Annotated in this window: 44 protein-coding genes (2 of these 44 running past the window's edge); 24 read left to right on the forward strand and 20 right to left on the reverse strand. The window is 72.7% G+C overall.

The annotated features are described in order from the left end of the window. The 7 genes from ACZ67M_RS17545 to ACZ67M_RS17575 all read left to right on the forward strand — a co-directional run. Nucleotides 1-79, forward strand: the final stretch of a protein-coding gene (locus ACZ67M_RS17545; RefSeq protein ID WP_469851592.1) for an ABC transporter substrate-binding protein. It extends 1,211 nt beyond the left edge of the window; only the last 79 of its 1,290 coding nucleotides appear in the window; the start codon falls outside the window, past its left edge; its stop codon occupies nt 77-79. Between the two features lie 49 nt (nt 80-128). Next, on the forward strand, nt 129-1,073 hold the full coding sequence (locus ACZ67M_RS17550; RefSeq protein ID WP_385795830.1) for a carbohydrate ABC transporter permease: 945 nt from the start codon (nt 129-131) through the stop codon (nt 1,071-1,073). Between the two features lie 14 nt (nt 1,074-1,087). Next, nucleotides 1,088-1,915, forward strand: a complete 828-nt coding sequence (locus ACZ67M_RS17555; protein WP_125493805.1) for a carbohydrate ABC transporter permease — start codon at nt 1,088-1,090, stop codon at nt 1,913-1,915. Beyond that, a complete protein-coding gene (locus ACZ67M_RS17560; protein ID WP_392238503.1) occupies nt 1,912-2,982 on the forward strand; it encodes a LacI family DNA-binding transcriptional regulator in 1,071 nt (356 codons plus the stop codon). The genes ACZ67M_RS17555 and ACZ67M_RS17560 overlap by 4 nt, the downstream gene beginning before the upstream one ends. Before the next feature lie 62 nt (nt 2,983-3,044). Next, the gene (locus ACZ67M_RS17565; RefSeq protein ID WP_469851594.1) at nt 3,045-4,979 is read left to right on the forward strand and encodes a glycoside hydrolase 5 family protein; all 1,935 of its coding nucleotides are present in this window, start codon (nt 3,045-3,047) and stop codon (nt 4,977-4,979) included. Further along, a complete protein-coding gene (locus tag ACZ67M_RS17570) occupies nt 4,976-7,264 on the forward strand; it encodes a glycoside hydrolase family 3 N-terminal domain-containing protein (RefSeq protein ID WP_469851595.1) in 2,289 nt (762 codons plus the stop codon). Before ACZ67M_RS17565 ends, ACZ67M_RS17570 begins: the two co-directional genes overlap by 4 nt. Nucleotides 7,265-7,279: 15 nt before the next feature. Beyond that, the gene (locus ACZ67M_RS17575; RefSeq protein WP_361363575.1) at nt 7,280-8,101 is read left to right on the forward strand and encodes a siderophore-interacting protein; all 822 of its coding nucleotides are present in this window, start codon (nt 7,280-7,282) and stop codon (nt 8,099-8,101) included. A gap of 5 nt (nt 8,102-8,106) precedes the next feature. Here ACZ67M_RS17575 and ACZ67M_RS17580 read toward each other — a convergent pair whose 3' ends face one another. Then, entirely contained in the window at nt 8,107-8,616 is a 510-nt protein-coding gene (locus tag ACZ67M_RS17580; protein ID WP_469851597.1) for a CGNR zinc finger domain-containing protein, read from the reverse strand. 139 nt (nt 8,617-8,755) lie between these two features. Here ACZ67M_RS17580 and ACZ67M_RS17585 point away from each other — a divergent pair, with 139 nt between their 5' ends. Further along, nucleotides 8,756-9,625, forward strand: coding sequence for an alpha/beta fold hydrolase (locus ACZ67M_RS17585; RefSeq protein ID WP_469851599.1), 870 nt, complete (start codon nt 8,756-8,758; stop codon nt 9,623-9,625). 23 nt (nt 9,626-9,648) lie between these two features. Here the strand turns inward: ACZ67M_RS17585 and ACZ67M_RS17590 are convergent, their stop codons facing one another. Next, the gene (locus ACZ67M_RS17590; protein WP_469851601.1) at nt 9,649-10,581 is read right to left on the reverse strand and encodes a ketopantoate reductase family protein; all 933 of its coding nucleotides are present in this window, start codon (nt 10,579-10,581) and stop codon (nt 9,649-9,651) included. Nucleotides 10,582-10,631: 50 nt separating this feature from the next. Between ACZ67M_RS17590 and ACZ67M_RS17595 the strand changes: the two genes are divergently transcribed. Beyond that, complete coding sequence (locus ACZ67M_RS17595) at nt 10,632-11,249, forward strand: CGNR zinc finger domain-containing protein (protein ID WP_469851603.1); 618 nt, start codon at nt 10,632-10,634, stop codon at nt 11,247-11,249. Between the two features lie 8 nt (nt 11,250-11,257). Here ACZ67M_RS17595 and ACZ67M_RS17600 read toward each other — a convergent pair whose 3' ends face one another. Further along, nucleotides 11,258-12,088, reverse strand: a complete 831-nt coding sequence (locus ACZ67M_RS17600; RefSeq protein WP_392013081.1) for an alpha/beta fold hydrolase — start codon at nt 12,086-12,088, stop codon at nt 11,258-11,260. Nucleotides 12,089-12,266: 178 nt separating this feature from the next. Between ACZ67M_RS17600 and ACZ67M_RS17605 the strand changes: the two genes are divergently transcribed. Both ACZ67M_RS17605 and ACZ67M_RS17610 read left to right on the forward strand, forming a co-directional pair. Further along, the gene (locus ACZ67M_RS17605; RefSeq protein ID WP_469851605.1) at nt 12,267-13,103 is read left to right on the forward strand and encodes an alpha/beta fold hydrolase; all 837 of its coding nucleotides are present in this window, start codon (nt 12,267-12,269) and stop codon (nt 13,101-13,103) included. Between the two features lie 100 nt (nt 13,104-13,203). Then, the gene (locus tag ACZ67M_RS17610) at nt 13,204-13,992 is read left to right on the forward strand and encodes a helix-turn-helix domain-containing protein (protein ID WP_469852049.1); all 789 of its coding nucleotides are present in this window, start codon (nt 13,204-13,206) and stop codon (nt 13,990-13,992) included. On the opposite strand, the gene ACZ67M_RS17615 is transcribed toward ACZ67M_RS17610, so the two are convergent. After that, nucleotides 13,979-15,235 carry a sulfite oxidase gene (locus tag ACZ67M_RS17615; protein ID WP_469851607.1) on the reverse strand — a complete coding sequence of 419 codons (1,257 nt, stop codon included), beginning with the start codon at nt 15,233-15,235 and terminating at the stop codon, nt 13,979-13,981. The genes ACZ67M_RS17610 and ACZ67M_RS17615 overlap by 14 nt on opposite strands. Before the next feature lie 331 nt (nt 15,236-15,566). Here ACZ67M_RS17615 and ACZ67M_RS17620 point away from each other — a divergent pair, with 331 nt between their 5' ends. From ACZ67M_RS17620 to ACZ67M_RS17630, 3 genes are read left to right on the forward strand one after another with little or no spacing between them, the layout of a single operon-like run. Further along, the gene (locus tag ACZ67M_RS17620) at nt 15,567-16,640 is read left to right on the forward strand and encodes a P1 family peptidase (RefSeq protein WP_392101568.1); all 1,074 of its coding nucleotides are present in this window, start codon (nt 15,567-15,569) and stop codon (nt 16,638-16,640) included. A 32-nt stretch (nt 16,641-16,672) separates the two neighbouring features. Further along, on the forward strand, nt 16,673-16,966 hold the full coding sequence (locus ACZ67M_RS17625; RefSeq protein ID WP_361363550.1) for an ArsR/SmtB family transcription factor: 294 nt from the start codon (nt 16,673-16,675) through the stop codon (nt 16,964-16,966). After that, complete coding sequence (locus ACZ67M_RS17630) at nt 16,963-17,349, forward strand: VOC family protein (RefSeq protein ID WP_361363548.1); 387 nt, start codon at nt 16,963-16,965, stop codon at nt 17,347-17,349. The genes ACZ67M_RS17625 and ACZ67M_RS17630 overlap by 4 nt, the downstream gene beginning before the upstream one ends. Before the next feature lie 9 nt (nt 17,350-17,358). Here ACZ67M_RS17630 and ACZ67M_RS17635 read toward each other — a convergent pair whose 3' ends face one another. Further along, entirely contained in the window at nt 17,359-18,447 is a 1,089-nt protein-coding gene (locus ACZ67M_RS17635) for a ferritin-like domain-containing protein (RefSeq protein ID WP_392013090.1), read from the reverse strand. Between the two features lie 584 nt (nt 18,448-19,031). On the opposite strand from ACZ67M_RS17635, the gene ACZ67M_RS17640 reads away from it, so the two are divergent. After that, complete coding sequence (locus ACZ67M_RS17640) at nt 19,032-19,550, forward strand: lytic polysaccharide monooxygenase auxiliary activity family 9 protein (RefSeq protein WP_361363542.1); 519 nt, start codon at nt 19,032-19,034, stop codon at nt 19,548-19,550. 111 nt (nt 19,551-19,661) lie between these two features. Next, nucleotides 19,662-20,408 carry a chitinase gene (locus ACZ67M_RS17645; RefSeq protein WP_361363539.1) on the forward strand — a complete coding sequence of 249 codons (747 nt, stop codon included), beginning with the start codon at nt 19,662-19,664 and terminating at the stop codon, nt 20,406-20,408. A gap of 76 nt (nt 20,409-20,484) precedes the next feature. Here the strand turns inward: ACZ67M_RS17645 and ACZ67M_RS17650 are convergent, their stop codons facing one another. Together ACZ67M_RS17650 and ACZ67M_RS17655 are read right to left on the reverse strand one after the other, a co-directional pair. Further along, on the reverse strand, nt 20,485-21,204 hold the full coding sequence (locus tag ACZ67M_RS17650) for a DinB family protein (RefSeq protein WP_361363536.1): 720 nt from the start codon (nt 21,202-21,204) through the stop codon (nt 20,485-20,487). A gap of 100 nt (nt 21,205-21,304) precedes the next feature. Then, a complete protein-coding gene (locus ACZ67M_RS17655) occupies nt 21,305-22,891 on the reverse strand; it encodes an amidohydrolase (RefSeq protein ID WP_469851610.1) in 1,587 nt (528 codons plus the stop codon). 93 nt (nt 22,892-22,984) lie between these two features. On the opposite strand from ACZ67M_RS17655, the gene ACZ67M_RS17660 reads away from it, so the two are divergent. Next, complete coding sequence (locus ACZ67M_RS17660; protein ID WP_392013097.1) at nt 22,985-24,076, forward strand: alpha/beta hydrolase-fold protein; 1,092 nt, start codon at nt 22,985-22,987, stop codon at nt 24,074-24,076. A gap of 22 nt (nt 24,077-24,098) precedes the next feature. Here ACZ67M_RS17660 and ACZ67M_RS17665 read toward each other — a convergent pair whose 3' ends face one another. Next, the gene (locus tag ACZ67M_RS17665) at nt 24,099-25,337 is read right to left on the reverse strand and encodes a glycoside hydrolase family protein (RefSeq protein ID WP_469851612.1); all 1,239 of its coding nucleotides are present in this window, start codon (nt 25,335-25,337) and stop codon (nt 24,099-24,101) included. Nucleotides 25,338-25,567: 230 nt separating this feature from the next. Here ACZ67M_RS17665 and ACZ67M_RS17670 point away from each other — a divergent pair, with 230 nt between their 5' ends. Then, a complete protein-coding gene (locus ACZ67M_RS17670; RefSeq protein ID WP_469851614.1) occupies nt 25,568-27,277 on the forward strand; it encodes a glycosyl hydrolase family 28-related protein in 1,710 nt (569 codons plus the stop codon). A gap of 59 nt (nt 27,278-27,336) precedes the next feature. Here ACZ67M_RS17670 and ACZ67M_RS17675 read toward each other — a convergent pair whose 3' ends face one another. The 9 genes from ACZ67M_RS17675 to ACZ67M_RS17715 all read right to left on the reverse strand — a co-directional run bounded on the left by ACZ67M_RS17675 (nt 27,337) and on the right by ACZ67M_RS17715 (nt 47,646). Beyond that, nucleotides 27,337-27,414 (reverse strand): 50S ribosomal protein bL37, encoded by a 78-nt coding sequence (locus tag ACZ67M_RS17675; protein WP_370443954.1) that lies wholly within the window; start codon nt 27,412-27,414, stop codon nt 27,337-27,339. A 172-nt stretch (nt 27,415-27,586) separates the two neighbouring features. After that, nucleotides 27,587-29,287 carry an ABC transporter ATP-binding protein gene (locus tag ACZ67M_RS17680; RefSeq protein ID WP_467324488.1) on the reverse strand — a complete coding sequence of 567 codons (1,701 nt, stop codon included), beginning with the start codon at nt 29,285-29,287 and terminating at the stop codon, nt 27,587-27,589. After that, nucleotides 29,274-40,217 (reverse strand): amino acid adenylation domain-containing protein, encoded by a 10,944-nt coding sequence (locus tag ACZ67M_RS17685; protein WP_469851616.1) that lies wholly within the window; start codon nt 40,215-40,217, stop codon nt 29,274-29,276. The genes ACZ67M_RS17680 and ACZ67M_RS17685 overlap by 14 nt, the downstream gene beginning before the upstream one ends. A 70-nt stretch (nt 40,218-40,287) precedes the next feature. Then, nucleotides 40,288-42,075, reverse strand: a complete 1,788-nt coding sequence (locus ACZ67M_RS17690) for an ABC transporter ATP-binding protein (RefSeq protein WP_469851618.1) — start codon at nt 42,073-42,075, stop codon at nt 40,288-40,290. A 2-nt stretch (nt 42,076-42,077) separates the two neighbouring features. Beyond that, nucleotides 42,078-43,133 (reverse strand): iron-siderophore ABC transporter substrate-binding protein, encoded by a 1,056-nt coding sequence (locus tag ACZ67M_RS17695; protein WP_392013107.1) that lies wholly within the window; start codon nt 43,131-43,133, stop codon nt 42,078-42,080. 87 nt (nt 43,134-43,220) lie between these two features. Then, nucleotides 43,221-44,081: an ABC transporter ATP-binding protein gene (locus ACZ67M_RS17700; protein ID WP_392013109.1), complete on the reverse strand. Its 861-nt coding sequence runs from the start codon at nt 44,079-44,081 to the stop codon at nt 43,221-43,223. Between the two features lie 39 nt (nt 44,082-44,120). Further along, nucleotides 44,121-45,209: a FecCD family ABC transporter permease gene (locus ACZ67M_RS17705; RefSeq protein WP_392238537.1), complete on the reverse strand. Its 1,089-nt coding sequence runs from the start codon at nt 45,207-45,209 to the stop codon at nt 44,121-44,123. 11 nt (nt 45,210-45,220) lie between these two features. Then, nucleotides 45,221-46,279: a FecCD family ABC transporter permease gene (locus tag ACZ67M_RS17710; protein WP_361363509.1), complete on the reverse strand. Its 1,059-nt coding sequence runs from the start codon at nt 46,277-46,279 to the stop codon at nt 45,221-45,223. Between the two features lie 11 nt (nt 46,280-46,290). After that, on the reverse strand, nt 46,291-47,646 hold the full coding sequence (locus ACZ67M_RS17715) for a lysine N(6)-hydroxylase/L-ornithine N(5)-oxygenase family protein (RefSeq protein ID WP_361363506.1): 1,356 nt from the start codon (nt 47,644-47,646) through the stop codon (nt 46,291-46,293). 234 nt (nt 47,647-47,880) lie between these two features. Between ACZ67M_RS17715 and ACZ67M_RS17720 the strand changes: the two genes are divergently transcribed. Further along, nucleotides 47,881-48,828, forward strand: coding sequence for a methionyl-tRNA formyltransferase (locus ACZ67M_RS17720; RefSeq protein WP_392013114.1), 948 nt, complete (start codon nt 47,881-47,883; stop codon nt 48,826-48,828). Between the two features lie 74 nt (nt 48,829-48,902). Here the strand turns inward: ACZ67M_RS17720 and ACZ67M_RS17725 are convergent, their stop codons facing one another. Together ACZ67M_RS17725 and ACZ67M_RS17730 are read right to left on the reverse strand one after the other, a co-directional pair. Continuing rightward, nucleotides 48,903-49,142, reverse strand: a complete 240-nt coding sequence (locus ACZ67M_RS17725; RefSeq protein ID WP_125492057.1) for a DUF5302 domain-containing protein — start codon at nt 49,140-49,142, stop codon at nt 48,903-48,905. Between the two features lie 39 nt (nt 49,143-49,181). Beyond that, nucleotides 49,182-51,047 carry a CocE/NonD family hydrolase gene (locus ACZ67M_RS17730; RefSeq protein ID WP_469851621.1) on the reverse strand — a complete coding sequence of 622 codons (1,866 nt, stop codon included), beginning with the start codon at nt 51,045-51,047 and terminating at the stop codon, nt 49,182-49,184. 168 nt (nt 51,048-51,215) lie between these two features. On the opposite strand from ACZ67M_RS17730, the gene ACZ67M_RS17735 reads away from it, so the two are divergent. The 5 genes from ACZ67M_RS17735 to nadE all read left to right on the forward strand — a co-directional run bounded on the left by ACZ67M_RS17735 (nt 51,216) and on the right by nadE (nt 57,587). Next, nucleotides 51,216-51,950, forward strand: a complete 735-nt coding sequence (locus tag ACZ67M_RS17735) for an MBL fold metallo-hydrolase (RefSeq protein ID WP_469851622.1) — start codon at nt 51,216-51,218, stop codon at nt 51,948-51,950. A 62-nt stretch (nt 51,951-52,012) separates the two neighbouring features. Next, a complete protein-coding gene (locus ACZ67M_RS17740; protein ID WP_361363762.1) occupies nt 52,013-52,447 on the forward strand; it encodes a PGPGW domain-containing protein in 435 nt (144 codons plus the stop codon). Nucleotides 52,448-52,519: 72 nt separating this feature from the next. Beyond that, nucleotides 52,520-53,455: an alpha/beta hydrolase family protein gene (locus ACZ67M_RS17745; RefSeq protein ID WP_469851624.1), complete on the forward strand. Its 936-nt coding sequence runs from the start codon at nt 52,520-52,522 to the stop codon at nt 53,453-53,455. Nucleotides 53,456-53,632: 177 nt separating this feature from the next. After that, nucleotides 53,633-56,641, forward strand: a complete 3,009-nt coding sequence (locus tag ACZ67M_RS17750; protein ID WP_469851626.1) for a 3-keto-alpha-glucoside-1,2-lyase-like domain-containing protein — start codon at nt 53,633-53,635, stop codon at nt 56,639-56,641. Nucleotides 56,642-56,756: 115 nt separating this feature from the next. Beyond that, on the forward strand, nt 56,757-57,587 hold the full coding sequence (gene nadE / locus ACZ67M_RS17755) for an ammonia-dependent NAD(+) synthetase (RefSeq protein WP_122619258.1): 831 nt from the start codon (nt 56,757-56,759) through the stop codon (nt 57,585-57,587). 10 nt (nt 57,588-57,597) lie between these two features. On the opposite strand, the gene ACZ67M_RS17760 is transcribed toward nadE, so the two are convergent. Further along, nucleotides 57,598-57,671 carry the 3' portion of an oxidoreductase gene (locus ACZ67M_RS17760; RefSeq protein WP_392101551.1) on the reverse strand. Its footprint extends 865 nt past the window's final position, so only the last 74 of its 939 coding nucleotides appear in the window; its start codon lies off the right edge, out of view — the gene reads right to left on this strand; its stop codon occupies nt 57,598-57,600.

Raw genomic sequence — 57,671 nt, forward strand, 5'->3', positions numbered from 1 at the left:
GACCAGCACGTCCTTCACCCGGGGCACGAGCGCGGCCCGTGTGCGCGCCGCCCTCGAGTCCGCGTACCGGTCCGCATGAACCGACCGGTCCCCCTCGTATCCGCCACCCGTACTCCGGGAGTCACCGCATGACGACGCTCACGACGACGCCGGACGGCAGCGCGGCCCGTCGGTCCGCACCCCCGCCCTCGCCCGCCTCCGCACCGCGCGGGCACCGGCGACAGGGCGGCACCGTCCTCGCGGTCCCCGCACTCGCGTGGTACCTCGTGTTCATGGTCGGGCCGCTGCTCGCGATCTTCGTGATCGCGGCCCTGCACTGGCCGGGCATGCTCCAGCCGGTGTCCTTCGCGGGCCTCGACAACGTCCGGGTGGTCCTGGACGACCCGGTGTTCTGGGACGCGGTCCGCAACACGGCCGTACAACTGGCCGTCGCCCTGCCCGTGATGATCGTCTGCGCGTACATGCTGGGGTACTACGTCGCCCAACGGCCGCCCGGGCACCGCGTCCTGCGCTACCTGCTCTTCATCCCGGGGCTGATCTCGACGCCCGCGAAGGCGATGGTCTTCTACGCCGCCCTGTCCCCGGACGGCCTGCTCAACGGGGCGTTGACGGGCATCGGCCTGGGTTCGCTCACCGACGCCTGGCTGGCCTCGCCCTCGACGGCGCTGGCGTGTCTGATCGCCCTGGACGTCTGGAGCGGCATCGGCTTCACCGCCGTGCTGTTCGCGGCCCGGCTGGGCAGTGTGCCGGACGAGCTGGGCGAGGCCGCGCAGCTGGACGGGGCGGGGCACTGGCGGACGATGTGGTCGGTGCACTTCCCGGTGATCCGCGACTACGTGGGCGTGGTGACGATGCTCCAGTTCCTGTGGACGCTGTTCGGCTCGGCGCAGCACGTGCTGCTGCTGACGCAGGGCGGTCCGGGGACGTCGTCCACCACCCTGTCGTTCCTCGTCTACCAGAAGGCGTTCATCGCCGCCGACCTCGGCTACAGCCAGACGGTGGGCGTCCTGCTCTTCCTCGCCGGCCTCGTCGGGCTGCTGACGATCCGCCGCGTCTTCCGCCAGAACTACTGATCGGAGCAGCACTCATGAAGCTCGGCAAGCGCTGGCTCCCGGCCCACGTCCTGGTGTGGACGTACGCGGTGCTGCTCGTCGTCCCGCTGTACTACTTCCTCGCCTCGGCGTTCAAGTCGAACGAGGAGATCTTCGCCCACCCCTTCGCCCCGCCCACCTCGCTGGGCCTGGACAACTTCCGGACCGCGTTCGACAGCGCCGACCTGGGGCTGGCGGTGGTCAACTCCGCGCTGGTGACGGTGGTCTCGCTGGCGCTGACGCTGCTGCTCGCGATCCCGGCCGCGTTCGCCCTGGCCCGTTCGACCGGGCGGCTGGCGGGGCTGGTGGAGAAGGTCTTCTCCCTGGGCTTCCTGATCCCCACCTTCGCCGCGCTCTTCCCCACCTTCCTGCTGGCGGCGGCCACCGGGCTGTTCCACACCCGGATCTTCATGGTGCTGTTCCTGCCGGCGACGGCGCTGCCGCTGTCGGTGGTGATCCTGGTGCAGTTCATGCGCACCATCCCGCCGGAGATGGAGGAGGCCGCCCGGCTGGACGGAGCGTCGACCTTCGCGGTGCTGCGGCACGTCTACACGCCGATGTGCCTGCCGGGCATCGCCACCGTGCTGCTGCTGAACTTCCTGACCTTCTGGAACGAGTACCTGTACTCGCTGGTCATCATCGGCCCGGACCCCGCGCAGCGCACGGTCCAGGTGGCGCTGCCCACGCTCAAGTCGATCACCGGCACGGACTACGGCGTCCTGACGGCGGGCACCGTGCTGACCCTGGTACCGGTGTGGATCGTCTACACGGTGCTCCAGAAGCGCATGCAGCAGGCCCTGGTCAGCGGGGCGGTGAAGGCGTGAGCCTGTCCACCGAGCGGCCGGGCCGGCGGCCGACGATCAAGGAGGTCGCCGCCGCGGCCGGCGTGTCGACCGCCGCCGTATCGCAGGCGTTCAACAACAAGGGCCGGCTCTCCGAGGCGACCCGCCGCCGCATCCTCGACGCCGCGCTGGAGCTGGGGTGGAGCCCCAACGCCCCGGCGGCGGCGCTGCGCAACGCCCGTACCCGCAGCCTGGCCCTGGTGGTCCGGCGCCCCACCGACGTGCTGGGCTCCGACCCGCACTTCAGTGAGCTGATCACCGGTATAGAGGGTGAGCTGGCGCCGCGCGGCTACGGTCTGCTGCTGCACCTGGTGAGCGGTCACCGGGAGGAGTACGCGCTCTACGAACGGCTCGCGGCCGAGGGCCGGGTGGACGGGGCGGTGCTCACCGACGCCCGCGACGAGGACGCCCGCCCCGCCCTGCTGGCCCGGCTGGGGCTGCCCGCGGTGCTGCTGGGCGCGCCGGACGGCACGGGCGCCGTACCGCGGGTGGGCCTGCGGGACCAGGGGGCGGGGATCGCCGAGGCCGTCGCGCATCTGCTGGCGCTCGGCCACCGGCGTGTCGCCTATGTCAGCGGGCCACCGGAGTTGCAGCACACCCGGGTGCGCAGGGCCGCCTTCGAGGACGCCCTGCGCGCGGCCGGACTGCGTCCCTTCGCGGTCCTGCCGACCGACTTCAGCGAGCGGCACGCCGTCGGAGCCACCGAGGCGCTGCTCGCGGCGGACGACCGGCCCACCGCGCTGGTGTACGCGAACGACTCGATGGCGGTGTGCGGCATCGGCACCGCGCAGCGCGCCGGGCTGGCCGTTCCAAGGGACGTGTCCGTGGTCGGCTACGACAACCTGCCGCTCGGCAGCTGGCTCCACCCCCGGCTGACCACGGTCGACCAGCAGGTGCAACGGGTCGGCGCGGCAGCCGCCCGCATGCTGCTGGCCCTGTGCGGCGAGCCGGTCGAGGAGACCGGCCTGGACGGGCGGCCGCGGCTGGTCGTCCGTGAGTCCACCGGCCCCGCCCCGCCCGGGGCCGGCGCCACGGGTCACCCCGGCTGACCTCACGGCCGCGGCGCACCCGCGGCCACGCACCACCCGAACCCCACCACGCGAGAAGGACCATGCGACGCGACAGCGCCCAGCTCACCCACCAGCCCGCCGTCCTGCCCTGGCTCGGCGCCAACTTCTGGTCCCGCACCGGCGGTCCGCTGATGTGGCGGAACTACGACCCGAAGACCGTCCGCGAGGAACTGCGCGTACTGGGCGAACACGGCCTGAACATGACCCGGTCGTTCTTCTACTGGCCCGACTTCCACCCGGAGCCGGACCGCGTCGACGACGAACTGTGCGCGCGGTTCGAGGACTTCCTGGACGCCCACCTCGAAGCGGGCATGGGGACGGTACCGACGTTCATCGTCGGCCACATGTCCGGTGAGAACTGGGACCCGGCGTGGCGCGGCAACCGCGACCTGTACGAGGACGTGTGGATGGTCGGCCGCCAGGCGTGGTTCGTCTCCCGCATGGCACGCCGCTTCAAGGACCACCCGGCGGTCACGGGCTGGCTGATCACGAACGAGATGCCCGGCTACGGGCGGATCTACCAGGTGGACCCGCCGTCGGCCGACGTGGTGACCGCCTGGGCCCAGGCCATGTGCAACGCGGTGCGCGCGACCGGCGCGACGCAGCCGGTGTCGCTGGGCGACGGGGCGTGGGGCATCGAGGTCACCGGCCGCGACAACGGCTTCTCGCTGCGGGAGACCGCCGAGTACGTCGACTTCGTCGGCCCGCACGTGTACCGCTCCGACACCGACCGGCCGCGGCAGCACTACCGCGCGGCCTTCGAGTGCGAGCTGGCCGCGGTGACCGGGCAGCCCGTGGTGCTGGAGGAGTTCGGGCTGTCCACCGACACCGTCTCGGCCGCCAACGCGGGCCACTTCTACCGCCAGACCCTGCACAACTCGCTGCTGGGCGGGGCCACCGGCTGGATCGCCTGGAACAACACCGACTACGACGCCCTGTGGGACCAGTCCCCCTACGACCACCACCCGTTCGAGATGCACTTCGGCATCACCGACTCCACGGGTGCGCCCAAGGAACCGCTGCGTGAACTGGCCGCCTTCGCCGACGTGCTGAAGGCCGTGGACTTCCCGAACTGCGCCCGGACGGAGGCCGACGCCGCACTGGTGGTGCCCGCCTTCCTGGAACGCGGCTACCCGTACAGCCGTCCCGCCGACCGGCCGCTCATCTTCACGTCCCTGCACCAGGGTTACGTCACGGCGCGCGCCGCCGACCTCCCCGTCGCCCTCACCCGCGAGGCCGACGGGCTGCCCGGCGAGGCGTCGCTCTACCTGCTGCCCGCCACCCGGCAGCTCACCACGCGTACCCGCCGGGAGCTGGCCCGCCGGGCCGCCGACGGCGCCACCGTGTACCTGTCGTTCTGCTCCGGCGAGCACCCGGGCACCCGCGGCCCCTGGTTCGACGACCTGGACGGGCTCTTCGGGGTGGAGCTGCAATTGTCCTACGGCGTCGCCGAGCCGATCGAGGACGACGTACTGGAGATGACGTTCACCGAGGACTTCGGGGGCCTGCGCGCCGGAGAGGTGCTGCGCTTCCCGGTCGCGGGGAACGAGGACAGCCGCGCCTACCTGCCCGTGGTGCCGCGCGCGGGCCGGGTCGTCGCCGTGGACGCGCACGGCCGGCCCGCACTGGTCGTGAACGAGACGGGCACGGGCCGTACCGTGCTGGCCACCTACCCGCTGGAGCACATGGCGGCCCGGACGGCGCGCGTCAACCCGGACGCCACCCACCGGCTGTACGCGGCGCTGGCGCGGGTGTCGGGCGCGCGGCGGCCCGTCACGGTGGCCGATCCGCACGTCTCGGCGGACGTCGTCGCGCACGCGGACGGCCGCCGCTTCGTCTGGCTGGTCAGTCAGAGCGAGCGACCGCTGGTGGTCCGTCCGGAGACCGACGGGAAGCTGCACGGCCTGGCCGACGGCGAGCCCGTGGCGGACGTCCGGATCGACGCGTACGGCGTCGCCGTCCTGGAGCTGCGATGACCGTGCCCCGCTACCGCGACCCGGCGGTGCCGGTGCCGGAACGCGTCCGCGACCTGCTGGCCCGGATGACCCCGGCGGAGAAGGTGGGCCAGCTCAACCAGCGCATGTACGGCTGGCACGCCTACGAGCGCGGCCCGGACGGTCACCGCCTCACGGACGCGTTCCGCGAGGAGGTCGCCGCCTTCGACGGCATGGGCGCGTTGTACGGACTCCAGCGGGCGGACGCCTGGTCGGGCGTCGGGTTCGAGGACGGCCTGGACGCCGGGGACGGCGCGCTGGCGGCGGCGGCCGTCCAGCGGCACGTCAGGGACAGCACCCGGCTGGGCATCCCCGTCCTGCTGGTCGAGGAGATGCCCCACGGCCACCAGGCGCTGGACGGCACGGTGCTGCCGGTCAACCTGGCGGCCGGCGCCACCTGGGATCCGGAGCTGTACGCGGATGCGGTGGCCGGCGCGGGCGCCGAACTGCGGGCCCGGGGCGCGCACGTCGCCCTGGTGTCCGCGCTGGACCTCGTACGTGATCCGCGCTGGGGGCGCAGCGAGGAGTGCTTCGCCGAGGACCCGTATCTCGCGGCACGGATGACCGAGGCGCTGGTCGAGGGCGCGCGGCGGGCGGGTGTCGCGGTGGTGCTGAAGCACTTCGCCGGCCAGGGCGCCACGGTCGGCGGGCGCAACAGCGCGGCGACTGAGCTGGGCCACCGCGAGCTGCACGAGATCCACCTCGGGGCGGCCCGGGCCGGGGTGGCGGCGGGCGCGGCCGGGGTGATGGCCGCCTACAACGAGTTCGACGGCGTGCCGTGCGTGGCCAACCGGTACCTGCTGACCGAACTGCTGCGCGACGAGTGGGGCTTCGACGGTGTCGTGATGGCGGACGGGACCGCGATCGACCGGCTGGTGCGGCTGACGGGTGACCCCGTGTCGGCGGCGGCCCTGGCCCTGGACGCGGGCTGCGATCTGAGTCTGTGGGACGACTGCTTCCCCCGGCTGGGCGAGGCCGTGGAACGGGGGCTGGTGTCCGAGGGGGCGTTGGACGCCGCGGTGGCGCGGGTGCTCACGCTGAAGTTCCGCCTCGGTCTGTTCGAGCGGCCGGGGCCCGCGGACGGGCCCGGGAACCCCGTCCGGCCGGACGTCGGCGGCCTGGGCGAACGGATCGCCCGCGCCTCGGTGACGCTGCTCGCGCACGAGGGCGGGGTCCTGCCGCTCTCCCGGGCCGCGCGGCGGATCGCGGTGCTCGGGCCCAACGCGGATTCCGTCGCCCAGCAGATCGGCGACTACACGGCACCGCAGCGGCCCGGTGACGGCGTGACCGTCCTGGACGGCATCCGTGCCGCCGTCAGGCCCGGCACCGAAGTGGGGTACGCCCGTGGGTGCGGGCTGGTGGGGGACGACGTGTCGCGGGTGCCCGAGGCCGTGGCACTGGCCGCCGGCGCGGACGTCGCCGTGCTGGTGCTGGGCGGTTCCAGTGCCCGCACCGCCGACACCGCCTTCGAGGAGAACGGGGCGGCCGTCACCGGGGCCGGAGCGCCGTCCGGGATGACGTGCGGTGAGGGCGTGGACCTCGCGGACCTGACCCTGCCACCGGCCCAGCGGGCCCTGCTGGCGGCGGTGTCGGCGACGGGGACGCCGGTCGTGGTGGTGCTGGTGCAGGGCCGGCCGCACGCCCTGCCCGAGGTCGGCGCGCCGGTCTCGGCTGTGCTGAGCGCCTGGTATCCGGGGCCGCGGGGCGGGCGCGCCGTGGCCGAGGTGCTGTTCGGCGACGTCGAGCCGCGCGGGCGGCTGCCGGTGTCCGTGCCCCGTTCGGCCGCCCAACTGCCCGTCTTCTACAACGGCAAGGACCACCGCTACCGCGGCTACGTCGACCAGAGCGCGACGCCCCGCTACGCCTTCGGGCACGGACTGTCGTACACGAGCGTCGAGTACGGGGCGCCGCGCCTGTCGCAGACCCGGGTCCCCGTGGACGCGGCCCGCCTGACCTGCCGGGTCGCCGTCCGCAACACCGGGACGCGGCCGGCCGACGAGACGGTGCAGCTGTATCTGCGCCGGGTGTCGGGCGGCACGTCCTGGCCGCGCGTGCGCGAGCTGCGGGGGTTCGTCCGGGTGCGCCTCGCGCCGGGCGAGCGGGCCGACGCGGTCTTCGACGTGGACGCGGAGACGCTGGCGTCCGTGGGGCGCGACCTGTGCCCTGCCGTCGAGGCGGGCGTCGTCGAACTGGAGACGGGACCGGCGTCCGACCGCACCCGGGGGGCGCGTCTGGAGATCACCGACTCGGAATCGCGCGCAACTTAGGCTAGCCTTCCCTTCATGGCGAAGGTTCGTCGGCTCACGCCCCAGCAGCCCGAGATGTTCCGCGCCCGCGTGGTGCGGACCGAGCGGGTCACCCCGTCCATGCAGCGCGTCACGGTCACCGGACCGGGGCTCGGCGACTTCCCGTGGTTGGGGTACGACCACTGGTTCCGCCTCTTCCTCCAGCTCCCCCACCAACGCGCCCTCCGGCTCCCGGAGTTCACCGGCGCGCAGTGGTGGCAGCCGTACCTGGCCATCCCCGAGGCCGAACGGCCGCACTGCGCCAACTACTCCGTGGCCGATTTCCGCCGCGAGAGCGCGGAAATGGACATCGACTTCGTGGTGCACCGCGGGCCCACGGGTGAGATCGAGGGCCGGGCCGCGATCTGGGCCTGCGCCGCCCGGCCCGGCGACGCGCTCGCCGTGCTCGACCAGGGGATCCTCTTCGACTGCCCGCGGGACGCCTCCGAGGTCACCGTCGTGGCCGACGAGACGGGCCTGCCCGCGTCGGCGGGCATCCTGCGCTCCCTCCCCGCCGACTCGGTGGGCCGGCTCATCCAGGAGATCCCCACCGCGGCCGACCGGCGCGAGCTGCACGCCCCGCCCGGCGTGACCGTCACCTGGGTCGTGCGCGAGGACAGCGCCTCCGTCCCCGGCGTCGCCGCCCTGGACGCGCTGCGCCGGGTCACCCGCGCCGAGGCCACGGGGTACGCCTTCGTGGTCGGCGAGTCGACCCTGGCCACCGAGGGCCGCAGGCACCTGCACCGCCTCGGCCTGCCGAAGGAACGCATCACGTTCTCGGGCTTCTGGAAGCACGAGAAGGCGCAGGCCGCGGCCTGAGGGGTTCAGGACTGGGCGTCCTTGACCCGCTGGTAGTGGCGCCGGGCCTTCATCCGGTTCCCGCACTCGGCCATGGAGCACCAGCGTGCGCTGTTGGGCTTGCTCCGGTCCAGCAGGAAGAGCCGGCACTCGGGGTTCCCGCACGGCTTGAGCCGCCCCGGCCTCGCTTCCCGCAGATGCGCCCAGGCCAGCACGGACTCCACCGCGAGACGCCGCGCCGCGGGCACTCGTAGCGACCACTTCAGCCTGCCGTCCTCGATGTCGGGCACACTGTCGACCCCGTCGAGGAACGCGCGCAGGAACTCGGGGGCGCGCTCGCCCCGGACGACGCCCTGAAGCGCGTCCCGCACCTCGACGAGGACGGCGATCTCCGCACGCGTCCCGGCCCCGCCGTGGTCGCGCACCCAGGCGCGGGCCTCGCCGGGCGCGCCCAGGGCGTCGCGCACGGCGCCCTCCACGACGGGCGTCGTGTTGAGCAGCTCCAGCAGCCTCTCCTCGGCCGCCCTGTCGATCATCACATCCACCGTCTAACCCCTCTTCGCAGACTGGCAGGTTACAGCCGCCCACGTATTCTAACCCCTTACGCGCGCTTGACAGGTTACTCCCGAGGTGCTCCACTGGAACTAACCACTTAACGCAATCAAAGGGGTTACGATGAATACCACCGTTCATCACCGCACCGCCACCGTCGACGGCCTGGACGTCTTCTACCGCGAGGCCGGGGACCCGCGGGCGCCCGCCGTCGTGCTGCTCCACGGCTTCCCGACCAGCTCCCGCATGTTCCGGAACCTGATCCCGAAGCTCGCGGACACCTACCACGTCATCGCACCAGACATGATCGGCTTCGGGCACTCGGCGATGCCCCGGGCCGAGGAGTTCGAATACAGCTTCGACTCCCTCACCGACGTGACCGTCGGCCTGCTGGACCACCTCGGCGTCGACCGGTTCGCGGTGTACGTGCAGGACTACGGGGCGCCGATCGCCTGGCGGATCGCCACCCGGTCACCGCAGCGCATCTCCGCGATCGTCACCCAGAACGGCAACGCGTACACCGACGGCTTCGTCAAGACGTTCTGGGACGGACTCTTCGCCTACACCGACCACCCGACCCCCGAGACCGAGGCGCCGGTCCGTGCGGCACTGTCCCCCGAGATGATCCGGTGGCAGTACGTGAACGGGGTACCGGACCCGACCGTCGTCAGCCCGGACAACTGGACCGTCGACCAGGCCCTGCTCGACCGGCCGGGCAACGACGCCATCCAGCTCACGCTGTTCCGCGACTACCCGACCAACGTCACCCTCTACCCCCGGCTCCAGCAGTACTTCCGCGACTCCCAGGTGCCGCTGCTGGCCGTCTGGGGCGCCAACGACGAGATCTTCGGACCCGACGGAGCCCGCGCCTTCCAGCGCGATCTGCCGGACGCCGAGATCCACCTCCTCGACACCGGGCACTTCGCCCTGGAGAGCCACCTGGAGGAGATCACCGCCCACATCCGCGGCTTCCTCAGCCGCGTCGCCCCCTGACCGGCGCCCGCCGAGCCGGGACCTCACGCGTGGCCGGCCGGGCGCCCCATGACGTAGGGGGCCAGGATGTCGGCCACCGTGCGGTTGCGCGGCACCGCGATGCCGAGACGGCCGGCGAGGTCCGCCACTCCCCCGCTGAGCCAGGGCAGTTCCAGGCGGTTGCCCTGCTCCAGGTCGTGGTGCATGGAGGAGGTCATGTCCGCGGGAAGCGTGTCGCAGAAGGCGAGGCGGTCGTCCGCGAACCCGCTGTCCAGCCGCACGCCGGACGCCCGGGCCACGGCCACCGTCTCGGCCATCACCTCGCGCAGCAGGCGGCGGCTCTCCTCGTGGGCCCGCACTACCCCGATGGGTGCGCGGACGGCCGCCGTGGTCGCCGACAGGCCGACCAGGAAGACGAACTTCTCCCAGACGACCCGCTCGATGTCGTCGCTCGTCTCCGCGTCGATCCCGGCGTCGCGGAACGTGGCGAGTACGGCGTCGCTGATCGCCTTCTGACCGTCGCGGTAGGGGCCGAGCACGATCCTCTGCAACGTGCCGTTGTGGACCACGACTCCGGGTTCCCGGATGAACGCGGAGATGAAGCAGACGCCGCCCAGGACCTGTTCGTCCGTCAGCCGGTCGCGGAGGATGCCGTCCGCGTGCACCCCGTTCTGGAGGGAGAGCACCGGCGCCGCGTGCGCGGCCGACGACCGCAGTTGTGCGGCGACGTCCTCGGTGTCCCAGAGCTTGACGGCGACCAGGACCACGTCGGCGGGGCCGAGTTCGGAGATGCTCGCCACCACCGAGGCGGGCGGCGCCCGGAACTCGCCGAGCGGGCTGCGCACGGCCAGCCCCGACCGGCGTATCGCTTCGAGGTGGGCGCCGCGGGCCACGAAGGTCACCTCGTTCCCGGCGGCGGCCAGCCGCGCTCCGAAGTACCCGCCGACGCCGCCCGCCCCGATCACCGCGATGCGCATGAATCCGCCCCACTCCCCTTGGTAACCATTCGAACGGTTACTATCAAATCATGGACGGTGAGCAGCGGGACACGCCTCGTCGAAGGGTCACCGCGCGACTCCGGGAGCTGCGTTTCGACGCGGGGGCCCTCTCCCTGAACCTCGTGGCGACGGTGGGCCGCAGGCCCGGCGTCCCGGTCGAGCGGATGGGGGACGGCGCACGCCTCGAAGCCTGGTGCCGCGGCGTGGGACTGGTGCCGGCCGAGGGGCAGGACCCGCAGGAGATGCTGCGCTCGCTGCACGCCCTGCGCGCGGCGGCGTACGACGTCGCCTCCTCCGCCCTGGACGGCCACCGCCCCCGGCCCGGGTCGGTGGACCTGATCAACCAACTTGCCCGGAGCGAACCGCCGGTGCCACGACTGGAACCGGCGGCCGCCGGCGGCTGGGTCCCGAAGGACGGGCGGCCGCTCACCCGGGAGGCGCTGCTGTCGCTCGTCGCACGGGACCTCATCGACCTCATGACGGACGAGACCCGACGCTCGCGCCTCACCGCGTGCGCCTCCGAGGCGTGCCGGATGCTGTTCCTCGACTCCCGGGGCGGCAGGCCGCGCAGATGGTGTTCCATGCGGCGCTGCGGCAACCAGGCCAAGGCGGCCGGCCACCGGTCGAGGGCCGACGGTCCCCGGTGAGCCGTCCGCTACGACTTCACGAAGGCCAGGAGGTCGGGGTTGACGACCTCCGCGTGGGTGGAGTGCATGCCGTGCGGAAATCCCTCGTACGACTTGAGGGTGCCGTGCTTGAGGATCTCGGCGGACAGCGGCCCGGCGTCGGCGTAGGGCACGACCTGGTCGTCCGTGCCGTGCGCGACGAGGACCGGTACGTCGATCCGTTCGAGGTCCTCGGTGAAGTCGGTCTCGGAGAACGCCTTGATGCACTCGTAGTGGGCGTTGGCCGCGCCCATCATCCCCTGGCGCCACCAGTTGTCGATGAGGCCCTGCGACACCTTCGCCCCCTCCCGGTTGAAGCCGTAGAAGGGCCCGGACGGCACCTCGATGTAGAACTGCGCGCGGTTGGCGGCGAGGGCCGCGCGGAACTCGTCGAAGACCTCGATCGGCGTGCCGCCGGGATTGGACTCGGACTTGACCATGATCGGGGGCACGGCGCTCAGGAGCACGGCCTTCGCGACCCGGCCCGGCTTGGCACGCGCCACGTAGTGCGCGACCTCGCCGCCGCCGGTCGAATGCCCGATGTGCACGGCGTTCTTCAGATCGAGCGCGTCGGTCACGGCCGCCACGTCGGCGGCGTAGGTGTCCATGTCGTGGCCGGTCGCGGACTGGCTGGAACGCCCGTGGCCGCGCCGGTCGTGGGCGATCACGCGGTAGCCGTGCGAGAGGAAGAACAACATCTGGTTGTCCCAGTCGTCCCCGCTGAGCGGCCAGCCGTGGTGGAAGACGATCGGCTGCGCGTCGCGCGGCCCCCAGTCCTTGTAGAAGATGGTCGTGCCGTCCGAGGTGGTGACCGTGCCCATTGCTGATCCTTCCGCGTCGGGGCAGGAGAGAGTACGGACCCTGACCGGGGCCGGAGGCCGTCGCCGAGTCCGTCCCCGCCACCCTACGTCCATGTCGGACATGCCACATTTTCACGCGTAATGATGAGCCGACATTCGTACAAGACGCGCGACCGGTGCCGGCCGCACCATCGCGGGCATGAAGGAGAACGGCACCCGCACTCACCTCTCGCACGGCCTGCACGTGGTGCGCGACGGCCCGCCACAGGCGCCGCCGCTGCTGCTCGTCCACGGCACCGGAGCCTCGGGCGCTACCTGGGGCCCCGTGATCCCCGCACTCGCCGCCCGCCATCACGTCGTCCGGGTCGACCTCCCGGGCTGCGGCCAGTCCCCGCCCGCGGAGTCGTACGAGGTGCCCGCGCAGGCTGATCGCGTCGCGGCGCTCCTCGACGACCTGGGGCTTGGCTCCGTGACCGTGGCCGGGCACTCCAGCGGCGGGTACGTCGCGACGGCGCTCGCCGAGCGGCGCCCGGATCTGGTGGGGGCCGTCGCGCTGGTCAGCACGGGTCCGGACATGGACGCGTTCCGCACGCAGCCGCTCGTCCTCCGCCTGCTGCTGGGCCCGCCGTTCGGCCGCCTCCTGTGGGCACGCCGCACGGACACGATGATCCGCAAGGGGATCGGCGCGACGGCCGCCCGGCCCGTGGACGTCCCGGACGGGATGATCGACGACCTGCGGAACACCTCGTACCGGGCGTTCCGGACGTTGTCGCGCCGGAACATCGCGTACCTCACCGAGCGCGCCGCGCCCGAGCGCCTCGCGGCGCTCCGGCTCCCGGTGCTGGCCGTCTTCGGCGACGCCGACCCCCGGTGGGAACCGTCGTCGGCGCACCGGTACGGCGCCGTGCCCGGCGCGCGGGTAGAGATGCTGCCGGGGGTGGGGCACCTTCCCCCGCTCGAAGCGCCCGCGGCGACCGCCGAACTGCTGCTGCGTTTCGCCGCGACGAGCGCCGGCACTCCGCCCGTCGCCCACTGAGACCTAGACTGGTTCCGTGCTGCCGTCGAACGCGCCACCCGACTGGGCGAGCGTGGACATCGCCGTCCCCCGCCCCTCGGTCCGGCTGCCGGGCATCAGCATGGCCGGCTTTCGGCAGCCCGTCCCCTCCTTCACGGACATCGCGATGGTCGCGCACCCGTCCGTCACCCTGCTCATCGACCTGAGCGAGGGCGACGGCATCCAGTACGGCGCCCGCGGCCGGCACCGTCACGGCAGCTTCGTCGCCGGTCTCCTCCCGGGCGAGCTGCGCGCGTCGGGACAAGTGGGCGAGTGCCTCCAGATCCGGCTGGAACCCGCCGTGGCGACCACTGTGCTGGGCTGGTCGACCGACCTGAGCGGGCGCGTCGAGTCGTTCGCGGACGTCTGGGGCCGGGACGCGGAACGGACCGAGGAGGAACTGCGCGCCGCGGGGTCGTGGGACGAACGGTTCGCCCTCACGGCGCGCATGCTGCTCCGCCGGACGGCTCACCGGCGTCCGGTCGACCCGGAGGTCGCCCACACCTGGCGGCGGACGCTCACCGGCCGGGGACGCGTACGGGTCGACGGCCTTGCCGGCGAGGTCGGTTGGAGCCGCAAGCACCTGTCGGCGCGTTTCACCGCCCAGCTCGGCATCACGCCCAAGCGCGCCGCGCGCCTCGTCCGCTTCGACCACGCCGCCCGCCTCCTCGCGGCGGGCCTCGCCCCGGCCGCCGCCGCCACGGAGGGCGGCTACGCCGACCAGTCCCACCTCCACCGCGAGGTGCGGGCGTTCACCGGTCTCACCCCCACCGCCCTGGCCGCCGCGCCGTGGCTGGCGATCGACGACGTCGCCTGGCCCGGCTCGTCACCGGGCCGGTCCGTCCCGCGTGCGGGTGTCACACGGCGTTGACCGGGTGCCGCACGACCGCGTCGAACAGGTAGCCCTGCGTGTTGTGCACGGTCGCGTCGGGCTGGGTCCGGCCCGCGCTGTCCGTCGCCCGCGCGAGCAGGGTGTACGGGCCCGGCGCCGCCGGGCGCCAGCGGGTGGACCAGCGGACCCAGCCGTCGCGCCGGGGCGCGTCGTGGAGCCGGGCCCTGTTCCAGGTGCCGCCTCCGTCGGTGCTGACGTCCACGCGGACGACTCCGCCCGCGCCGGACCAGGAACGGCCGGTGAGCCGGTGGGTGGTCCCGGCCGCCAGGTTCGCCCCCGCGTCCAGCTCCCAGGCACTCTTGACCGTCTGCCCGGTGAGCGGCGCGGTCCCCCCGTCCGGGTACGCGTCGCCGAACAGGCGATAGAAGTCGGTGTTCCAGGGCGAGTACAGCGGCTCGGCGGAGACCTCGATGTCGCCGACCCACTTGATGGACGCGATGCCGATCCAGGACGGGACGAGGACGCGCACGGGATGTCCGTGGTCGGGCGGCAGGGGTTCGCCGTTCATCTCGTAGGCGAGCAGGACGTCGTCGAGCGCCTTGGAGAGCGGGAGCGGGCGGCGGACCCGTCCGAGGTCGGCGCCGTCGGCGGTGACGTAGTCGGCGTCGAGGCCGCGGGGCATCACGTCCACGGCCCGGCGGCTCAGCCCCGCGCGTCTGAGGACGTCCGCCAGGCGGACCCCGCGCCACCGGGCGACACCGATGGCGCCGAGGGTCCAGGACGTCCCGCTGACGGTCTGGCCCTGCTGACCGGTGAAGAGGCTGCGCCCGTTGCCCGCGCACTCCACGAAGGCGCTGTGGGTGACGGACGGCAGTTTCCTCAGGTCGGCCAGGGAGAAGTCGACGGTCCGGTCGCGGGTGAGGCCGTCGCCGTGCACGGTGAGCGCCCAGTCGGCCGCCGGGAGGACGGGGGTCGAGGTGTGATTGCGTACGAAGAAGCGGTCGTTGGGCGTGTGGTAACCGGTACCGGCGAGGGCGGCGAACCGTGTCTCGGCGTTCGTGCCGCGGACGGTGAACAGCTCCTCGGGCAGGGGTTTGACGATGCCGGGCGCCGTTGCGGCGGCGCGGGCCGGTGTGCCCAGGGCCACGGGTGCGGCACCGGCTGCTCCGGCAGCGGCGAGGAGCCGGAGCATGTCGCGCCGGGAGACGCCGTCGGCCCGGGCCTCGCCGGCCAGCCACTGGTGGAGTCTGCGGCGGTCGTAGGCGGATTCGTGGGTACGCATGACGGCCTGCCTTTCGCAGGGAGGGCGCGGGCGGTCCCGCGCGGAGACAAGAGGGTGCCCGTCCGCGAGGCGGGCGGGGAGGCGGGCGTACCGGTCTGGTGGCGGGGCGGCGAACCGGCCGTCTCCCCGGGGGAACACGCGGTGGGGATCAACAACAGCCGTGGAGCACGAGCACACGGAACCGCGGGGCGGCGAGGCGGCGTCGGCTGCGGATCATGGCGACATCGTACGGAAGGTGGGCACTCCGTGGGCGCCGGTATCGGGAAGTCGCAGACCAACGCCGCCTTCGCTTCTCGTCCGCCGCCTCGTCGGGGACGTAACGTCCGGCCCTATGGAATCCTCCTCCGCCACTTCCCGGCCCCGGGCGCGTGACCTCGGTGTCGTCATCGGGTCCGGCACTCCCGGGCCCCGCAACGCCATCACCGACGTGCCGGGCGTCCGCGTCGGTCACACCACCGTGCGGCGGCCGCCCGACGTCCACAGCGGAGTCACCGCCGTCGTGCCCGACCTGGTCGGCCCCCGGACCCCGCTGCCGGCCGGGGTGTTCAGCGGCAACGGCTACGGCAAGCTCATCGGCACCACCCAGCTCACCGAACTGGGCGCGCTGGAGACCCCGGTCCTGCTCACCTCCACCCTGTCGGCCTTCCGGGTCGCGGACGCGCTGGTCGGCTGGATGCTGCGGCGGCCCGGATGCGAGGAGGTGCGCAGCCTCAACCCCGTGGTGGGCGAGTGCAACGACGGCTTCCTGTCGGACATCCGGGCACGTCCCGTCCACGAGGACCATGTGCGCGCCGCCCTGGACTCCGCCGCCGGCGGGTCCGTGGCCGAGGGGTGCGTGGGCGCCGGAACCGGCACCGTGGCGCTGGGTTTCAAGGCGGGCGTCGGCACCGCCTCGCGCACTCCGGAAGCGGGTGGCCGGCGCCGCACGGTGGGCGTCCTGGTGCAGGCGAACTTCGGCGGCACGCTCCGGGTGCTCGGCCGGACCCTCACCCCGGGCTCCCTGGGCGTCGTCGGGGCGGACAGTGCGGGGCCGGTCGCGGACGCGGGGTCCTGCATGATCGTGGTGGCCACCGACGCGCCGCTCGACGCCCGGCAGCTCACCCGGGTCGCGCGGCGCGCGGTGTTCGCCTTGGCACGCACCGGCGCCGCGTACAGCCACGGCAGCGGTGACTACGCCGTCGCCTTCGCCACCCGTCCGGGCGGCGCCCCGGTGGCCGATGCCGACCTGAACCCGCTGTTCGAAGCGGTGCTCGACGCCGTCGAGGAGGCGGTGCTCAACTCCCTGCTGGCAGCGACCACGACCATCGGCGTCGACGGCCGGACGGCCCCCGCGCTCCCGGCGGAGTCCCTGGTCCGCGCCCTCTCCGGCCCTCCGGCGCCGGGCACCTGGACGGCCGGAGGTTGATAGGCAAGTCGCTACTTGCCTATGGTGGGGGCATGACGCAGGATGTGTTCAAGGCACTGGCCGACCCCACCCGTCGGCGCATCCTTGACGAACTAGCGGAACGGGACGGCCAGAGCCTGTTCGAGATATGCGCCCGCCTGACCACCAAGCACGGCCTGGGCCTGTCCCGGCAGGCGGTCAGCCAGCATCTGGCCGTGCTGGAAGCGGCGGGCCTGGTCGTCCCGAGGCGTGAGGGCCGGTACAAGTTCCACGACCTCGACACCGAACCCCTGGAGCGCATCGTGACCCGATGGCTCAGACCCGACGCACCGGAGAGCACCCCATGAAAATCCATCTCACCAGCGTGTTCGTAGACGACCAGGAGAACGCCCTGCGCTTCTACACCGATGTTCTGGGCTTCGTGAAGAAGCACGACGTCCCCATGGGCACGGACCGGTGGCTGACCGTGGTCTCACCGGAGGCCCCCGACGGAACCGAGCTCCTGCTGGAGCCCTCCGGCCACCCCGCGGTCCGGCCCTACAAGGAGGCGCTGGCCCACGACGGCATCCCGGCCGCCTCCTTCGCCGTGGACGACGTGCCGGCGGAGTTCGACCGGCTGCGCGCGCTCGGGGTGCGCTTCACCCAGGAGCCGCTGGAGATGGGGGCCGTCACCACCGCGGTGCTGGACGACACCTGCGGCAACCTGATCCAGATCGTGCACAGCAAGTAGCGGAGCGCGTCACGTGCCGGGCGGACGGAACTGGGGGCCGTAGTTGCCCCCGCCGTCCGGCAGGGCGGTCTCCATCAGCCTCAGCGCGGGGGCCTCCATCGCACCCATGGCGCGGACGGCCGAGCGCAGGGTGCGCGGGTCCCCGTCGGTCCACGCCGCGTCCAGGGTGCTCAGCACCTTGGCGTAGGTGGTGTCGAACTGGTCGAGCATGCCCTGGACGGCGGTGGACGCTCCGGACCAGCCGCCCGCCGGGACGCGGGCCATGGGGCGTGTGGCGGGGAAGGGGACGGGGGCGCCGGTGAACTGCCAGCCGTCCTCCGTCTCGCGAAGCTGCCGACCGTGGTAGATCTCGCCGAAGGCGTAGTAGTGGGCGGGGTGGTCGTCGCCGAAGGCCTCGGCCGGGGAGCTGGCGGTGCCCTCGCCCTGCTCCTTGATGATCTCGATCGAGCGCTCGACGCCGTCGAGGTCGGTCACGGGTTCCATGACGTCGTTGCCGATGCGCTCGGAGAGCTGCCCCCGCGCCGTCATCACGGGCGCCGCTGCCTTGAACGCGCCCAGCAGGGCGTCGTAGAAGTCACCGATGCTGGGCGCGTCCTCCGCCTGCCGGGCCAGCGGCACGTCGGGGGCTTCGATCGCCATCATCACGTCGTGCACGTAGGAGCGGGTGAGGCCCGACAGGTAGACGTTCACCTCGGCGCGCACCCCACCGGGGAGCGGCCCGGGATAGGCGAGCGCCGCGTCCGCGATGCGGGGCCGGCCGCCGACGGCCACCAGCAGGTTGCAGACCACGCCCATGTGGTACATCTCGTCGGCGAGGATGCGCCGGATCAGCCGCGCCGCCTGGCTGGAGCGGTCCTCGATGGACCACCAGCCACACAAGTACGGTGGGATCGTGGCGAGTTCGAGCGCCACGGCCACTTGCAGGGACTCCTTGAGCCACTCGGCATCCCGGCCGTCCTTGGGGACAGCGAGCAGCGACGCCACCGACGGGCAGGGGCCCGTGGTGACCGGGCAGCCGGCCGCCGGGACGGGAGCGGCCGCCGCCGGGCCAGTGGCCGCCGCCACCGGAGCGGCCGCCGTCAGAGCGGCCGACGCCATGAAGGTCCTCCGCCCGAACGGGGACCGCTCCCCCGACGATTCCGCGCGCACATCTGTCACCCGCTGCTCCCTCGCATGTGAACCGCGCCTCGGACCGAGGCGCCCGGTTTCCTCCGACGGCTGGCGAAACTAGCAGCGCGGACGCCGTTTCCCCGGCGCGCGCCGCCGAGTGCGGCATCCCCCACCCGGTCGGCCGTATCGCCGGCGCGCCCGGCCGGGGCGGGCCCCGCCGGCCTCGGGGTCAGGAACCGGCGGTCACGTCGGCCGGTTCCGTTCCGTCCGCCGGGGCGGGGCCGGGGTGCCGCGGGCCCCGGGCGAGGACTCCCCGGGCGGTGATCCCGGACCCCACGCAACACTCTTGACACGCTCACGTCGACCGCTTGTATGGTCTAGTCCAACAGAACTCGCCGCTCCGTTTGAGGAGTTGACCCCTGCCCGGGGCCGCACTCCCCGCGAGGACGGCGAGCGCGCGTCACCTTCGCGCCTCTTGGCCCCACCCACGAGAGGCCGTACTCGGCGTGCGCGGTCACCCCCACACACGACCGCGCGCCGCCCTGGAACGGCCTGATGTGAAGGAGTTCCACATGCACGCACGCAGGAAGACCGCCGCGCTGATCGGCGCGGCCCTCGCTCCCGTCGTCGCCGTCAGCCTCCCCGCCTCCTCGGCGAGCGCACACGGCTACATCTCCGATCCGCCCAGCCGCCAGGCCCAGTGTGCCGCCGGCACCGTGTCCTGCGGTGACATCCAGTACGAGCCGCAGAGCGTCGAAGGCCCCAAGGGCCTGACCAGTTGCAGCGGCGGCAACAGCCGCTTCTCCGAGCTGGACGACGACAGCAAGGGCTGGGCCGTCACCCCCGTGTCGAAGACCACGACCTTCTCCTGGAAGCTCACCGCGCAGCACAACACCAGCACCTGGGAGTACTACGTCGGCGGGCAGCGGATCGCGCTGTTCGACGACGGCGGCGCCAAGCCCGGCGCGGTGGTGAACCACCAGGTCGACTTCGGCGGCCTCTCCGGCCAGCAGAAGGTGCTCGCCGTGTGGAACGTCGCCGACACGTCCAACGCGTTCTACGCCTGCATCGACGTCAACGTCGGCGGCTGACAGGCCGGTTGGAGCAGGAGGCGAGCGGTCGCACTCCCCCTGAGGGCGCGACCGCTCCCCCTGTTTCCGCCCCTCCATGCCGTTCCCCCCACCGAGCAGGAGTCGATAACCGTGCAGCACCGCAAACTCGCACTGCTGGCCGCCACCGGCGCGGCCGCCGCCCTCTGCAGCCTGACCCTGGCGCCGTCGGCCCTCGCCCAGAAGTCCGACGCCCCCGAGTCCGACGCACGGGCGGCCGCCGAATTCGTGGTCAGCGAGGCCCAGTTCAACCAGATGTTCCCGAACAGGAACTCGTTCTACACCTACAGCGGACTCACCGCGGCACTCAGCGCCTACCCGGGGTTCACCAACACGGGCAGTGACACGGTGAAGAAGCAGGAGGCCGCCGCCTTCCTCGCCAACGTCAGCCACGAGACCGGCGGGTTGCAGTACGTGGTCGAGCAGAACCAGGCCAACTACCCCCACTACTGCGACGCCAGCCAGCCGTACGGCTGCCCGGCCGGCACCGACAAGTACTACGGACGCGGTCCCGTTCAGCTCAGCTGGAACTTCAACTACAAGGCCGCCGGGGACGCCCTGGGCATCGACCTGCTCAACAACCCCGACCTGGTCCAGAACGACGCGGCCGTGGCCTGGAAGACCGGCCTCTGGTACTGGAACACGCAGAGCGGGCCCGGGACCATGACACCGCACGACGCCATGGTCAACGGCGCGGGATTCGGCGAGACCATCCGCGCCATCAACGGCAGCCTGGAATGCAACGGGGGCAACCCCGGGCAGGTCCAGAGCCGGATCGACAACTACCAGCGCTTCACGCAGGCCCTCGGCGTCGAACCCGGCTCCAACCTCAGCTGCTAGCCGGCGCCACCGACCCCTCGCGATCAGCGGCACCGCCGGTCGCGAGGGGTCGCCGCGCCGTCGCCCGGGAGCGCCTCTACCCGGAGAGGGTGGCGCGCAGCCGCCACAGGTCGCGGAGGACCGCGATCTCGGACATGTGGTGGATGAACTCGAGGTTGGCACCCGCCACCACGCTGATGTACGGGTCGTCCGGGTCGGACCCGTACGGGTACTGCGAGAAGCCGACCGTGTCGAGTTGCTCGTCGGTGACGGTGGCGACGTCGGCGCGCCAGCGGTCGATCAGCGACCAGAAGCGGGCGAGCGCCACGTCGGCGGAGGGAGAGAAGTCGACCAGCTGCCTCGGGTCCTGCCGGCGTTCGCCGAAGGTCCACTCCCACTGGCCCGCGAAGCAGGAGTGCAGGTGCCCGAGCCGCCAGGCGAGGGTGGTGAACGGCGCGTCGTCCGGGGGCGGTTCACCGGTGTGGGCGAGCACCTGCTCGACGCGCTCGACGCTCACGCTCCAGTCCGCGGCGATCTTGTCGACCGACATGCCGTCGGCGGCCTGCCGCGCCACCTCGGCGTACTCGTTGGCCGGGATGTCCGGGGCACCCTTGTCCAGCACCCACTCGCCCGGCCCGTACGCCCGGGGCGTCACCGCCTCGGACCTGTGCCGGATCGACCAGCAGCCGCGGACCGGCTCCCACAGGTACTCCTCGTCGCCGAGGCCCGCCAGTCGCACCTGCGCCATCTCCCTGGCCTGGTCGAACTGGTCGAGCAGGCACCCCAACCGGTCGGTGCGCTCACCCTCGGTCTCCATGTCCGGCTCCCCTCGTGACACCCCGCACCCGCGCGGCGTCCAGGCGGAGGCTAGCGAGTCGCCACCCGGGGGTGCGACCGGATTTCGGCGCCCGGGGAGTTCACGGGGGCGGCGTGCCCCCGGCCGCGGCGGGGCGGCCGTCGACGTAGGTGGCCACCACCTCGATGTCGCCGATGCGCGAGGTGTCGACGCGCCGCGGGTCGTCGCCGAGCACGGCCAGGTCGGCGCGCTTGCCCGGGGTGAGGCTGCCCAGGTCGTCCTCCCAGTGGCAGGCGTGGGCGCCGGCGACGGTGTAGGCGTGCAGGGCCTCGTCGACGGTGATGCCCTCGGTGGGGCCGATCCGCGCGCCCGAGAGGGAAGCGCGTTCGACCATGAACTGGACGGCGCGCAGCGGGGATCCGTCGGTGACGGGGCGGTCGGAGCTGCCCACCAGCGGGATGCCGTGGTCCAGGAAAGCCCTGCCCCGGTAGAGCCACGGGGCGCGTTCCGCACCCATGATCGCGGCGTAGTCGTCGCCGAAGTAGCGCAGGAAGTTGGGCTGGACGACCGCGGTGACACCGAGCCGGGCGAAGCGCGGGAGCTGGTCGGGGCGGATCAGTCCGGCGTGCTCGACGCGGTGCCGGGCGTCCGGCCGGGGGCGGAGGACCTGGGCGCGTTCCAGCGCGTCCAGGGCGACGTCGGCCGCGCGGTCGCCGATCGCGTGGACGGCGAGCTGCCAGCCGGCGAGGTGTCCGTCAATGATGGTCCGGGCCAGCACGTCGGGGTCGTCCTGCAACTGGCCCGCGTGGTCGAGCCCTTCGTAGGGGCTGCTGAGCGCGGCGGTCCTGGCCATCATGCCGCCGTCGGTGAACACCTTCAGCGCGCCCACGGAGAGCCGGTCGTCGCCGAAGCCGGTGCGCAGTCCGAGGTCGAGGGCCCGGGGAATGCCGTCGGTCTCGTGGGCGCCGACGGGGTGCAGCCGGTCCGCGGACACCATGAGCTGCACCCGCAGCGGGAGCAGGCCCCGGTCCCTGGCGAGTTGGTAGGCGCCCAGTTCGACCGGGCTGTGGCCCAGGAGGGTGCCACCGATGCCCGCTTCGGCGCAGGCGGTGACGCCCTCGGTGAGGCAGGTGCGGGCGGCCCGTCCGATCGCCTCGGCCAACTCGTCCTGGGCGTGCGGCAGGCGCAGGGCGCGGGCGGCGCCCATCGCGCCCTCGGCGAGAAAGCCGTTGTCGTGCGGGGTGCCGGCGGGGAGCAGGTCGAGAACGGCCGAGTTGACGGCGCAGCCGTGCCCGGAGTCGTGCATCACGTAGAGCAGGTGTCCGTGGCTGACCCGGTCCAGTTCGGCGGCGGTCAGGTGGCGGCCGAGGGCCCGCTGGTCGTAGCCGGCGATGCTCACCCAGGAGCCGGGGGTGGCCTTGCGGCTGACGGCCTCCGCCACGACCGCCAGGGCGTCCTCGATCCGGGTGAGTCCGGCGATGCTCGGGGTGCTCTGCTTGAACCCGGTCCAGGCCAGGTGCACATGGGCGTCGACGAAGCCCGGCAGTACGGTGGCGCCCTGGAGGTCGACGACTTCCCGGGCGGGCAGGGAGGTCACGGCCTCGTCCAGGCCGACGATCCGGCCCCGCCAGATCCCCAGGTCGTGGGCGACCGGGTGGTCCGGGTCCATGGTGAGGAAGCGCGCGTTCGTCAGTCTGGTGCAGAGCATCGGGGGTCGGATCCCTCCTGAGGCGTTAGGTTAGGCTCGCCTAATGGATGGCGAGCTTAGCCGTCCCTTTTTCCGCTCCACAAGGAGACCTTCATGAGGCTGGTGGGGGAAGAGACCTTCGCCGCGTACGGGCTCTCCGGCGCGCCCGGCACCGACGCCTTCTGGGCCGGAGCACGGACTCCGGCGTCGTTGGCCGACGGCGACGGCTGGACGGTCCTGTTCCTGCGGCGCGGCGGGGAGGCGGCCGGCATCGGCTTCGAGAGCTGGTCGGACCCGGTGCCGTTGCGCAGGTGGGGGCTCACGGACTGCTGGTACGCCGAGGTCCGCATGCCGGCGCGGTTGCGCGTGACGTACCAGTTCCTCGTGGGCGACGAGGCGTACGCGGACCCGTGCAATCCGGTGGGCGCGGGCGGCGAGCGGTCCATCGCCGCGACGCCGGACGCCCCGCCGCAGCCGCACTGGCCCGTGGTCGGCGCCGACGACGTCCTGCCGCTCCCCCGCACCCGGCTGCGCTGGACCAGCGAACGGCTCGGTGGGCGGCGCACCGTGCGGGTCCACGAGGTGGGCGGGGGCGGGCCGGTGGTCCTGCTGCTCGACGGGGACGACTGGCTGTATCTGCATCCGGCGGCGGCCGCGTTCGACTCGGCGGTCACGAGCGGCGAGATGCCGCCGGTCACGCTGGTGTTCCTGCCGGCCAAGGACCGGCAGACCGAGTTCGGGTGCCGGCCCGCCCTGTGGGAGGCGGTCCGGGACGAACTGCTGCCCCTGGTGGCGGAGAGCACCGTGCACGCCGACCCGGACCGGCTGGTGGTCGCGGGCCAGAGCCTCGGCGGACTGAGCGCGCTGTACGCCGCGCTGGAGTTCCCGGACCTGGTGTCCCGGGTGGCGTGCCAGTCGCCGTCGTTCTGGTGGACGCCTGACGCCGCGCACCTGCCGGACCCGCTGGGCGGCCCGGTCGGCGGCACCGTCGCGGCACGGCTGCGCAGCGGTCCGGACCTGTCCGGGCTCCGGATCGCGTTCGACGTGGGGGAGCACGAGACCCGGATGCTCCCGCACTGCTCCCTGGTGGAGGCCCTGACCGAACAGGCCGGTGCGACGGTGCTCGTCTCCCGCTCGGCCTCGGACCACGACCGGGCGGGCTGGCGGCACGCCCTGCTCCGGGACGTGGCCTGGGCGCTCGCCTAGATCCTGTCGCTGAACTCAGGGCCTACGACGCGCCGACGGCGGAGAGGTCGAGGGCGCGGTCGGCGTCGCGCGGGCGGAGGACGCGCATGATGCCCTCCAGCAGGTAGTAGTCGGCGTAGGGCAGGGATATCTCCACGCCGTCCTCGGCCGGGCGGTTGCGCGTGCAGCGGGCGACCACCGCCTCGGCCCGCGACGACCCCCGTGTGAGACAGGTCCGGGCCAGGGCGGTGAGCAGCCGCAGGGCGGTCTCGCGGTACTCCCGCCTGCCGGTGGCCGCGGCCAGGTCGAGCAGACCGCAGGCCATGACCGCACCGGCCGAGGCGTCCTTGACGTCGTACGGCTGCTGCGGCGCCCGGTAGTCCCACACGGGGACGTGGTCCTCGGTCAGGGCGCCCGTCGCGAAGTCGGCCAGGCCGCGGGCGGTGGTCAGGAAGGCGCGGTCGCCGGTCCTGCGGTACATCGTCGTGAAGCCGTAGATGCCCCAGGCCTGGCCGCGCGCCCAGCACGACGTGGGGCTGTACCCCTGCACGGTGCCGGGTCCGACGGGCGCGCCGCTGCCCGGGTCGAAGTCGTAGACGTGCGGGGTCGATCCGTCGGGGCGGGGGAAGACCCGCTGCGTGGTCCTGGCGTGCTCGGTGGCGATGTCCAGGTACTTCCCGTCCCCCGTCTCCCGGCTCGCGAAGGCCAGCAGGTCGAGGTTCATCATGGTGTCGATGATGACCCGGCCCGCGTTCCCGGGGTCGGAGAGCGCGCCCCACGCGCGGATGAAGCGGCCGCGCGGGTTGTACCGCTGGATGAGGGAGTCGGCCGCCCTGACGGCCCCGTCCCTCCAGGCGGCGTCGCCCGTCAGGCGCCAGGCGGTGACCCAGGACGGGTAGAAGAGGAAGCCCAGGTCATGGGTGGAGGTGTCGTACCGGCGCGGCGCGAGCCCCTGCGCCGAGTCGAGGGCCAGGGTGCGGAAGTCCTCGTCGCCGCTGTGGAGATACGCCATCCAGAGCGTCCCGGGCCAGAACCCGCCCACCCAGTCGCCGCTCTTGGAGTAGACCCACTTCTCGAACTTCGTCCCCACCGGGAAGTCGCTCACCCCCGGCGCGACGACGCGGAGCTTCGCGACGGCGTAGTCCGCCGCGTCCCGCAGCACGCGGTCGGTGGCCGGCGCGGGCGCCCCGGCGTCGACGGCGGCCGCGGTCTGCTGGGACAGGGCGTGAACGCCCACGACGCCGGTGGCCGAGGCCAGCACGGTTCGACGGGAAACACTCATGGGTGGTCGTCCTCCAACTGGGCGACGGGACCTGGGAGTTGTCCGAGCGTGGCACACGGCTCCATGGGTGTACACCCTTGAGCGTCGTTCCTGTACGTGAACGGAAGTGATCACTCAGGTAATGTGCGGGCGGTCTTTTCGACTCGGCATCGACGTGCCATGCTCCCCGGAACTCCACCGCGAACGTGATTCACATACATGTCTGACGGAGCAACGGAGAAGGGGCGGGTATGTCTCACGACAAGAGCCACGGCGGCGCGGGCGGTTGCGCCGGGCCGGTCACCAGACGGGGTCTGCTCGGCGGTGCCGCGGTCGTGGCCGCGGGTGCCGTGGCCGGGGCGGCGCCGCCGGCCCTCGCCGCGGCCGGGGCACCGCCCGGGGTGGTGCCGCCCCTGTGGCGTGAGTTCGCCCGGTCTCCCTTCACCCACCCCCAGATCCCCTTCGTCGGCCGGGCCGGCTGTCTCGGCGGGGCCGCACGGCTCCCCCGGCGCCCCATGGTCGCCGACGTCCGCGACTTCGGTGCGGTGGCGGACGGCACGACCGACTGCGCCCCGGCGATCAATCGCGCTCTCGCCGTCGCCGGGCGGGCCGGCGGCGGCACCGTCGCCCTGCCGCCCGGCACCCTCCGCATCGACGGCCTGATCCGCGTCGGCCACTCGAACGTCGTGCTGCGCGGCGCCGGCAGCGACCGCACGACCCTGCGCGCCACCAAGGACCTCACCGAACTCGTCGGCGCCTACGGGTCCCGGTACGGCGGCGACAAGTCCTCCTGGTCCTGGGCGGGCGGCCTGATCTGGCTGGCCCCCGAGGCCCGCTGGAACTCCCTCACCGACGCCATCAGGGCGAAGGAGTGGCCGTTCGAGGGCTGGACCGGCAACCGGCGCGACGAGTGGCGCACGCTGACCACCGTGGCCCCCGCCCGGCGGGGGGCGTGGACGGTCCGGGTGAGCGACCCCTCACGGCTCCGCCCCGGCGACCTCGTCCTGCTGCGCCTCGCCGACGACGCGGACCACACCCTGCTCGCCCACATGGCGGGCGGCGGCCCGGGCGCGGAGTCCTACGCCTGGGACGACAAGACGAAGCTGACGTCGTACGTGCCCTACGAGTGGCCGGTCCGCCTCACGGAGGTACACGGCCGGCGGATCGCCCTGGAGCGCCCACTGCCGCTCGACCTCCGCCCCGAGTGGGACCCCAGGCTGACGACCCACGTCGGGGAGTTGACCGGCGCCGGGGTCGAGGGCCTGACCCTGGAGGCCCCCGACGTTCCGCAGCAGCCGCACCTGCTGGACCGCGGGTACAACGGCGTCGTGCTGCAATGCGCCTACGACTGCCGGGTGGACGACGTGACCGTGCGCCACGTCGACAACGGGTTCGGACTGGTCGCCGCCTCGGCGTGCACCCTGAGCCGCACCAGGGTGGCCGGGCGCGGTTCCCACCATCCGTACTTCTGCCGCGAGGGGTCCCACGACAACCTGATCGAGGACTTCACCGTCGAGGAACGCACCACGCCCGCTCCCGCCGGGACCCAGTTGCACGGCATCAACGTGGAGGGGCTCTCCTCGCACAACGTCTGGTCACGCGGTGCGATGGAGATGGGCACCTTCGACAGTCACCGCGGCATGCCCTTCGCGAACGTGCGCACCGACATCACCGTGGACAACGACGGCCGCCACGGCGGCGACGCGAGCGCGGGCCCACTCTTCGGAGCCCGTTTCGCCCACTGGAACATCAGGGTGACGAACGGCCGGGCCGGCCTGATGAAGATCGACGGCCTGGCTCCCTGGTCCGCCACCGTCGGGATCAACGAGGTGCGCGAGTTCGACCAGATCGACGTCCCCGACTTCGCCGGGGACCTGCACGCCCGCCTGGAGCTGTACGGCACGACCGACGCCGTACGCCCGCGGAACCTGTACGAGGCACAGCGCGCGCTGGAGCGTTAGGACCCGGACACGCGTCGGGTGGGTGGCGTGCGCCACCCACCCGATACGACGGGACGTCCTCAGCTCTGCGGACGGCTACCGTGGTTGGCGCCGTTCTTGCGGCGGGCCTTCTTCTTGCGACGTCGCTTCGAGGACATCGAAACCTCCTTGCTACTCACTTTTGCCACGCTGTGCACCGGATTGTCGGCTCCGGTGATCACAGGACCCCTTTCCCGTGCGCGCCACGGCAAACATCCGGAACGGGTGTATCGGGAGACACACGTGCGAGACCGCCGAACCGCCTGGCCACCGGGTCAGCGGGTCAGCGGGTCAGCGGGTCACCGCCAGGCGGTACTCCTCGTCGGTGGCGAGCAGGTTGCGGTGCGTGTCCTCGGCCGTGATGACGCCCTCGTCGAGGACGAGGACGCGGTCGGCGGCGTCCAGGAGGGCGGGGCTGCTGGTGATCACCAGGGTGGTGCGGCCCCGGCGCAGCTTGGCGACGTTGCGGGCGATGAGCTGTTCGGTGACCGCGTCGACGGCCGTCGTCGGGTCTCGCAGGACGAGGACGTCGGTGTCGGCGGCGAGGGCGCGGGCCAGGGAGAGCCGCTGGCGCTGTCCGCCGGAGAGGTTGGCGCCGCGGTCGCGGACGGCGTAGTCGAGGCCCTCGCGGTGCAGGGCGACGACATCGGTCAGCATCGACGCCTCGACCGCCTCGGGGACCGTCCGGCCGGTCCCCGACGGGTCGATGTTCGTGCGGAGGGTGCCCGCGAAGATCTCCGCGTCGTACGGGTTGACCAGCAGATGCTCGCGGACCGCCTCGACCGGGAGGTCGGCCAGGTCGCGTCCGCCGAGCCGCACGCTCCCTTCGTAGCCCTCGGGCGGTACGTGCAGCGCCAGGACCGAGGCCAGGTCGGCGGCGGCGCGCGGCTGGTAGGCGGCGATCGCGACGAACTCGCCGGCGCCCACCCGGAACCGCACCTTGCGCAGCGTCCCGTGCCGTACGCAGTCGACCTCCAGATCCGAGCCCGCGGCCGGCCGGCCGGTGCCCGGTGTGGTCACCGGCGGCGCGGTCAGCACCAGCGCCATCCGCTCGGCCGAGGCCCGGGCGATCATCACGTACTTCGGCATCTCCGAGAACAGCCTCAGCGGCTCCATGATGAACTGCGCGAGCCCCACGGCCATGACGAGTTCGCCGATGTTGATCCGGCCGGCGAAGGCCAGCCAGCCCGCCGTCAGGGTCACCGCGGCGGCGAGCACCGCGTTGAGACCCAGCGCGGTGCCCGCGTAGACGCCGTTCACCCGGGCGACGGTGATGGACTGGTGCTTCGCCTCCGTGCTGACCCGCCGGTACGAACGGAAGGCGGCGTGGTTGCCGCCGAAGCCGTGCAGCGGACGGAGCCCGATGATCAGGTCGGCGACCTTGGCGCCCGCCCGGGCCACCCGGGCCTGCTGTTCACGGGTGCTGGAGCCGATCCGCCTGGACATGACGCTCAGCACCGACAGGATCGCGGCGGTCCCCACGATCACCAGCAGGCCGAGCCGGATGTCGGCCAGGCCGAGCGCGACCGCCGCGATCAGCACCGCGACCAGCGAGCTGATCAGCAGCGGCACCACCTCGATGATGTCGGCGGTCTGGTCGGCGTCCTCGGTGGCGATGGTCAGCACCTCGCCGGACTTGAGGTCGATGTCCTGGGCCACGGGCTGGAGTCCGCGACCCGCGACCCGCACCCGCCAGCGGTGCGCCTCGGTCGTGTTGGCCTTCTGGAGCACCCGCATCCCGAACCGCCACGACAGCGACACGGTCGTGATGATCACGGCCAGCGCGCCGATGGAGAGACCGAGCCTGCCGGGACTCCGGTCCCGCATGGTGTGCTCGACGATCAGTCCGAGCGCGATGGGGAAGGCGGTCTCGGCGGCCTGGTAGAGGCCCATGAGGAGGGTGCCCCAGGCCATGGCGCCGAGGTTGCGCCGCAGCGCGGTGCGGAGGATGTCGGACCCCTGGCGGGTCCGCTGCTTGTCAGGATTCTTCATCGATGTGGCGGGCAATCGCTTCCGGGGTTCGCAGGGTGAACAGATCGCGGATCGTGATCACTGGACCGTACTCCCGGCGGAGCAGTCCGGTCAGCCGTACCGCCAGCATGGAGTGCCCGCCGAGGGCCGTGAAGTCGCTGACCGCGCTCACCTCGTCGTCGTCCAGGTCCAGTGCCTCGGCGAAGAACTCGCACACGGTGGTCTCGGTCTCCGTCTCCGGGCCGCGCTCCCCCGCCGTGGTCAGCGCGCCCAGCGGCCTGGCCTCGGGCAGCGCCTTGGTGTCGGCCTTCCCGTTCACGGTCAGCGGGATGGCGTCGACCTGCGCGTAGTGCGTGGGGCGCAGGAAGTCCGGCAGCCCGGCGCCGACCTCGGCCGCGACCGCCGCCAGGCCGGCGCCGTCCAGTACGAGGTAGGCGGCGAGCCGGTGGGCGCCGTCGACCTGCGGGTCGGGCTGGGCGACGGCGGCGACGAACCGCACCGCCGGGTGCGCGGCGAACACGGCCTCGACCTCGCCGAGTTCGACCCGGTGGCCGCGGATCTTCACCTGCTGGTCGGTGCGGCCGAGGTACGTCAGGTTGCCGTCGGGGCGGCGCAGCACGAGGTCGCCGGTGCGGTACATACGGGCGCCTGGGGCGCCGAAGGGGCAGGCGACGAAGCGGTGCGCGGTCTGCGCCGGCTGCCCGAGATAGCCGCGCGCGATGCCGATGCCGGACACGTACAGCTCGCCGGGGACGCCGTCGGGAAGCGGCCGCAACCACGGGTCCAGGACGTACACGTCCGTGTTGTCGATGGCGACCCCGACGACCGGGTCCTGGCATTCGAAGGTGCCGACGCCGAGGGTGTTGATGGTGTACTCGGTGGGCCCGTACAGGTTGTAGCCCACGGTCCCCTCGGTCTCGGCGAGCCGCTGCCACAGGGCCGGGGTGACGGCCTCGCCGCCCAGCAGCACCAGCGCGGGCCGGCGGGCCGGGTCGTCGAGCAGTCCCTCGGCGACCAGTTGCTGCGCGTAGGTCGGGGTCACGTTGACGACGTCGATGCCGTGCCGGAGGCAGTACTCGACCAGGCGGGGTGCGTCGCGGCGCAGTTCCTCGTCGCAGATGTGCACCTCGTGGCCGTCGGCCAGCCACAGCAGTTCCTCCCACGACATGTCGAAGGCGAACGACACGGTGTGGGCGATCCGGAAGGTCCGGTGGCCGTGTTCGGCCAGTACCGGTTCGAAGATCCGGCGCTGGTGGTTGACCAGCATGTTGGTCAGCCCCGCGTACTCGGTCACCACGCCCTTGGGCTTCCCGGTCGATCCGGAGGTGTAGATGGTGTACGCGGGGTGCCGCAGCCGGCGCGGATCGTCCGGCGCGAAGGTGCGGTACGGCTCGGCCTCGGGCAGCGGGCGGTCCAGCTCGATCAGGTCGCCGGTCAGCCGGGGCGAGACGGCGCTCACGGTGAGGACGACGTCCGGGCGGGCGTCCGCCACGATCGCGGCGATCCGCTCGTCGGGGTGGTCCAGCTCCAGCGGCACGTAGGCGGCGCCGACGCGCAGTACGGCGAACAGGGCCACGATGGAGTCGAGCGAGCGCGGGACCGCGATGGCCACGTTCCTCTCGGGTCCGATGCCGCGCCCGGCGAGGACGCCCGCCACCGCGCGGCTGCGGTCGCGGAGTTCCGCGAAGGTCATGGTGGAGCCGTCGGCGACGAGCGCCACCCGCTGCGGGTCCTGGTCCGCCGCCCGGTCGAACCGGTCGACGACCGTGTCGGTGCCGACGTCGGTGCGTTCGACGGGGCGGGGCTCGGAGCCCAGGCCGGGCAGCGCGCCCACCGGGCCCGTGGACCGGGCCAGGTCGTCCAGGACGCGCAGGTAGTCGTCGAGCAGGCGCCGGGCGTTCGCGGTGTCGTGGTCGCGGTACTCCAGTTTGACGGTGAGCCGGTCTCCGGGGGTGACGACCCAGGTGAACGGGTAGTGGGTGGAGTCGTCGGCGCGCACGGAGGTGATGCCGTGCCGGGCGTTCATCTCGGCGAAGGCGTCCAGGTCGAGGAAGTTCTGGAGCACGAACAGGTTGTCGAAGAGGGTGTCGTGGCCGCCGGCCCGCTGGATCTCGCCGAGCCCGAGGTGTTCGTGCTCCATGGCCTCGGCCCTGGCCGTCTGGACCGCCGTGAGGTAGTCGCGGACCGTGTCGTGCGGCCGGGCCCGGGTCCAGGTGGGCACGGTGTTGAGCAGTACGCCCACGATGTCGGCGAGCCCTTCGCCGTCGCGGCCGGAGACGGTCACGCCGAACACGGCGTCGGTGCGGCCGGTCCGGGCGGCCAGGAGGAGGCCGAAGGCGCCGGTGAGGACGGAGTTCAGGGTGACCCCGTGCGTCCTGGCCGCCGCCCGCAGCAGTTCCGACTCCTCGGCGCCCAGGGTGTGGACGAGCGCGCGCGGCAGGTCGTCCGCGAGGGCCGGGGCGGGTCCGGCCAGCAGGGTCGGGCCGGGGAGACCGTCCAGATGCTCCGCCCAGAAGCGTTCGGAGGCGGCGGGGTCCTTGGCGGCGAGCGCCCGCGCGTGGTCCTCGAAGCCGGGCGTGGCCGGGACCGCGACGGGGAGCGTGCCGGCGAGGACGGCCCGGTAGGCGTCGAAGAGGTCCCGCAGCACGATCTCGCGCGACCAGCCGTCCCACAGCAGCAGGTGGTAGCTGAGCAGCAGGCCGTCGCGGTCATCGGGCAGGCGTACCACGGTCAGCCGGATCAGCGGTGGTTCACCCGGGTCGAATCCCGTGTCCCGGTCGGCCAGCCGCAGGGCTTCGACCTCCGCGTCCGTGCCCGCGTCGACGGTACGGACGCCGACCCGCCGTCCGGCGGCGAGGACCTGGACGGGGGCGCCGTCGGCGTCCGTGGTGAAGCCGGCGCCCACGGCCGGGTGCCGGGCGATCACGAAGGCCATCGCCTCGGCCAACGCGTCGGTGTCCAGGCGCCGTTCGAAGGTGAAGTAGCTCTGGGCGACGTAGTGCCCGGTCGAGCCGGCCAGCTGGGCCTGGAAGAACAGGCCCCGCTGGAGGGGGGTGACCGGCGCGGTGCGCTCGGCGGTCCCGGCGGCGTCCGCGATCTGTTCGAGGGCCGTCAGCCAGTGCCCGGTGATCGCGTCGGGGACGCCCTCGGCGAGGGTGAACTCCGCGTGCAGGGCGCCGGTGGCCGCGTCGGTCCACGCGTTCACCTCGACGGTGTACGGGCTGTGTCCGTCCTCGCCGGTCAGGCGGGGCGCCTCGGATTCACCGCCGCGGCCCAAGTAGTTGAACAGCACCTGCGGGTGGGTGCCGAAGAGCGGGGCGGTCTGCGGATTGAGGTACCTGAGCCGGCCGTAGGCGGCGTGCGCGTCCTCGTCGGGCTGCCGTTCGGTGATCTCGTGCGCGGCGGCGACGGGGTCGGTGTGCGGGGTGAGCCGTACCGGTGCGATGGCGGTGAACCAGCCGACGGTGCGGGTGTAGTCGTGGTGTGCGAGGGCCGGGACGCGGCCGTGGCGCTCCAGGTCGATCGCCAGGTCGGTGGGCGACCCCTGGACTCGGGTGAGTGCCGCGCGCAGCGCGCCGAGCAGCAGCTCGGTGAGACCGGCGCCGAGTGCGGCGGGCGCGGTGCGCGTCAGACGTTCGCTGACCTCGGGCGCGAGGACGGCCGTCGTCTCGCGCAGCCCGGTGGCCGGGGGCAGGGGTGTGGGGGCCGCGAGTGTGGTGAGCCAGTGGTCCAGGTCGTCGGCGGCGGTGGCGGAGCGGTACGTCAGCGCTTCGGCGTACTCGGCGTAGGGGGTGGTCGGCGGTGCCGGGGGTGTCCCGCGCAGCGCGTCGGCCAGGTCGTCCAGCAGGATCAGCCAGGACACGGCGTCCACGGCGAGGTGGTGCACGACGACGACCAGGGTGCGGCTCGTCTCCAGCCAGGTGAACGCGACGACGTCGCCGGACTCGGGGTCGAGCCGGCCGGCGGCCAGGTCGGCGGCGGCCGTCGCGTCGGACCCGTCCGCGCGGACGACCGTCACCTCGCGGTCGGGCTCCGTGGTCAGGGACCACACGCCGTGCCGGACGCGCAGGCGCAGCCTGAGCGCCGGGTGCGCGCTCACGACGGCCTGGGCGGCGCGTCGCACGTCGGCGGGTCCGGCTCCCTCGGGGACGGTGAGTGTCCTGGCCTGGGCGAACCGGGTGAGCGGGCCGCCCAGTTGGCGTTGGCGCAGGATGATCGGCGTGAGGGGCAGCGGGCCGTCCTCGCGGGGAGCGGGTGCGGGTTCCTCGGGGCGCGGGGCGCCGGTCGTGGCGAGGTGGTCGGCCAGGGCGCGCGGTGTCCTCAGCAGGAACACGTCGCGCGGGGTGATCGCCAGGCCGAGCGCCCTGGCGCGGTTGATCACGGTGATGGCGACGATGCTGTCACCGCCGGCGCTGAAGAAGTCGGTGTCGGCGTCCACGGCCGCACCGGGCAGCGTCTCGGTGAAGATGCCGACGAGCGGGGCGAGGGCGTCGGCGTCCGGATCCGTCACCGGCGGCACTCCGGGCCGACGTGCCCCGGCCGTCTCCGTGGGCGGCACCGCGTCGGAGTATGCCGTGGCGGCGCGCGCGGTCAGGGCGCCGCGGTCCAGTTTGCCGTTGACCGTCAGCGGGAGCGCGTCCACGGGCAGCACCCGGCCCGGCACCATGTGCGCGGGGAGCTTCGCCGCCAGGAGGGCGGTGAGGTCGTCGGGCACCCGGCCCACGACGTGGGCCACCAGGTGGTCGCCGGTGTCCGCCACCGTGACGGCCGCGTCCACCACCCCGTCGAGGTCCCGGAGCGCGGACTCCACCTCGCCGGGCTCGATGCGGAACCCCTTGAGCTGCACCTGGTCGTCGGCGCGGCCCGCGAACTCCAGCTCGCCGTCGAGGGTGCGGCGGGCGAGGTCGCCCGTGTGGTACATGCGGGAGCCGTCACCGGCGAACGGGTCGGCCACGAAACGCCCGGCGGTGAGGCCCGGCCGGCCCAGGTAGCCCAGGGACACCTGGTCGCCGGCGACGTAGATGGCGCCCACCCGTCCCGGCGGTACCGGCCGGAGCCGGTCGTCGAGCAGGTGGGTGACCAGGCCGGGGATCGGTCCGCCGATGGGGCTGGCGTCGTCGTCGGTGCCGAAGTCCGCGTCGGTCAGGACCCGGTGGGTGACGTGGACCGTGGTCTCGGTGATGCCGTACATGTTGACCAGCTCGGGCGAGGCGGTGCCGTGCCGCTCGACCCAGCCGCGCAGGCGTCCGAGGTCCAGCGGTTCGCCGCCGAAGACGATCCGGCGCAGTGCGGGGAGCGGTCCGCCGGCGTGCCGGTCGGCCTCGGCGAACTGGTGGAACGCGGAGGGCGTCTGGTTGAGCACGGTCACCTCGCGCTCGCGGACCAGCCGGTGGAAGTCGACCGGCGAACGGGTCAGCGCGTAGTCGGGCACCAGCAGTTCGGCGCCGTGGGCCAGCGCGCCCCACAGTTCCCAGACCGCGAAGTCGAAGGAGAAGGAGTGGAACTGGACCCACACGTCGTGCGGGCCGAACTCCATGGCGGGCCGTGTGCGGGCGAGCAGGGTCACCACGGCGGCGTGCGGGACGACGACGCCCTTGGGCCGGCCCGTCGAGCCGGACGTGTAGATGACGTAGGCGGGGTCGCGCCAGTCGGCCTCGGGACCGGGGCCGGCCGGTTCCGGTACGGGCTCCTCCCCCTGTACGAGCACCCGGGCCGGGACGCCGGCGCGGTCCAGCAGCCGGGTGAAGCGGTCCCGCTGTTCCGGGGCCACGAGGACGACCTGCGGCGCGGCGTCGGCCAGGACGTACTCCAGCCGCTCGTCCGGGTAGGCCAGGTCCAGGGGCACGTACGCTCCGCCCGCGCCGACCACCGCGACCAGGGCGACGACCTGCTCGACGGAGCGGGGGACGGCGACGGCGACGCGTCCGCCCGGTGCCACGCCGGCCGCGCGCAGCACGGCGGCGAGATCGTCCTTGGCGTGCGCCAGTTCGCCGTAGGTGAGGGACCGGGCGGTGCCGTCGAGGGCGCACTGGGTGACGGCGGTGGCGGCGGGGTCGCGGCGGGCGGCGGCGTCGAAGAGCCCGCCCAGGGTGGCCGGGGCGACCGGTTCGGCGCGCGAGGACTCCGTCGTGGCGAGGTGGCCGGCCGGGGTGTCCGGGCGGGTGAGCAGGCCGGTGAGGGTGCGGGTGAAGGTGTGCAGGATGCGCCGGGCCCGGGCTTCGCGCAGCAGTTCACCGTCGTGGATGAGGTTGAAGCGCGGTCGGCCGTCGGGGGTGCGTTCCACCACCAGTGTCAGGGGGTAGTGCGGGGCGCCCTCGTTCACGATGCCGGTGACGGCCAGCGTGTCGCCGGGTCGCCGCAGGTCCGCGGTGTCGGTCGGGACGTCGAACACCACGAGGGTGTCGAAGAGGGGGCCGGCGCCGGTCCGCCGGGTGATCCCCGCGAGGGGGACGTGCTGGTGCGGCAGGACCGCGCTCTGGTGGTCCCGGACGGCGGCGAGCAGGTCGCGTGCGGTCGTGGTGCCGGTCCACCGGGCGCGCAGGGGGATGGTGTTGATGAAGAGGCCGACCATGTCCTCGATGCCGGGCACGTCGGCGTCGCGCCCGGAGACCGTCGAGCCGAACACGACGTCGTCGCGGCCCAGGACGGAGCCCAGGGTCAGGGCCCAGGCGCCGTGCACGGCGACGCTGAGCGGGACGCCGGCCGCGCGGGCGGCCGCCTCGACGTCGGTCTCCGGCACCACGGCGGTGTCCGCGAAGCGGTCGGAGGGGGTGTGGCCCTCGGCGACGAGCGTGGGGCCGGGCAGTCCGGCGAGCTGCTCGCGCCAGACCCGGTCGCTCTCCTCGTCGTCGCGTGCGGCGAGGCGGCGCACGTGGTCGGGGAAGCCGCCGAGCGGGTGCACGGTGCCCGGGGCGTGGTACTCGGCGAGGAGGGTGCGCAGCATGGGCGGCACCGACCAGCCGTCGGCGATGATGTGGTGCACCGTCTGCACCAGGACGTGCCGGCGCTCGCCCGTGCGGACGAGGGTGTACCGCATCAGCGGGCCGGTGGCCAGGTCGAACCCGGCGCGGCGGTCGCGCTCGGCGTGCTCGCGGATCTCGTCGTCGGTGATGCCGGGTCGGTCGAGCACGGTGAAGGGCGCCCGGGCGCCGTTCTCCAGGACGGAGACCACCCGGCCGTCGGCGAGGGCCGTGAACCGCGCGGCCAGGTTCGGGTACAGGCTGAGCAGGCGGGTGGCCGCGGCGGCGAGCCGGTCGGTGTCGACCTCGCCGTCCAGGGTGAGCAGTTGCTGCTCGACGTAGCTGCCGGTCGCGTCGTCGTCGTAGACCGAGTGGAAGTACAGGCCCTCCTGAAGGGGGGTCAGCGGGAGGATGTCCCGCAGCGCGGGTCCGTCCAGCGTGTCGACGTCGGCCTGGGTGAGGGACAGGGGCCGGAAGTCGCTGGGTGTGTGTCCGCCGCCGTCGAGTGCGGCCAGGCCGCTCAGCGCGTCCAGGTAGTAGCCGCCGAGGGTGGTGATGTCCGCGTCGGAGAACATGCCGTCGGGCCAGGAGACGGTGGTGACGAGCTGGTAGGCGCCGTCCGTGCCGGGTTCGGCGACGGCGTTGAACTCCAGGGGGCGCGGCAGGCGCATCCGCGGGTCGCGCTTCTCGCCCAGCTGTTCCGTGTTGCGCGCGAGCTGCCACTCGCCGGTGCCCCCGGCTGCGAACCGGCCCAGGTAGTTGAAGAGCACCTGGGGTGCCGGTGCGTCGAAGGAGACCTGGGCCAGGTGGCGGAGGGCGCCGTAGGAGACGCCGTTGTCGGGTACGCGCGCGAGGTCTTCCTTCACCGCCTTGAGCGCGGTGGCCAGGTAGGCGGGTGCGGTCGGGTCGGGGGCGGTGCCGGGGTCCACGGTGACCGGGAAGAGAGTGGTGAACCAGCCGACGGTGCGCGAGAGTTCGGGCTCGAACCCGGCGGACGGGGCGACGAAGCGTCCCTCGCGGCCGTGGCCCTCCAGCTCGATGTGCGCGAAGGTCTGGGCCTGGCCGAGGTCGCGGCGCCACCGGGCGAGGGCGACGGCGAGTGCGGTGAGCAGGACGTCGTTGACGCCCGCGTGGAATCGGGCGGGTGTCTCGCCGAGGACGGCGGCGGTGGCAGCCGCGTCGAGCGACAGGGTGCGTACCCGTTCCCGCGCCACGGTGTCGGTCGCGGCCGGCGCGCGGCGGCCCACCGGGTCGTCGGGGCCCGGCAGCGGGCGCCGGAAGGGGGCGCTGTCGGCGTCGAAGGCGGCGCGCTCCAGCAGCTGGGTCCAGCGCCGGAACGACGTCCCCTCGGGGGGAAGTTCGACGGGTGCGCCCGAGGAGAACTGCCGCCAGGCGGTGGCCAGGTCCTCCATGAGCACCCGCCAGGACACACCGTCGATCACGACGTGGTGGACGACCACGACCAACTGCCGTGCCGCGCGCCGCCAGACGGCGCTCAGCATGGCGCCGGACTCGGGGTCCAGTGCCTCGGTGGCGAGGGTGACGCACGCGTCGAGGGGCCGGTCGCTCTCCTGCCAGAGAGCGGCGGCCGGGTCCGCGTCGGGGATGTCGAAGCCCCAGCGGTCGCCGCGCACCAGCCGGGCGCGGAGCATGGGGTGCCGGCCGGTCAGGGCGGTGAGGACCGCGTCGAGGGCGTCCGGCCCGAGGTCGGCCGGGGTGTTCAGGACGACCGACTGCACGAAGCCGTCTACGGCGTCGGTGGTCTCACCGAGCCACCGCACGATGGGCGAACCCACCACGGTGCCGGTCGGGACGTCGCGGTGGTCCACGGCCGTGGTGTCCTCGCGGCTCGCCACGGCGGCCAGCGCTCCCAAGGTGCTGTGGGTGAAGATCTGCCGTGCCGTGACGTAGAGGCCCGCCTCGCGCAACGCGCCGAGCAGGGAGATCGCCAGGATGCTGTCCCCGCCGAGCTGGAAGAAGTCCTGATCGACGCCGACCTCGTCCAGTCGCAGGAGCGCCGCGACCGCCGCGCACACCGCGCGTTCGTTCTCGGTGGCGGGCGGCACGGACGCCGATGCACCGGTCACGGGCTCCGGCAGCGCGTGGCGGTCGATCTTGCCGTTGGCGGTGAGCGGGAACTCGGCCGTCACGACGACGTGGGTGGGCACCATGTACTCCACCATGCGCGCTCCGGCCCATGCCTTGACGTCGTCGGCACGGAGGTCCTCGTGGCCGGCGGCGGGGATGACGTAGCCCACGAGGTAGGTGCCGCCGGCGGCGTTCTTCCTGGCGACGACGCAGGTGTGGCGCACTCCGGGGTGTTCCGCGAGGCCGATCTCGACGTCCTCGATCTCCAGGCGCATGCCGCGGATCTTGACCTGGTTGTCGGCGCGGCCGAGGAAGTCCAGCGAGCCGTCGGGGGCGTAGCGCGCGAGGTCTCCGGTCCGGTAGAGCCTGGACCCGTCGTCGGCGAAGGGGTTGGCCACGAACCGGGACGCGGTCAGGCCGGGCGCGCCCACGTATCCGCGGCCCAGGAGGAAGCCGCCGACGTAGAGTTCGCCGCCGACGCCGACCGGGACGGGGCGCAGTTCGTCGTCGAGGACGTAGAGCTGGGTGTTGGGGTTGGCCTTTCCGATGGACGTCGACAGGCGTTCCGCCGCGCCCCGGTAGACGACGTGGGAGACGCCGATGGTCGTCTCCGCCGGTCCGTAGCCGTGGTAGAGGGGGATGTCGAGCCGGGTGCGGAAGCGTTCGTACAGCTCGGGGGTCAGCACCTCGCCGCCGCACCACACGTGGCGCAGGCTGTCGAGTCGCCCGGAGTCGCCCGCCATCTCCAGCAGGACGTCCAGCATGGACGAGACGAGGTAGGTGAAGGTGACGCGCTGTTCGGCGATGACGCCGAGCAGGTGGTGGGGGTCGCGTTCGCCGCCCGGGCGCAGGACCACGAGCCGGCCGCCGCGGACCAGCGGCAGGAAGATCTCGTTGACGGAGATGTCGAAGGACAGCGGCGCCTTGAACAGCGACACGTCGTCGGGGCCGAAGCCCAGAATGTCCTGGGCCTGCCACAGCAGCCGTTCGCTGATCGCCTCGTGGCGGATCATGGCGCCCTTGGGCCGTCCGGTCGACCCGGAGGTGAAGATGACGTAGGCGAGTCCGTCGCCCCGGACGGAGGTCTCCGGCGCCTCGGCGGGATGGGCCCCGTAGCGCCAGTCGCCGAGGTCGACGGCGAGGGCCTCCGGTTCGTCCGGGGCGTGTTCGCCGGTGGCGTTGAGCTGTACGACGACCCCGGCGTCCTCGATGACGAGGGCCCGGCGCTCGGCCGGCCAGTGCGGATCGAGCGGTACGAACGCGCAGCCCGCCCGGAGCACGCCGAGCAGCCCAACGACCATGTCGGCGGAGCGCTCCAGGGAGATGCCCACGGCCTGTTCCGCGGTCAGCCCGCCTCCGGTCAGCCGGTGGGCCAGCTGGGCCGACATGGCCGCCGTCTGACGGTAGGTCAGTGAACGGTGCTCGTCGACCACGGCGATGGCGTCCGGTCTGGTGCGCGCCTGGGCGAGGAACATCTCCACGAGCGTGGGACGCGCCCGCTCGACGTCGGTGTCGTTCCAGGCGGCCAGGCTCGCCAGCCGGGCCGCCGGGCCGGAGGGGCCGATGGTGCCGAGGGGCCGGTCCGGGAAGTCGGCCAGGTCGTCGAGTGCGAGCTGCGCGTCGTCCGGTACGACGCCGTCCGGGAGGGTGATGCTCCGGCCGTCCGCCGCGACCTCCCAACCGCCGGGCGTGGCGCCTCCGTTGGCGACCCAGCCGAGCACGTCGCCGAAGAGGGTGCCCGCGGTGAGGTCGAGTCCGGCGGGGCTCCGGCCCGTCGCCCAGTACGAGAGTCCGACGGCGCACGCCGCGGCGATGGTCCGGTCGGCGAAGTCCCCGGTGCGCCTGCGGATGTCGGTCAGGTGCCGAGGGGAAAGGAGTACGAGACGAGCGGTCGGTTCCATCATCGAAGAATCCACGCCCTTCCAAGGAATGAAGGCAGGCTAACCTAACTAAGGCTTGCCTAACCACCCTTGTCTAACTGCCCTCTCGCCAGGCCTGCCACAGCCGCGCGTACCGGCCGCCCAGCTCCACCAGTTCCTCGTGCGTCCCCTCCTCCACGACCCGCCCGGCGTCCAGGACGGCGATCCGGTCCGCCGCCATCGCCTGGGTGAGCCGGTGCGCCACGAACAGCGTGGTCCGGCCGGCGCACGCGGCGAGCACGGCACGTTCCAGCTCGGCGGCGCCCTCGCTGCCCGCCTCCGCCGTGGACTCGTCCAGCACCACCACGGGTGAGCGACTCAGCACCAGCCGGGCGAGGGCGACCTGGGCCACCTTGGTCACGTCGAGGCGCTCACCGCCCTCCCCCACCAGGGTGTCCAGCCCCTCGGGCAGGGCGTCGACCCACCTGTCGGCGCCCACCGTCCGCAGGGCGTCGGTGAGTTCGGCGTCGGTGGCCTCCGGCGCTGCCAGCCGCAGGTCGTCGGCGAGCGGCCCGGAGAACACGTGCGTCTCCTGGGTGAGGATGGTCACCAGGGACCGCGCCCCGGCCTCGTCCAGTCCGGCCAGGTCGGTCGGCCCGACCCGCACCGCTCCCGCCTGCGGAGTCCCGATGCCCGCGATCAGCGCGGCCAGTGTCGTCTTCCCCGCGCCCGTGGCGCCGACCAGGGCGAGCGAACCACCGGCGGGGATCGTCAGGTCGACGTCCCTGAGCACCGGCTCCTCGGCGCCCGGGTAGGTGAACGTCAGCCCCTCCACCCGCACCGGGTGCGCCCCGGCCGCCGCGGGCCCGACGGAGGCGTCGCCCACCAGCCGGTCCTCGGCGTCCTCGCCCACCACCCCGACCAGCCGGGTCAGGCTCGCACCCGACTTCTGCGCCTCGTCGAAGGTGAACATGATGGCGCCCAGCGGCGTGAACAGCCGGTGGAAGAGCAGCGGGGCCGCCGACACCTCGCCGAGTGTGGCGGCGTCGGCCTCCAGCAGGGCGTACCCGACCACCAGGATGAGCGTCAGGCCGATGAACTCCGCGCGGTTCTCCCGGCCGACGAAGCGTCCGAAGAACCGGAACACCTCGATCCCGAGATCGCGCACCCGCCACGACTCACGGGTGACCTGCTCGCGGAAGGCGTCCTCCAGCCGGTACGCCCGCACCGTGTCGATGCCGTTGAGACCGCTGATCAGGGCCTGGGCGCGGTCGGCCTGGGCCACCCGCTGCCGCTGGTAGAGCGGGGCGGAGCGCGGGAGGTACCAGCGCAGGGCCAGCGCGTACGCCGGCAGCGCGCCCGCGCCCGCGAGACCGAGCCGCCAGTCCAGGCCGAACATGCCGGCCGTGGCGATGACGACCAGCACCCCCGCCGAGAAGACCGTGGGGACGGCCGTACGGATGCCCTTGGACAGGACGGCCACGTCGTCGCCGACGCGGGACAGCACGTCGCCGCGGCCGACCTGCTCGACACGGGCGCTCGGCATGGCCAGCACCGCGCGGACGGCGCCCTCCCGCAGCCGCGCGAGCAGGTCGGCGCCGAGCCGCCCGATCAGGTACGTCGACACCGCGGTGGCGGCCGCGCCGAGCAGCGCGGCCGCCACCATGAGGGCGCCGATCGTGACCAGGACCGAGCGCGACTCACCGCCGACCACCGCGTCGACCACCCGGCCGAGCAGCAGGACCGGGAGTACCTGGAGAGCCGCTCCGGCCACCGTGGTGAGTGCCGTGGCGAGGGTCAGCCACGGCACCTCACGGCAGTGCGCCCCGACCCAGCGGGTGGCTTCGCGTCCGGTCGCCGTACGCAGGGCGGCCGGGGCCACCCGGATGTCCGTGACGCTCACACCTACCCGGCCGACTTGACGAGTTCGTCGACCGCGTACGGCATCGACAGCAGGGTGCCCTGGGAGATGGCCGCGCCGACCGCCGGGCCCTCGCTGTCCAGCAGGTAGGTCACCTTGCCGTTCTTCACGGCGTCGAGGTTGGTGAAGAGCTTGAACTTCTTCAACGCGTCCTGGTCCGCCTTGTCGTTGATGACGAAGACGCGGTCGACGTCGACCAGGTCGACGCGTTCGGGCGAGAGCGTGGTGTAGAAGTCGCCGCCGGCGACCTCGTCGATCTTGGTCTGGTACTTGAAGCCGATGCCCGTCAGCAGGCGTCCGCGCACGTCGGTGGAGGTGAAGGGGGCCACCGAGTCCTTGTACCACGAGAGTGCGACGGCGGTCTGGTCGGCGAACTCGGGGTGCGCCTTCTTGGCCGTGTCGAGCTTGCCCTGGATGCCGGCGACCATCTTCTCGCCCTCCTCGGCCTTGCCGAGGGCCTTGGCGATGTGCAGGGCGTTGTCCTGCCACGGGGCGCTGAACGGCTCCTTCTCCGCCTTGGTGCGTCCCACGGTCGGCGCGATCCTGGAGAGCTTGTCGTAGGCGGCCTGGTCGACCTCGGAGTACACCGCGATGATCAGGTCGGGGCGGAGTGCGGCGATCTTCTCGAAGTTGGGGCCGGTGTCACCGTTCTTCATGATGACCTCGGGCTTGGCGTCGCCCCACTTCTCCTTCACCCACGGCCACTGGGTGTTGATGTCGGGGCTCTGACCTTCCGGGTTCGGGTACTGGTCGACCATGCCGACGGGCTTGATGCCGAAGGCCAGGACGGTCTGGTCGTCCGTGTAGCCGACGGTGACGACCCGCTCGGGCGCCTTGGCGACCTTCGTGGTTCCGAACGCGTGCTCCACGGTGACGGGGAACGCGCCGGCCCCGGCGGTCGACTTGTCGCCGCCCGCGCTGTCCGACGAGTCGTCCGAGTCGGAACCGCACCCCGCGAGGAGGCCGACGCCGAGCGCGGCGGCGGAGAGTGCCGCCGCCAGTCGTCGCCAGGGCGTCATACGCGTCGTTCTGAGGAGCATCCGGGGATCCCTTGCTGTCGCGCCGTCCACTGCGCCCCGTTCTGAGGGCAGCAAACCTTATCGCGCCTGACTGAGGTTAGCCTACCCTCACCGCGACAACTCTGGTGAGACCGGGTCGAGTTCCACGTGGGCCCGTCCGATGGGCACGATGAGGGGCCGGTCCCCCACGGGGTCGTCGATCACCCTGGCGCGCAGCCCGAAGGCCTCGTGCAGCAGTTCGGCGGTGACGACCTCCCGCGGATGGCCCTGGGCCAGGATCGCCCCGTCCCGCATCACGACGAGGTTGTCGCTGTAGCGGGTGGCGAGGTTGAGGTCGTGCAGCACCATGACGACCGTGCACCCGGACTCGTGCAGGTCGTCCACCAGGTCGAGCACGTCGATCGCGTGCGCCAGGTCCAGGTAGGTGGTCGGCTCGTCGAGGAGCAGCAGGTCGGTCCCCTGGGCCAGGGTCATGGAGATCCAGACGCGCTGGCGCTGACCGCCGGAGAGCGAGTCGACCGGACGGTCCGCGAGGTCGGACACCCCGGTCATGGCCAGCGCGCGGCTCACCACGGCCGCGTCGTCCGACGACCACTGCCGCAGCCAGCTCTGGTGCGGGTGGCGGCCCCTGGCGACCAGGTCGGACACCGTCAGGCCCTCCGGCGCGACCGGTGCCTGCGGCAGCAGGCCGAGCTTCTTGGCGACGTCCCGGGTCCTGAGCCCCGCGATGTCCTCGCCGTCCAGCACGACCGTGCCGCTGGTCGGCTTCAGCAGCCGGGACAGGGTGCGCAACAGGGTCGACTTTCCACAGCCGTTGGGGCCGATGATGGTGGTGATCACCCCCGGCGGGATCGCCACGTCGAGCCCGTCGATGACCGGCCGGGCGCCGTACCCGACCGCCACTCCCCTGGCGGCCAGCCGCGTGGCGCCGACCGCCGTCCCGGCCCCGGTGATGGACTCAACGGCCACAAGGCCCCCCTCCATTAGGCTCGCCTTACTTTGTACCAGCTATCGGCGGTTCGCCCGCACCAGGAGGTAGACGAGGAAGGGCCCGCCGATCGCCGCGGTGACCACACCGACGGGCAGCGAGACCGGCAGTGCGGTGCGCGCGACCAGGTCCGATCCGGTCAGCAGCAGGGCGCCCACCATGCCGGAGGCCGCCAGCGGCGGCGTCGGGCACCTCGCCAGCCGCATCGCCACCTGGGGCGCCACCAGGGCCACGAACGGCACCGGTCCGGCCGCGCTCACGGCCACGCCGGCCAGCAGCACGGCGCACAGCAGCAGGACCGCGCGCACCGCCCCGTAGCGGACGCCGAGACCCGCGGCGATCTCGTCGCCGAAGTGCATCGGCTTGAACTGGAAGGCGGCGCACGACACGACGGCCAGGAGTGCGAGCGTGCACCAGAGCGCCACCCGCACCTCGTCCCAGGACCGGTTGTCCAGCGAACCCACCAGCCACGCCTGGGCCCGGGCCACGTCCCTGATGTCGGCGGTGACCAGCAGCCAGGTCGTGATCGCCTGCATGACGGCGGTCACCGAGATGCCGATGAGGATCAGCCGGAAGCCGTCGATCCCGCGGCGCCATGCCAGGAAGTAGACCAGCAGGCCGGTCCCGAGCCCGCCCGCGAGCGCCGCCGCCGACAGGCCCACGGAGTCGACGACGGCCGTCGCGGCGCCGCCCGAGACCGTCACCAGGAACACCGCCACCGCGCCCGCGCCGCTGGTGATGCCGAGGACGTCGGGGCTGGCCAGGGGGTTGCGCGCGATGGACTGGGTGAGCGCGCCGGACACCCCGAGCGCGATGCCGACCACGAGCCCGGCCAGCGCGCGGGGCATCCGCAGGTCCAGGATGACGAACTCGTCGACCTGCTCGCCCCGTCCGGCGATGGTGGCGAGGACCCGGGGCAGCGCGATGGGGAAGTCCCCGACGCCGATGGACAGGCAGAACACCAGGAAGGCCGCCACCGCCAGCAGCAGCGTGACGCCCGCGGTCCAGGGCCGCCACACGAACGACACACCGCCGAGCCGCACTCCCGGCGCCACCGGCGCGCTCACGTCCGCGCCGCCCGGCCGCACGTCCGTCCCGTCTGCCTTCACGTCCGCCCCGCTCACGTGTTCTTGAACTTTCCGCGCCACACCAGTACGGCGAAGAACGGCGCCCCCAGCAGCGAGACGACGACCCCGGCGTCCAGTTCCCCCGGCCGCACCACCAGGCGCCCCACGATGTCGCAGACCAGCAGCACCACCGCGCCGAGCAGACCGGCGTACGGCACCAGCCAGCGGTAGTCCGGCCCGGTGAGGTACCGCGCGACGTGGGCCACCATGAGCCCGAGGAAGGCGATGGGGCCGCAGGCCGCGGTGGCCGCGCCCGCCAGCAGGGTGATGGCGACGATGCCGGCCGTCCGGCTCCGCGCGACGTTCACCCCGAGCCCGCGCGCCACGTCCTCGCCGAGGTTGAGGAGGTTGACGGCGGGCAGCGTGGTGAGCGCGAGCAGCAGCCCGGCGGCGATGAACGCGGACACCGGCCCGATGACGTCGAACCCGACGCCGGCCAGCGAGCCCGCGTTCCAGAACCGCAGCGCGTTCAGCGAGGCCTTGTCCGTCAGGGAGACCGCGGTGGTCATCGCCGCGAGGAAGACCGCGATCCCCTGACCGGCCAGGGCGAGCGTCAGCGGGTTGCCCGCCCCCCGGCCGATGCTCGACAGCCCGAACACCACGGCACCGGCGAGCCCGGCGCCGAGGAACGCGAGCCAGACGTACAGGAACGGGTCGGTCAGGCCGAGCAGGGCGATCGCCGAGACCACGGCGAAGGAGGCGCCGGCGTTGATCCCCAGCAGCCCGGTGTCGGCGATCGGGTTGCGGGTGTACCCCTGGATCAGCGCCCCGGCGGCACCGAGGGCGATGCCCGCCACGACCGCGAGGACCGTGCGGGGCACCCGCACGGTCCGCACGATGAGCCTGATCTCGGTGAGCCGCTGGTCGGCCTCGGGTGCGGCCGTCAGCCCGTGCCAGACCTCGGCGGGGGTCAACGCCCGCGCGCCGACGGCCAACGAGGCCGCCGCCGCGAGCACGAGCAGCACGGCGAGTACGCCCAAACCGGCGACCCGTCGGCGACGGGCCTCCGTCGTGCCCCCGGGCGCGGGGCGCTGGGCCGCAGTCGTGGTCATGGCGACGTACACTAACGCGCGCCGCCGCCGGCTCCGTCGGCGATGGTCCGGGCCTCGTCGGAGGCGGACTTCAGGTTCCGGTCGACCAGGGACTCCAGGATCTCGCCCACCCTGATCGCGGTGTTGGACAGCAGCGACGACGTGATGCCGTGCGTGTGCTCCGTACCGCCCTGGAGGTAGATGCCGCAGCGCAGTGCGGGGTCGGTGGCGACGCGGTAGTCGCGCTCGACGCGCACCAGGCCCTCGTCGTCGCGCAGGCAGCGGTCCGCGACCTCGCCGAGCAGTCCGAGGGGGTCGGCCGGGAGGTAGCCGGTGGCGAAGACCACGACGTCCGCGTCGAGGAGCGTCTCCTCGCCGGTGACCAGGGAGGTCACGGTGGCACGGACCCGGTCGGAGCTCTCCTTGACGTCGGTGAGCCGGGAGACGTTGAGGAAGCGCAGCCGCTCGGTGCCGAGGACCTTCTCCCGGTACATCTGCCGGTACAGGTCGTCGATCAGGTCGATGTCCACCACCGAGTAGTTGGTGTTGCCGTGGTAGTCCATCAGCCGGCGTTTGACGCTGCCGGGCGCGGCGAAGTAGTCGTCCACGGCGGCCGGGTCGAAGATCCGGTTGGCGAAGCCGCTGTCGTCGGCGGGACTGTAGCCGTAGCGGGCGAAGACCGCGCACACCTCGGCCCCGGGGAAGCGGCGGTGCAGGTAGGCGACGTTCTCGGCGGCGCTCTGCCCGGCGCCGACGACCACGAACCGGGAGGGTGAGGTGCCCTCCAACGCGTCGACCCGGGCCAGCAGTTCGGAGTTGTGCCAGACCCGGTCGCCGCGCTCGACGCCCTCCGGCATCAGGGGGCGCAGGCCGGTGCCGACGACGAGGTTGCGCGCCCGGTGCACCTCCAGTCCCTGGCCCGAACGGACCGTCACCTCGAGGTGGTCGACGGCTCCGTCGCGCTCCACGGGTGCGACGCCGACCACCTCGTGGCCGTAGGAGACCTGGTCGTCGACCTTGGCGGCGGCCCACTCGAAGTAGTCGTGGAACTCCACGCGCAGCGGGAAGAGGTTCTTGTGGTTGATGAAGTCGATCAGCCGGCCCTTGCTCTGCAGGTAGCAGAGGAAGCTGAACTCGCTCGCCGGGTTCCGCAGTGTCACCAGGTCCTTGAGGAAGGACACCTGCATCGTCGCGTCGTCGATCAGCATGCCGCGGTGCCAGCCGAAGCGGGGCTGCTGCTCGAAGAAGCGTGCGCTGACCGCCTCCTGACCGCCGGCCTGTGCGTTGTGCTCGCGGATCGCGATCGCCATGGCGACATTGGACGGGCCGAAGCCGATGCCAATGAGGTCGTGGACCAGCGTTGCGTCATCAGGAAGAACCTGTGACATGTCACTCCCATCGTGCGGGACAGTCGCCTGTGAGGCCTGGGGGGTGCCGGAATGGGACATGCCGACGGAGCTGGCCGCCGGAAACTTAGGTTAGCCTAAGCTAAGGATCTGAAGCTGTCGATAGGGCGAACCGGAGGGCACGGCCACCAACTGGGGTGTTGCGCACCAACGTTGCACACTAAGGTACGCCTTGCTCAACTTGCCGGGTCAGCCCCTGCCTTGAGGAGGTACCCCATGCGGGTCGTCATGTTCGGTTACCAGACCTGGGGGCACCGGACCCTGCAAGCCCTCCTGGACTCCGAGCACGACGTGGTGCTGGTCGTGACCCACCCCAAGAGCGAGCACGCCTACGAGAAGATCTGGAGCGACTCCGTCGCCGACCTCGCCGAGGAGCACGGCGTCCCGGTGCTGATCCGCAACCGTCCCGACGACGACGAGTTGTTCGAGCGCCTCAAGGACGCGGACCCGGACATCATCGTGGCCAACAACTGGCGGACCTGGATCCCCCCGCGCATCTTCGGGCTCCCCCGTCACGGCACGCTCAACGTGCACGACTCGCTGCTGCCGAAGTACGCCGGGTTCTCCCCGCTGATCTGGGCCCTGCTCAACGGTGAGTCCGAAGTCGGCGTCACCGCGCACATGATGAACGACGAGCTGGACGCCGGCGACATCGTCCGGCAGGAGGCGGTGCCGGTCGGGCCGACGGACACCGCGACCGACCTGTTCCACAAGACGGTCGACCTCATCGCCCCGGTCACCGTGGGCGCCTTGGGCCTCATCGCCGCCGGGCAGACCGAGTTCACCAAGCAGGACCGGTCGCAGGCGAGCTTCTTCCACAAGCGGTCCGCCGAGGACATCCGGATCGACTGGAACTGGCCGGCCCAGGATCTGGAGCGCCTGGTGCGTGCCCAGTCCGAGCCCTACCCCAGCGCCTTCACCTTCCACCGGGGCAGGCGGCTCGAGGTGCTCGCCGCGGTGGTCTCGCGGGGCCGCTACGGCGGTACGCCCGGCCGCGTCTTCTACCGCGAGGGCGACGGCGTGGTGATCGTCGCCGGAGCCGACGCGCGGGCGGGCCGCAGTCACGGCCTGGCCATCACGCGGGTGCGGACGGAGGACGGCCGGGAGCTGTCCGCGGCCGAGTACTTCACCTCGATGGGCGGATACCTGACCAGCCGCCCGTGACCGGCCTCGCACGACGGACGGGGCCCGACCGTGCTGCCACGGTCGGGCCCCGCCGCGTACGACCGGTCGCGGCCTCAGCCGCTCTTGCGCCTGAACGACCGCTGGCTGGCGGCCGGACCGTGGGTGCCGCGGATCTTCGCCACGTCGGCGTTGGCGGCGAGGGCCGCGGCCTCGGCCTGTTTGCCGCGCTTGCGCTCCAGGGCCTCGCGGAACTTGCCCTTCAGGTCGTACTGGCCGTCCTCGTCGGGTGTCAGGGCGGGGCGCTCGTCCTCCGCCGGTTCCGAACCTGCCTGCGATGAAGACTCTTCAGTCATGACGACCTCCTGGGCTCGGACAATCAGGAGCACAGCTTGTCACGGCCGGCGACCCGGAACCACCGAGAATGTCCCCGGCCCGGCCGGCAGGGTCACCGTGTACTGACTCAGATAGGTGTCCAGGTACGGCGAGCGGTCACCGGGGGTGGCGACGTCGTCGGCCGGGTCGTCGAGGGCGAGCCGCAGCCTGGCGTCACTGACCCGGATCGTCTCGCCGGAGGGGGTGTCCCGCCAGGACCCGGTCTGGATCGACCCGATCTCCACGGCCAGCACGTGCCCCGCGGCCAGGGTCCAGTCGGTGGCCTTCAGGTCGACGGCCAGGCGGCCGGAGTCCACCAGGGAGACCTGTTCGTCGAACATGACCGCGGTGCCGTCCGGGGCGACGTCGTACAGCTTGAGCATGACGTTGCCCTCGCCCTTCGCCTTCAGGGACAGCCGTGGGGTGCCGGTGACCCGTACCGACCTCTTCAGCGGCTCGGACCACACGAAGAAGCTGGAGGCGACCTCACCGTCCCGCTGACGCTCCGCCAGCTCCGCGGCCAGTCCTTCCGGGGCCGGGCGCTCGGTCGCGGGGGCGTTCTCCATGTCCCACCGGCCGGTCGGCTGCGGCGGTGCCGCGGGCGCCGGCCGCCCCGGTGCGGCCAGCGCCGCGCGGGCGGACGCCCCGCCGTCGTCGACGTAGGAGCCGTCGCCGAGCGCAAGGGTCACCGACCGCTCCGTGACCGGCCAGGTGCGCTGGGCGCGCCAGGCGCCGGTGGAGTCCTCGACGGCGTAGGCCGGGTAACGCACCGACGGCCGCACGCCCTTGAGGTACTGGTCGTAGAACGACAGGGTCTCGTCGTACCAGCCCTCGCGGCCCATCGCCAGGCGGCCGTCACTGGTGCGGTCCCCGCCGCGCACGTGGTCCCACTGGCCGACCCAGCCGCGCTCGGGGCCCCTGTGGTTGTCGAGGTACTCCTCCATCTCCTCGGGCTTGGTGTTGTTCTCGACGAAGCCCTGCGTGACGAACAGCGGGGTGTCGCTGCCCTTCGCCATCCTCGCCAGGTCACGGGAGGTCCAGTGCTCGTCCCGCTGGTCGGATATTCGGTAGCCGGCCGAGTTCTCGGTCAGGCACTCCGGATGACTCTCCTCGTGCCGCGCGGCCGCTTGGTAGCGCGGGTCGTCGTCCGGCATGGGCGCCATGGTGGCGATGGAGTTGTAGGCGTTCGCCGTTCCGGTCACGTTCGGGCGGGGCACGCCGTTGGAGTAGATGTACTGGTACATGTCCCACAGCGGTTCCTGGGCGACGACGGCCTTGAGCGCGCGCTGGTCCAGGTTGTTGCCGATGAGTCCGGTCACGGCGTCGTACGACTTGCCGTACATGCCCACCGCGCCGGTGGACCACGGCTGCCGGGACGCCCAGTCGATCGCCGCCCGGACGTCCGCCTGCTCGCCGGGGCCGCCCCAGTCGAGGCAGCCGGTGGAGCCGCCGAAGCCGCGCAGGTCCACCATGACGAAGGCGTAGCCCTCATCGAAGAGGTCGGTGCCCTCGATGAAGTCCTGGAAGCGGGCGGACGGGCCGGTGCGGGTCCACCCCTCCGGTCCGGTCTGGCCGGCGTGGGCGAAGTACGGGCCGACGGACAGGATCACCGGCACCTTCTCACGCCGTGTCATCCCCTCGGGCAGCAGGACGTCGGCGTGGAGCCGGGTGCCGGAGCGGTCGGCGGACGGGAAGTAGTGCTGGGTCCAGACCGAGCCCTCCGGGACGCGGTCGTTCTCCTCGTGCGTGACGGGGTCGGCCGTGGTGGCGGCCGGCCGGGCCTCGTCCTCGTGCGCGGCGACGGCGGGGCCGGCGAGACTCGCGGTCAGGGCGAGTGCGGCGACCAGTGCCGAGGCGCATCGGACTGCGGCGCGACGTGCTCTCACATGCTCCTCCTTGGAGGGTGGGTGCAGGTGGTGCAGGTGGTACCGACGGTGCGGGCTGCTGTGCAGGTTTAGCAGTGAAGCCCTCGTACGTCGATGGGGCGTCCAACTCCGGCTCTGCCGTGGGCAGATCCCGGCCGCCCCGCTCACACCGCCCGTGACCATGGGGAGATGGCGACGAACCCGGCGGTACTCCGTCTTTACCTGGGACACTTCATCCGGCCGGCCGAGGAGACCGGCGGGCCGCGACCGCGGGTCGAGCCCGTGCTCGCGTATCTGGTGCGGCACGAGCGGGGGCTCCTCCTCTTCGACACCGGGATGGGTGGCGCCGATGCCGGGACCGAGGCGCACTACCGGCCCCGGCGGCGGGGGCTGTGGGCGGCGCTGTCGGCGGCGGGAGCCGCCCCCGACGACATCACCCTGGTCGTCAACTGCCACCTGCACTTCGACCACTGCGGCGGGAACCCCCTGCTGGCCGGCCGGCCGATCCTGGTGCAGGACGTGGAGCTGGCCACCGCCCGCGCGGGCGGCCACACCTTCGACGAACTCGTCGACTTCCCCGGCGCCGTGTACGAGGAGCTGACCGGCGAGGCCGAGGTCTGGCCGGGTGTCCGGATCGTCCCGACCCCCGGGCACACCGCGTGGCACCAGTCGCTGGTCGTCGGGCAGGACGACGGCACCGTGATCCTCGCGGGGCAGGCACACGACTTCGCGTCGGAGTTCGGCTCGGACCAGCTGGCCCGCGAGGCCGCGCTGCACGGCACGGCACCGCCGCTCCCGGCGTACCGGCCCTGGCTGGACCGGCTCGCCGACTTCGACCCCCGGCGCGTCCTCTTCGCCCACGACTGCTCGGTCTGGGAACCCTCGCGCCCGTCCGGAATCGCCCGCACCGCGAACCCTGCCTAGGGTTGAGGACGCCGGCCGAACCGGAGTTCTTGCCCATCGCGATCGCGGGAGAGTGGAGCGACATGGCGCGCGGTGTCGAATCGATCCGGCGGACCGCACTCGGTGCCGTCGGCGCCGTTCTGCTGGTGATCGGCGTCGCCCTCCTGGTGCTGCCCGGCCCGGGCCTGCTGCTCGTCTTCGCGGGGGTACTGCTGCTCTCGCGCGCGATCCCGGCGCTGGACCGGTTCGTCGCCCCCGCCCGGGCGCGGGCGATGCGCGCCGCCGAAGAGAGCGTCTCCTCCCGCTGGCGGATCGCCGGGGCGGTGCTCGTGGGTCTGTTCCTCCTCGCCGCCGGAGTGGTGTGGGGCCTCTTCCCCGAGCTGCCGTTCTCCGGGTGGGCCACCGGGGCCAGTCTGATCATCTCCGGCTGCGTCCTCTTCGCCCTGCTCGTGTGGAGTCACCGCCGCGTCCGGGCGCAGCGCCGGGAGCCGGAGCCTCCCGCGGACATCGCGCGTTGACCAAACGGGACAGTGTTCCGTATATTAAACGGGACACCGTTTCGTTTCCTGCCGTGCGAAGGACACCTCACCGTGCACACGACGCTTCCCACACCCGTGCTCTCCGTCGCCCCGGTCACGCTGCCCGCCCCCGGCCGCGCCGTGGACCTCCAGGTCCGGGTCTCCGCGCCCGTCACCGGCGGCGGGCTGCCGGTCGTCCTCCTCTCGCACGGACAGGGCCGGTCGAACCACCTCTCCTCCCTCAACGGCTACGCACCCCTCGCCCACTACTGGGCGGCACACGGCTTCGTCGTGATCCAGCCGACCCACCTCAGCTCCCGGAGCCTCGGCCTGGACCCCGGCACCCCCGGCGCACCCATGTTCTGGCGCTCCCGCGCCGAGGACATGACGCACGTCCTCGACCGGCTCGACGTCCTGGAGGAGGCGGTCCCCCAGCTCTCCGGCCGGCTGGACCGGGACCGGGTCGCCGTGGCCGGGCACTCGATGGGCGGGCACACCGCGAGCCTGCTCCTTGGCGCCCGGCTCACCGATCCGGACAACGGCACGGAGGTGGACCTCACCGAGCCCCGCATCAAGGCGGGCGTCCTGCTGGCCGCGCCCGGCCGGGGCGGCGACGCCCTCAGCGATTGGGCGGCGGCGAACCTGCCGTTCCTGCTGACGACGGACTTCTCCACGATGACGACACCCGCGCTCGTGGTCGCCGGCGACAAGGACGACTCGCCCCACCTGACGACCGGCGGGCCCGAATGGCACGCCGATCCCTACTCCCTCGCACCGGGCCCCAAGTCCCTGCTCACCCTCTTCGACGCGGAGCACGGTCTCGGCGGGATCGCCGGGTACGACGTCGCCGAGACCACCGATGAGAACCCCGGGCGGGTGGCCGCGGTGCAGCGGCTCACCCGGGCCTACCTGCGCGGCGCGCTGTACGCGGAGGACACGGCCTGGCGGGCGGCGGGCGACGAGCTGACGGCGGGACCGCACGCGGCCGGGCGCCTCGAGTCCAAGTAGCCCCCCAACCACGCGGCGGGGCGGCCCACTTCGAGCGCCGGGAACTTTGAACACATCGATGACAAAGTATGGACATGCCAAGCGGAAGTCTCCTACCTTTGCGGCGGAACCACCGTCCTGCCGCTCATGACCGGAGCGCTTTCCGGCACAGTCCGGTCCCCACCCAATGGAGGACCAATGCCCCCACGGCTGTTCTCGCGCGCCCGAAGACACCTCATCCTCCTGCTGGCGTCAGCAGTGTCCGTCGGCGGCGTCCTGGCGGCCCCGGCCTCCTCCGCGGCCCCGGCGGACATCCCGCCGCAGGAACCCGGGGTCACCATGCGGGTGTTCGACGTCCAGACGCCCCTGAACGAGCTGTGCACCCTCAAACCGGGCCAGACCCCCAACCACGACAAGCTGATGCCGACAGTCGACTGGTCCAGTACAGCCGACTTCGGCGGCATCGCCGACAACTTCGTGACGGAGGCGTCCGGTTACCTGGTCGCCCCCCGCGACGGCACCTATGCGTTCCGGCTCGTCAGCGACGACGGCTCCCGGCTCACGCTGGACGGCGCCACCGTGATCGACCACGACGGCCTGCACGGCGCCGAGCCGAAGGACGGCACGGTCGAACTCACCGCCGGCGCGCACCCGCTGCGCGTCGAGCACTTCGACCGCGGCGGCGGCCAGCAGCTGCAACTGTCCTGGATGCCGCCGGGCGAGAGCGCCTTCGGCGTCGTACCGCGGGAGGCGCTGAGCACCGACGCCGGGGTCGTCCGGGTGACGGCGCCGGGCCGCAAGGAGTGCGAGGCGGGCACCGACACCCCCGGCGACGGCCTGCCGCTCACCTCGGTGCGCCCCGACCTCACCCTCACCGACCTGCGCCCCGACGGATTCGAGCCCCAGGTCACCGGCATGGACTGGCTGCCCGACGGACGTCTCGCGATCAGCACCTGGGGCGGCACCGACAACGTTGCCGGAGAGGTGTACCTCCTCGACAACGTCACCGGCGCGACCAGCCGCGACAAGGTCACCGTCAAGAAGGTGGCCGAGGGGCTGCGCGAGCCGATGGGCATCAAGTACGTCGACGGCGCGCTCTACGTGTCGCAGAAGCACGAACTCACCCGGCTGGTCGACGAGGACGGCGACGAGGTGACCGACGAGTACCGCACGGTCGCCACCTGGCCGTACGGCGGCAACTTCCACGAGTTCGCCTTCGGGCTGCTCTACCGCGACGGGTACTTCTACGTGAACCTCTCCGTCGCCATCGACCTCGGCGGCGCGACCACCACACCGCAGCCCGCGCCGGGCCGCGGGACGACGTACAGGATCAGCAAGAAGACCGGGAAGATCAGCCCGGTCGCGGGCGGGCTGCGCACGCCCAACGGCATCGGCTGGGGCCCCGGCGGCGACCTCTTCGCCACCGACAACCAGGGCGGATGGCTGCCGTCCTCGAAGCTCGTCCACGTCAAGCAGGACCGCTTCTTCAACCACTACACCGAGCCCGCGGGCCCCTTCGAGAAGTCCCCGGTCACCGAACCGGTGCTGTGGCTGCCGCAGAACGAGATCGGCAACTCGCCCTCCACGCCGCTGTACGTGAGCAAGGGCACCTTCGCCGGTCAGATGCTGATCGGCGACGTCACCTACGGCGGCCTCCAGCGCGCCTACCTGGAGAAGGTGCGGGGCCAGTACCAGGGCGCCGTCTTCCGCTACACCCAGGGCCTGGAGGCCGGGGTCAACCGGATCTCCGTCGGCCCCGACGGCGCGGTCTACGCCGGCGGTCTCGGCGCGGACGGCAACTGGGGGCAGGAGGGCAAGCTGAAGTTCGGTCTGCAGAAGCTGACGCCGAACGGCGGCAACACCTTCGACATCCAGAAGATGCGGGCCGTACCGGGCGGCTTCGACCTCACGTACACCCAGCCGGTCTCCGAGGAGACCGCCGCGGAACTCGCCGACCGCTACCAGGTCGAGCAGTGGGGCTACACGCCGACCGCCGACTACGGCGGCCCGAAGATCGCCGAGGAGGAGCTGGCGGTGCGTTCGGCGACCCTCTCCGGCGACGGGCGGACCGTGCGGCTGCGGCTGGACGGGCTCAAGCCGGACCGCGTGGTGCACGTCCGCTCCCCGCGGCCCTTCAGCTCGGCGTCCGGTGAGGCGCTGTGGAGCACCGAGGCCTGGTACACGCTCAACGAGATGCCCGGCAAGCAGCCCCCGCCGGCCACCCTGTACGAGGCCGAGGAGGCGCGCCTGACGGGCAAGGCCGGCATCAACACCGACCACGCGGGCTACTCCGGCAGCGGGTTCGTCGACCGCTACGCCACCGAGGGCGAGGTCGCCACCACGTTCGACGTGACCGTCCCGAAGTCGGGCACCTACGACGTGGGCCTGCGCTACTCCAACGGCCCCAACCCCTTCGAGGGCACCAAGTCGCTGTCCCTGTACGCCAACGGGAAGAAGGTGCGGCAGACGCGCCTCGACTCCACCGGGGACTGGGACACCTGGTCCACGCGCACCGAACGGCTGAAGCTGCGCGCGGGCCACAACACCGTGTCCTACCGGTACGACGCCGGGGACACCGGCCACGTCAACCTCGACCTGGTGACCGTGCACCCGAGGGGCGCCCGCGTCGCCCTGTTCGACGGCACCGCGGCCTCGCAGCAGCAGTGGCAGCACACGGACGGACGGCGAGTGGCCTGGCCGCTCGCCGAGGAGAAGTCGATGGAGGTGTGCTGCGGTGACATCCGCACCAAGGACGCCTACCAGGACTTCAAGCTGCACCTGGAGTTCCGCGTCCCGCTGCTGCCGCCCGACGTGACCGGACAGGACCGCGGCAACAGCGGCATCTTCCTCCAGGACCGCTACGAGCTGCAGATCCTCGACTCCTACGGTGACACCACCCTGGACACCAACGAGGCAGGTGCGATCTATCTCAAGAAGGCACCCGACACCAACGCGGCCGCGGCCCCGGAGACCTGGCAGACGTACGACGTCGTCTTCCGTGCCGCCCGCTTCGACGACACCGGCCGCAAGACCGCCGACGCGCGGGTGACGGTGGTCTGGAACGGCGAGAAGGTCCACGACGACATCGTCCTCGACGGGCCCACCGCCTCCGGCCGGGCCGAGACACCGGCGGCCGGGGCGATCCGGTTGCAGGACCACGGGAACAAGGTCCGTTTCCGGAACATCCGGGTGGAACCGCTCACCTGACCGGCGAGCGCGCGGGGCGGCCCCTGACGGCCGCCCCGCGTCTCCCGCTCCGGGTCGGCGGCCATCGCTCGGTAGGGTGAGTGGCCGAGGCCCTGCACATCGAACAAGGAGCGGCATGAGCGAGCCGGCGTCCATCGCCCTGCAACTGGAGATCGCCCGGGAACTCGAGGTCGCGGAGACCTTCGACGCCGACCGGGAGATCGAACGCCGGGTGGCCTTCCTGGCCGACCGGCTGACCTCCACCGGGCTGCGGTCCCTCGTGCTCGGCATCAGCGGAGGTGTCGACTCCACCACCGCGGGCCGGCTGTGCCAGCTCGCCGTGGAGCGGGCCCGGGCCGCGGGTCACGAGGCGCGCTTCTACGCGATGCGGCTGCCGCACGGCGTCCAGGCCGACGAGCACCACGCCCAGCTCGCGCTCTCCTTCATCCAGGCCGACCAGGTGCTGACCGTCGACGTCCGGCCCGCGAGCGACGCGGCGCTCGACGCCCTGCTCGCCGCCGACGTGGCGTTCCGCGACGACCACCACCAGGACTTCGTGCACGGGAACATCAAGGCCCGGCAGCGCATGATCGCCCAGTACGCGGTGGCCGGGGCGCACCAGGGCCTGGTCGTGGGCACCGACCACGCGGCCGAGGCGGTCTCCGGTTTCTTCACGAAGTTCGGCGACGGCGCCGCCGACCTGGTGCCGCTGACCGGTCTCACCAAGCGCCGTGTGCGTGCCCTGGCGGACCGGCTGGGGGCGCCCGCCGAGCTGGTGGGCAAGGTGCCGACGGCCGACCTGGAGTCCCTCGACCCCGGCAAGGCCGACGAGGACGCCCTCGGCGTGACCTACGAGGAGATCGACGACTTCCTGGAGGGCAAGCCGGTCAAGGACGAGACGTTCCAGAGGATCGTCACCCGCTATCGCCAGACCGACCACAAGCGCAGGCTGCCGATCGCCCCCTGAGTGGCCGGTCTCAGACGGCCGTGGACGAGAGCGGGTACCGGACGCCGGTCAGCCGCTCCGACAGCTCCCACAGCCGGCGGCCGG

This window comes from Streptomyces sp. NPDC107500 (assembly GCF_055582785.1).

Bases quoted from the DNA above. Each gene is read 5' to 3' on its own strand.
- ACZ67M_RS17550 (WP_385795830.1), top strand. From the start codon at position 129: ATGACGACGCTCACGACGACGCCGGACGGCAGCGCGGCCCGTCGGTCC.
- ACZ67M_RS17555 (WP_125493805.1), top strand. From the start codon at position 1,088: ATGAAGCTCGGCAAGCGCTGGCTCCCGGCCCACGTCCTGGTGTGGACG.
- ACZ67M_RS17565 (WP_469851594.1), top strand. From the start codon at position 3,045: ATGCGACGCGACAGCGCCCAGCTCACCCACCAGCCCGCCGTCCTGCCC.
- ACZ67M_RS17570 (WP_469851595.1), top strand. From the start codon at position 4,976: ATGACCGTGCCCCGCTACCGCGACCCGGCGGTGCCGGTGCCGGAACGC.
- ACZ67M_RS17575 (WP_361363575.1), top strand. From the start codon at position 7,280: ATGGCGAAGGTTCGTCGGCTCACGCCCCAGCAGCCCGAGATGTTCCGC.
- ACZ67M_RS17580 (WP_469851597.1), bottom strand. From the start codon at position 8,616: ATGATCGACAGGGCGGCCGAGGAGAGGCTGCTGGAGCTGCTCAACACG.
- ACZ67M_RS17585 (WP_469851599.1), top strand. From the start codon at position 8,756: ATGAATACCACCGTTCATCACCGCACCGCCACCGTCGACGGCCTGGAC.
- ACZ67M_RS17590 (WP_469851601.1), bottom strand. From the start codon at position 10,581: ATGCGCATCGCGGTGATCGGGGCGGGCGGCGTCGGCGGGTACTTCGGA.
- ACZ67M_RS17595 (WP_469851603.1), top strand. From the start codon at position 10,632: ATGGACGGTGAGCAGCGGGACACGCCTCGTCGAAGGGTCACCGCGCGA.
- ACZ67M_RS17600 (WP_392013081.1), bottom strand. From the start codon at position 12,088: ATGGGCACGGTCACCACCTCGGACGGCACGACCATCTTCTACAAGGAC.
- ACZ67M_RS17605 (WP_469851605.1), top strand. From the start codon at position 12,267: ATGAAGGAGAACGGCACCCGCACTCACCTCTCGCACGGCCTGCACGTG.
- ACZ67M_RS17610 (WP_469852049.1), top strand. From the start codon at position 13,204: ATGGCCGGCTTTCGGCAGCCCGTCCCCTCCTTCACGGACATCGCGATG.
- ACZ67M_RS17615 (WP_469851607.1), bottom strand. From the start codon at position 15,235: ATGCGTACCCACGAATCCGCCTACGACCGCCGCAGACTCCACCAGTGG.
- ACZ67M_RS17620 (WP_392101568.1), top strand. From the start codon at position 15,567: ATGGAATCCTCCTCCGCCACTTCCCGGCCCCGGGCGCGTGACCTCGGT.
- ACZ67M_RS17625 (WP_361363550.1), top strand. From the start codon at position 16,673: ATGACGCAGGATGTGTTCAAGGCACTGGCCGACCCCACCCGTCGGCGC.
- ACZ67M_RS17630 (WP_361363548.1), top strand. From the start codon at position 16,963: ATGAAAATCCATCTCACCAGCGTGTTCGTAGACGACCAGGAGAACGCC.
- ACZ67M_RS17635 (WP_392013090.1), bottom strand. From the start codon at position 18,447: ATGGCGTCGGCCGCTCTGACGGCGGCCGCTCCGGTGGCGGCGGCCACT.
- ACZ67M_RS17640 (WP_361363542.1), top strand. From the start codon at position 19,032: ATGCACGCACGCAGGAAGACCGCCGCGCTGATCGGCGCGGCCCTCGCT.
- ACZ67M_RS17650 (WP_361363536.1), bottom strand. From the start codon at position 21,204: ATGGAGACCGAGGGTGAGCGCACCGACCGGTTGGGGTGCCTGCTCGAC.
- ACZ67M_RS17655 (WP_469851610.1), bottom strand. From the start codon at position 22,891: ATGCTCTGCACCAGACTGACGAACGCGCGCTTCCTCACCATGGACCCG.
- ACZ67M_RS17660 (WP_392013097.1), top strand. From the start codon at position 22,985: ATGAGGCTGGTGGGGGAAGAGACCTTCGCCGCGTACGGGCTCTCCGGC.
- ACZ67M_RS17665 (WP_469851612.1), bottom strand. From the start codon at position 25,337: ATGAGTGTTTCCCGTCGAACCGTGCTGGCCTCGGCCACCGGCGTCGTG.
- ACZ67M_RS17670 (WP_469851614.1), top strand. From the start codon at position 25,568: ATGTCTCACGACAAGAGCCACGGCGGCGCGGGCGGTTGCGCCGGGCCG.
- ACZ67M_RS17675 (WP_370443954.1), bottom strand. From the start codon at position 27,414: ATGTCCTCGAAGCGACGTCGCAAGAAGAAGGCCCGCCGCAAGAACGGC.
- ACZ67M_RS17680 (WP_467324488.1), bottom strand. From the start codon at position 29,287: ATGAAGAATCCTGACAAGCAGCGGACCCGCCAGGGGTCCGACATCCTC.
- ACZ67M_RS17685 (WP_469851616.1), bottom strand. From the start codon at position 40,217: ATGATGGAACCGACCGCTCGTCTCGTACTCCTTTCCCCTCGGCACCTG.
- ACZ67M_RS17695 (WP_392013107.1), bottom strand. From the start codon at position 43,133: ATGCTCCTCAGAACGACGCGTATGACGCCCTGGCGACGACTGGCGGCG.
- ACZ67M_RS17710 (WP_361363509.1), bottom strand. From the start codon at position 46,279: ATGACCACGACTGCGGCCCAGCGCCCCGCGCCCGGGGGCACGACGGAG.
- ACZ67M_RS17715 (WP_361363506.1), bottom strand. From the start codon at position 47,646: ATGTCACAGGTTCTTCCTGATGACGCAACGCTGGTCCACGACCTCATT.
- ACZ67M_RS17720 (WP_392013114.1), top strand. From the start codon at position 47,881: ATGCGGGTCGTCATGTTCGGTTACCAGACCTGGGGGCACCGGACCCTG.
- ACZ67M_RS17725 (WP_125492057.1), bottom strand. From the start codon at position 49,142: ATGACTGAAGAGTCTTCATCGCAGGCAGGTTCGGAACCGGCGGAGGAC.
- ACZ67M_RS17735 (WP_469851622.1), top strand. From the start codon at position 51,216: ATGGCGACGAACCCGGCGGTACTCCGTCTTTACCTGGGACACTTCATC.
- ACZ67M_RS17740 (WP_361363762.1), top strand. From the start codon at position 52,013: ATGGCGCGCGGTGTCGAATCGATCCGGCGGACCGCACTCGGTGCCGTC.
- ACZ67M_RS17750 (WP_469851626.1), top strand. From the start codon at position 53,633: ATGCCCCCACGGCTGTTCTCGCGCGCCCGAAGACACCTCATCCTCCTG.
- nadE (WP_122619258.1), top strand. From the start codon at position 56,757: ATGAGCGAGCCGGCGTCCATCGCCCTGCAACTGGAGATCGCCCGGGAA.